Consider the following 56,458-nt stretch of genomic DNA (forward strand, 5'->3'; position numbering starts at 1 on the left):
CGCGCCGGCCGCGGCACGCCGCCTCACCCGGATACCCCCGCCGCGGAGGAGCCCCTTCCCCTTGCGGCGCCCCGCGTCCGCGGCCGCGCGCGGATCCACCGGGGATGACGGGGCGGCCCTTACGGTGGACAGTGGCGAAGGGACGGCCGACTCCGCCGGAGGCGCGATGAGCGACAGGGCGACGGGCGACAGCCCCGAGGGCCTCGGCCCGTTGTCGAGACTGCGGCTGGACGAGCTGCTGGAGGAGGTGCAGGTCCGCATCGAGGCGGTCCGCGGCACCCGGGACCGCGTGCACGGCCTGCTGGAGGCCGTGCTGTCGGTGGGACGCGGGCTGGAACTCCCCCAGGTGCTGCGCGGCATCGTCGAGGCGGCCACGGTGCTGGTGGACGCCGAGTACGGTGCGCTGGGGGTGATCGGCGAGGACCGCATGCTCGCCGAGTTCGTCCCCGTCGGCGTCAGCGAGGAGCAGTGGGCCGCCATCGGCGCCCTCCCCAGCGGTCACGGGCTGCTCGGGGAGCTCATCCGCCACCCCTCGCCCCTGCGGCTGGAGGACCTGTCCCGGCATCCCGCCTCGCGCGGCTTCCCCGACCACCATCCGCCCATGCGCTCCTTCCTGGGGGTGCCGATCCGGGTGCGGGACACGGTGTTCGGCAACCTGTACCTGACCGAGAAGCGCGGAGCCCCCGCCTTCGACGCCGACGACGAGGCCGTGGTGTCGACCCTCGCGGTCGCCGCGGGCATCGCCATCGACAACGCCCGCCTGTACGAGGAGGCGCGGCGCCGGGAGCGCTGGTCGGCGGCGGGCTCGGAGGTCACCGGCGCACTGCTGTCCGGGCGGCCCCGGGCCCAGGTCCTGGAGATGATCCTGGAGCACGCCCGGCTGACGGCCGGCGCGGACCTGGGGGTGGTCGCGGTGCCCGCGGAGGGGACCGACCGGCTGCGCACCGCCCTCGCGGCGGGCCGGGACGCCGAACGGCACCGGGGTGTGCTGGTCCCGAAGGGCGAGGGCTTCCTGACGGCCGCCTTCGAGGGGCGCGGACCGGTGCGCACCGCGGAGCTGGGCCGGGAGGCCCGCACCGGCCCGGACGCGGAGCGGTGGCGGGGCACCGGTCCGGCGGTGGCCGTGCCGCTCGGCACCGACAAGGCGGTCCGCGGGGTGCTGCTGCTCGCCCGCGCGGAGGGCGCGGCGCCCTTCTCGGACGCGGAGGCCGTGCCGCTGGCGGCCTTCGCCGGGCAGGCCGCCCTGGCCATGGAACTCGCCGAGCGGCGCAGCGACGCCGCGGAGATGGCGGTCCTCGCGGACCGGGACCGCATCGCGCGCGACCTGCACGACCTGGCCATCCAGCGGCTGTTCGCGACCGGGATGACGCTGCAGAGCGCGGAGCGCTTCATCGACCACCCGCAGGCCGCGGAGCGGATCGACCGGGCGGTGGACGACCTCGACGCGACGATCAGGATCATCCGGTCGACGATCTTCGGGCTGCGCAGCCACGAGGCCGGGGCGGAGGCCCAGTCGCTGCGGGCCGCCGTCGTCGGGGCGGTGCAGGACTCGGCGGCCTCCCTGGGGTTCTCCCCCGCTCTGCGCGTCGAGGGCCTGCTGGACACCCGGACCGGCGGGGAGGTGGGCGAGCACCTGGTCGCCGTGCTCGTCGAGGCCCTCAGCAACACGGCACGCCATGCCGGTGCCCGCGCCGTCGACGTGCACGTGCAGGTGTCGGACCGCCTGCTCACCCTCACCGTCACCGACGACGGCCGGGGCATCGCGCCGGGGGCCGCCCGCAGCGGGCTGCGGAACCTCGCCGAGCGGGCGGCCGCCCTGGGCGGGAGCCTCGTCGTGGGCCCCGGGCGCGAGGGCGGCACCCGGCTGGTGTGGCGCGTCCCGCTGCCGGAGGCCGAAGGGCCCGGCGAGGGCGGCTGAGCGGAGCGTGCCGAGGCCCGGCCGCCGGGCCCGGGAACGGTCCCGGCAGCGGCCGGGAATGGCCCGACCGGCCCTATCCGCCCGCCCGGGCCGGTGCGACGGTGGCACCACGGCGCGGCCCGCTCCGCGGGGCCGCGGCCTCCGGCCGCTGCGCAGGGGGCCCGCGGTCCGGACCGGGGGCGCGCCCCGGAGTGGAAGGACACCCCGATGACCACGCGCTCACCCCACACCGTGAACGACGTCATGACCACCACCGTCGTCGCCGTCGGTCCCGACGCGCGGTTCCGGGAGGTCGTCAGCGCGATGAGGCAGTGGCAGGCCAGCGCCGTCCCCGTCCTCGACGGCGACGGCCGGGTCACCGGCGTGGTGTCGGAGGCCGACCTGCTGGCCAAGGAGGAGCTGCGGGCCCGCGGGGCCGCGCTCGCCGCTCCGGCGGAGCTGCGGGGCGAGGGCGCCAGGGCCGGGGGGCTGACCGCGCGGGACGTGATGACCTCCCCCGCCGTCACGGTGACCGCGAGTGCCACCCTGCCCCAGGCGGCGCGGCTGATGGCGCGCCACCGCGTCAAGCGGCTTCCCGTGGTCGACGGCTCCGGGATGCTGAAGGGGATCGTGAGCCGGGGTGACCTGCTGAAGGTCTTCCTGCGCGCGGACGACGAACTGTCGGACGAGATCCGCGAGGAGGTCGTCGACCGGCTCTTCCCGGTGACGCGCCGCAGCGTCACCGTCGAGGTCGACCAGGGGACGGTGACGCTCTCCGGGGCCGTTGCGGACCCCGCGCTCGTCCCCGTCGCGGAGCGGCTGGCGCGGTCCGTGGAAGGCGTGGTCGACGTGCGCTGCCTGCTGACGGCCCCGGTGACGGCCCCCGCGGGAGCGAGCGGCCGGGAAGCGGGACGGCCGGGCTGAGCGGCAGGGGGCGGGAGGGGCGGACGGACCGGCCCCGAGGGACCTCGCGCGGAGCACGCGGGTCCCGGAACACGCGCACGCGATACAGAGGAACGGGCGGGCGCGCGCCCCTCACACGCGCCGACTCACGCGCGCCCGCCCGTTCCGCGGGCGGCGGGACTCACACGATCTCCAGGACCTCCGACAGGGGCCTGCGCGGCGTGCCCGGGGGCGTCGGTCCGTAGCCCAGCCGGATGATCATCTGCGGGCTGCCGATCGCCATGAACGGGCCCCGCACCACCCAGCGCAGCTCCGGCCATTCGAGCATCTGCGAGCTGAGCGCCGTCGACAGCCCGTCCAGCGTGGCCTGGAGCAGCACCCGTTCCATGGCCTGCCCGGCCTCCAGCCAGGCCGCCGGCCGGTCGTGCCGGGTGCCGAGCAGCCCCAGGCAGGGGCGGTGCTCGAAGACGGCCACCGACTGCCCGGGCGGGCGCCGGTCGGGTGTGAAGTCGCGGACGGGGGCCCGGCCGTCGTAGGAGCGGGGCCCCAGCGCGGCCGCCGGGATGCCCTCGGCAGCCGGGGCGGTGCCTCCGGGCGCGAGCGGGGCGATCCAGCGCGCCACCTCCCTGCGGACCTCCTCGTCGACCGACTCCCGGTAGGCGGCCTCCTCGGCCAGCTCCAGGACGGAGCCGACCTGGTCGTCGTCCAGGAAGAGCAGCCGGGCGCCCTCGGCGATCGCGGCACCGCTGAGCCCGTCCTTCAGCTCCCCGGGCACCGGCTCCTCGCTGAACGGCTCCCGGCTGGTGCGGCGGCGCCGCAGCGCCGGGTGGAGTTCCGCCAGCTCCTCGTCCGGGCCGGCGCCGGGGAGGAAGCCGATCCGCGCGAGCAGCCCGGGCCGCGCGGGCTCCGGCAGGATGCGCACGCGCGGCTCCCAGCCCGCCCGGGCCGCGGCGACCCGGAGGTTGAACAGGGCCGCACCGCAGCCCAGGTGCTGGGAGCGGTTGCCGGGGTCGGTGACCGGCAGGGAGCGAGCGGGATCGCCGCACAGTTCCAGCAGCGCCCGGCCTCGGTCGTAGCGGAACAGCCAGGGCTGTGCGTTGTGCATGGACGGAGCGGTCGCGGCCTCGGCGACCAGCCGCTCCACCGTCGTCGTGTCGATGTCTGCGCGCACGGCGGTCTCCCTTCCACCGCTCCAGGATGCGGCCGGGCACGGGCCGGGCGGAAGGGACGCCGGGCCCGCCGGGGGGTCCGAACGGCCCTGCCCCGTTGGCCCGTCGCCCGGGAGCCGGGCAGGGTGGGGCGGACGGCGCTGCCGAGGAGGAGAGATGGGCGAGGACGGCTCGCAGGCGGGCGGCGGCCCGGGCGGACGGCGGTCGACGGCCTCGGGCCGGATCGTCGCGGGGGTCGACGGTTCGGATCCGGCGCACATCGCCGCACAGTGGGCGGCCGCGCAGGCGCACCGGCGGAACGTGCCGCTGCACCTGGTCCACGCGGTCGGCACCACGCGGGAGACGCTGTTCACCTCCGACGAGACGATCCGGCTGGTGCGCGGGGCGGGAGAGCGGCTGCTGTCCGTGACCCGGGACAGGCTGACCGCCCGCTTCCCGGATCTCGAGGTGACCTGCGAGCTGCTGTCCTCGGGCCCGCAGGAGGCGCTGCGGGAACTCGCCTCCCCGGGCGAGACGCTGGTCGTCGGCAACCGGGGTCAGGGCGGCTTCGGCTCGCTGATGCTGGGCTCCGTCGGCCTGGGGCTCGTCTCGGACAGCCCCGTGCCGGTCGTGGTGGTGCGCGGTGAGCCGGCGGACGGAGCGGGGCGGCCGGTCGTCGCCGCGGTACGCGACGAGGACGACCGCCCGTGGGCGGTGCTCGCCGCCCAGGAGGCGTCGTTGCGGGGGGTGGGGCTGCGCCTGCTGAGCGTCTGGGGCCTCGTGCCCCAGGTGGGCGGGGTGGTGTCGCTGCTGGACGGGTCGGGCGCCGCCGGGCGGCACCGGGAGCGCATCGAGTCCCTGGCCGAGACCGTGCGCGCGGAGCTGCCCGGACCGGCCGTCGAGGTCGCGGTGGAGACCTCGGCGTCGGCCGGGGGCGCGCTCGTCGAAGCGAGCCGGGAGGCCGTCCTGCTGGTGATGGGCAACCGGCGCTCGGGCCGGACGCTCGGGCCCTCGGTGGGGCGCACCGCACACGCCGTGATCCACCACGCGCACTGCCCGGTGCTCGTCGCCCCGGCGCCCGGCTGAGGAGACCCGGCCCGGGACCACTCAGGCAGGGGCGTGCTCGCGCAGGTCCAGGCGTACGTCCACCACTCCCTCGACTGCCTGCACGGCCCGCGCGACCAGCGGCACCAGCATCCGGTCGTGGAGGTCGCCGCCCACCGTGACGACGCCCTCCTCGACCTCGGCCGTCAGCCGGGCCCCGGCGGGCAGGGAGGGCAGCACCTCCTCGCGGATCTCCCGGGCCATCTCCTCGTCGGGCCGCAGGAAGACCTTGAGCAGGTCGCCCCGGCTGACCACGCCCTCCAGGAGCCCGGTGGCGTTCACCACCGGCAGCCGCTTCACCCTGCGGGTGGCCATGATGCGCGCCGCCTCGGCGATCGTCGCCTGGGGGTGCACGGTGACGGCGGGGCTGGACATCAGCTCCTCCGCGTAGAGGGCGTCGGCCTTGGGCACCGGGTCGGGCTCCCGCTCGCCCGGCCACGCCCTGGTGCGGCTCTCCTCCTTGGCCAGCAGGTCGGCCTCCGAGACGACGCCGATCACCCGGCCCTCGCCTTCCAGCACGGGCAGCGCACTGACCTTCCACTCCCCCATCAGCCGGACGATGTCCCGGTAGGGGGCCTGGCGTCCGACGGCGACGGCCGTGTGGGTCATCACGTCGCTGACGGTATGCGGTGACCTGGGCATTCGAGCCGCCTCCTCGTTTCGGGCCGACGGGGCGGGCGCCCCGGCACGCGGCCTGCGCGGCAGTTCCCAGTGTCGGTGGGCCGTCCGGGGAGGGGGAGGGTCCGTTGCGGCCCGGGACGGGGCCGACCGGCCCTGCCGTGTGATCGGCCGGGCCCGGCGGGTCAGGAGCGGCGCCGGGGCCGGCCGCCGCCCCTGGCCCCTCGCCTGCCGCCGCCCCCGGATCCGCCGCGTCCGCCCGATCCGCCGCGCGCGCCGGCCCGGGAGCCGCGCCCTCCGGCGGCCCTGCCGGTGCGGGCGGTGCCGGACCCGCCGCCGGCGTCCCGCCCGGCGTCCGCCTCCGGGCGGGGTCGGCCGCGGGTGCTGTTGACGGTGCGGCCCCGGACGATGCCGATGAACTCCTCCACCAGGTCGGTGGTCGCCTCCTGCGGCCAGGACAGGGCCACGCCCGACTGCGGCACACCGCTCACGGGCCGGTAGGTCAGGTCCCTGCGGTGGTGGAGGCGGGCGAGCGACTGCGGGGCGACCAGCACGCCCACCCCGGCGGCGACGAGCTCGACTGCGTCGCCGGTGGTGGCGGGGCGTTCGATCGCGGGGCGGCCGGGCGGCTGCTCCCAGCCGAGGGTGTCGTCCAGCGGGTGCAGCACGAGTTCGTCGGCCAGGTCCTCCGCGTCGAGTTCCTCGACGGCCGTGGCCACGTGGTCCCTGGGCACGATCACCACGGTGGTCTCGGTGTAGAGCGGGATGGCGCTGAGCACGTCCCGGTCCACCGGCAGGCGGAGCAGGCCCGCGTCGGCCCCGCCCTCGCGCAGCAGCCCCTCGGCGTCCGCGGCGGTCGTCGGGACGAGGACGAGGGGGACGCCGGGGCGCCGCTCGTTCCAGATGCGCACCCACTTGGCCGGGACCACTCCGGGAACGTAGGCGAGCCGGAAGGGCGAGGGGGAGGGGGAGGACGCGTCCGAGCCAGTCACCTCATCAGGCTACCGGGCCGCTCACGGGCCGGTGGACGGCCGGGGGGCCGCGGCGGGGGCCTTAGGCTGTCCGTATGACTGCGCGACCGAGCACCCAGACCATGAAGCCCGCCACCGCGGCGAAGAAGCTGGGGGTGTACCTGGAGGCGACCCCCGCCCCGTTCCGGGAGGGCTCCGTCTCGCGTGCCGAGTTGAACGCGCTCCAGTCCGATCCGCCCGCCTGGCTCGCGGAGCTGCGCCGCAACGGGCCCCACCCGCGCCAGGTGGTCGCCGCACGGCTCGGGGTCTCCATCGCCGGGCTGGCCCGCGGCGGGATCACCGAGCCGCTCACCACGGAGCAGATCGACGCACTGAGGCAGGAGTTCCCCGAGTGGCTGCGCCGGGAGCGGGCCACCCACGCGGAGGTCCGCAAGGAGGCCGCCCGCCTCCGGGCCCGCGACGCGGAGCGCGCCGCCTCCGGCTCCTGAACCGCGCCCGGGCGGGAGGGCCTCAGGGGTTGAGGCCCGCGACGACCTGGGCGGTCGCCGTCAGGCCGTCCTGGATCGTCGGCGCCATGCCGGTGCCCGCGACCAGGAACCCGAACAGGGCGCAGACCAGGGCGTGGGAGAACTTGAGCCCGTTGCGCAGGAAGATCGCCGCGAGGACCGCCAGCAGCAGCACCAGCGAGATCGAGACCACCATCGCCAACCTCCTTCGCCCCGCACGCCGAGGCACGGCGTGCGGCGGCAAGTCTGGCGCAGTCGCCGTGCCGCGCCCGCACTCCGGCTGTCCGCTGTCCGGGTGACGGGGGCTTCGCCGGCCGGACTGGGCCGGCCGGCGGGCGAGAGAGGCCAGGTCATCGGCGGTGCCGCGGTCGGAGTCCGCCGTGCGGGGTGTCTTCGGCACGGCCGTGTGCCCGCGTCCGGGCGTGTCGGGAACCGCCCGGCGGGGGCCGCCGGGCGCGCCCGCCCGTCCCCCGCCACCGGGTGACGTTTCCGGGGGAGGACGCCGGGCCCGGGCGGAGAGCGGGGTACGGCGCTGCCACCGGTCACCCGGGGCGGTGGCGCTCGGGTGCCGCCCGTCTCGGCGCCGGCGGCTTCGCCTCCGTCGGCGTACGGAGCCCGCGGATCCGCCCCCGGGGCCGCCCGGTGCGGTGCGGCGGGGCCGGCCCCCGGTGGCCCGTCAGCCGCCGCTGCGGTCGGCCAGCAGCTCCTCGATCCGGTCGAAGCGCTGGTGCAGCGCCCTGATCTGCTCGTGCACGGCGGCCTCGCCCTCCTCGGCGCGACGGCGGACCGCGGCGCCCACCGTCCGGGCCTCCCGCTGCGCCCTGCCCACGAACCAGGTCGCGAGCGTGGCGGTGATCACGCCGAAGGCCGTGATCCCCGCCAGCATCACGGCCGCCGCGATGACCCGGCCCCACGGGGTGACCGGGTACATGTCGCCGTACCCGACGGTCGTGGCCGTCTCCACCGACCACCACACGGCCCTCGGGAACGAGGTGATGGTGGCGCCCGGGGCGCCCTGTTCGGCGGCCACCATGAGCACCGAGCCGATCAGCAGGACGGCCGTCGCCGCGAGGGTGGCGAGCAGGGCGGCCCGCACGTGGAAGGCGCGCCACCACCGGCCGCGGAACAGGCGGCCGAGGAGGAGTACGAGGAAAGGCTGCGGCACGAGTGCGCCCTCCGGGAGCACGGACAGGGACACCGCGGGGAGCGTACCGCCGGCACGGCCGCACCGGCCGGGGACACGCCCCGCACCGATCGGGCCCGAGCCGGTCACGCAGGCCGGTCCCGCGCCGGGGCGGCGTCGCCGACGGCACGGTGGACGGCCCTGGCGAGGCGGGCGCCCCACAGGGAGCGGGGGCCCGCGAAGGGGTGCAGTTCCGCGCCCGGGCGGGGCGTGCGCGCCGCGATGCACACCGCGTCGGTGGGGGTGCCGGAGCAGTCGTGGCCCGCCTCCAGCAGCGCCTGCACCTTGGCCTCGGTGGCGGTGGCGACCGCGTTGACGAGCGCGGCGTCGCTCAGTGCCACGGGGAGCGCCGCGACCACGTTGATCGTGCCGGGCGCGGCCGGGGCGGACGATCCCGGACGGGGTGAGGCGGCCCATCCCCGGACGCTGATGCCCGCGGTGGCGACGGCCTCGGCACCCTCGTCGCGGGCGTGGCCGTGCCGGGTGACGTCGGCGGCCGTCATCAGGGCGACGCCCTGCCCGTGCAGGCCGGCGGCGAGGGCCAGCTCCGCCAGATGGCGATCGGGGTCGGTGCGGCGGTAGCCGTGGGAGACCTGGGCGTTGAGGACCCATGCCCGTTCGCCGACGCCTCCGCCGAGAACGGCGCTGCTGATCATCCGCCAGCCGGGACCCGCCCGCCACAGCAGGGCGTGCAGCCGCTCGCCGCCCTCGACGCGGGTCAGGCTCCGCACCGGCAGGAGGCCGGCGGCGGAGCGGGGTAGCGGTGCGGCGGCGGTGGTCACCGTCGGGTCTCCTTGCTGCGGGGCTGCGGGGCCGGCTGATCCTACGGGGGCGTCACGCGGTGCGGGGCCTCCGGTCCGGAGCCCCTGGCGGCGGCGCAGGGGGCCCCGCGGCGTGCCGGCGGGGGCGGCCCACAGGGCGGGGCGCGGCGGTGCGGCGGGGACGACGGCGCGGGCGGTGCGCTGCCCGCCGGCCGTGGAGCCGGCGGTGTCGTCGGCGGTCTCCGGGGCCCGCCCCTGCGTGGCGGAGGCCCCGGACGGCCGGCCGTCGAGCGGGGGCGACGGGACGCACCCGGGCGGCCGGGTTCCGCGGGCGCGGCCTTCGAGGCGCCGGCTCCCCGCGCGCCGCTCCCGTGCATCGGCGGCGGGCGGCGACGGCGGCGGGCCGCCGCCCGGCCGCGCGGGTGCGCGCGGCCGGGGGCCGGGTTCCGCGGCGGGGGCGCCGGTGCGGTCAGCGGCCGTCGGAGAAGTTGTGCACACCCCACCAGCCCGAGTCGTCGCGGTAGATGCCCACGCCGACCTCGGTGAACGAGGTGCTGGTCTGGCCCTTGTAGTGGCCGGGGCTGTGGCGCCACATGGACTGGAACTTCTCGGCCGCCTCCTGGGCGGTCATCGATTCGTCGCTCCACCAGACGATGTTCTCGCCTATCCAGGTGCGGCCGCCGGTGAGCAGGTGGTCGGTGTCCGAGGAGTCGGAGTGGCCGAAGCCCGAGGTGCTCATGTGCCGGGCCCATCCGCGGGCGAACTCGCTCAGGTCCGTGCGCAGTTTGAGGGGCGGCAGGCCGACCGTGGCGCGCTCGGCGTTGAGCAGCCTGAACGACATCGCCTCCGCCTCGCTGGTGCTCTGCGTCGTCGTCCGGGGGCCGGGGAGCGTGGGGTCGGGGCCGACCGGGCCGTCCTTCGGGGAGGCGGTCCGTGCCGGGGAGGGGCTCTGGGGACGCGTGGTCGTGGTGCGGGTGCGGGTGGGCGTGGGGGCGGGGGCCGCGGCGGCGGTCCGGGAGGCGGACGCGGACGGGGAGGCCGACGGCGACGCGGACGCGGACGGGGACGGGGACGGGGACGGGCTGGCGGACGGGGAGACGGACGGGGAGGCGGTCCGGGACAGCGGCATCCGGTCCCCGGGCCCGGCGGCGGCCGCGGTCGCGGAGGCCGCGGCGGCCGCTTCCCCCGTGGCGTCGTCCCCGTCGGTGAGCACGACGGCTCCGGCCGCCAGGGCCGCCACCGCCGCGGCGGCGAGGACCGCCGCGGTCCTCGCTCCCGCCGCCGCCGGGCGGCGGCGCCTGCCCCGGCGGTGGCGGCGGGGCTCCTCGCGCCCGGACTCGCCGCTGGTGGTGGGTCGTTCGTCGTGCATCTGCATGCCTTGCTCCGTGGTGGTGCGAACCCGCCGGGCACGGTGCCCGGCCGTTCCGGAGACCCCACGGCCGCGGCCGGACAACGGTTTTTCGGTCGAAGGCGGCGGTGTGCGGGCCCGGGCAGGCGCACACGGGCGCGGCGGCCGGTGCGCCGCGGCGCGGCCCGCCGGGCTCCGCGAGGGACGGCCGGACGGGGCGGGAGTTCCGTTTTCGGTGCGGTGTTGCGTAGGGTCCGGCTGCGATTCATCGTCGGCGCCGGCTCCTTTTCTGTTGTCGGCGGCGCGCCGCCGGGTCTCCCGACGACAGGACGTACCGAACGACGGGCAGGACGGCTATGCACACGGACAGCGAGCACACCCGGGAGCTGGTGGGCGCGGCACGCGCAGGTGACGGCCGGGCACGCGAGCTGCTCGCCGCCGACTACCTGCCGCTCGTCTACAACATCGTGGGGCGTGCCCTGGACGGCCACGCCGACGTGGACGACGTGGTGCAGGACACCATGTTCCGGGCACTCGACGGGCTGGGCGGGCTGCGGGACCCGTCGCGGTTCCGGTCGTGGCTGGTCGCGATAGCGATGAACCAGATACGGCGGCGCTGGACGGACCGGCGGCAGACCGCCCCCGCCTCGCTGGAGCGGCTGGCGGAGCACCCGGACCCCGCGGGCGACTTCGTCGACCTGACCATCCTGCGGCTGGGGCTGTCCGGCCAGCGCCGTGAGGTCGCCGAGGCCACCCGGTGGCTCGACGAGGACGACCGGGAGCTGCTGTCCCTGTGGTGGCAGGAGGCCTCGGGGCGGCTGACCCGCGCGGAGCTCGCGGAGGCGCTGGGGGTCTCCGACCGCCATGCGGCGGTGCGGGTGCAGCGGATGAAGGCCCAGCTGGAGACGGGCCGCCTGGTGGTCCGCGCGCTGGCGGCGCGGCCGGCGTGCGGTGAGCTGGCCGCGCTCATGGCGGAGTGGGACGGCCGTCCGTCCTCGGTCTGGCGCAAGCGCGTCGCCCGCCACGCCCGGGGGTGCGGCGTGTGTGAGGACCACCGCCGCGGGCTGGTCCCGGCGGAGGGTCTGCTGGCCGGCCTGGCCCTGGTCGTGCCCCTGGCCGGGTTCGCGTCGCTCCCCGGGGCGGCGGACACCGCGGTCGCCGGTGCCGTCGCGTCGTCCGTCCGGGGCCCCGCGGGCGCGGACCCCGTCGCCGGGCACGGTGCACCGGGTGCCGCCATGGCGGGCGAACCCCCGGTCGGCGTCGGCGCGGTGCGGGAGGGGGCGCGGTGGAAGGTGCCCGCGGCCTCGGCCGCGGGCGGGGCGGTGGCCGGCGCGCTGGCCCTGGCACTGCTGTGGCCCGGGGCGGCCCCGCCGCCCGCAGCGGCTCCGGAGCAGGCACCGCCCGCGGCCCGGTCCCTCGCGCCCGCCCCTCCGCCTGCGGTGCCGTCCTCGCCGTCCCCGGCGCCGTCCCCGACGCCGTCGCCGTCGGCCGCCGAGGCGGGCCCGGCACGCTCCGCCTCCCCCGGTGCCGCACGGCCGAACCTGGCGCGCCAGGTGGCCGAGCTCGTCAACACCCACCGGGCCGCGGCCGGGTGCGCCCCGGTGCGGCTGGACGAGCGGCTGACGGCCGCGGCCCGCGCGCACGCGCGCGACATGGTGGACCGCGGCTACTTCGAGCACGAGAGCCCGGAGGGCGGGCACGCCGACACCCGGATCGCGGCGGCGGGGTACGACGTGGGGCCGTGGGCGGAGAACCTGCACCGGGGCCCCCGGGACGCGGCCACGGTGGTGGAGGACTGGATGGACGGCTCGATCCACGAGGAGAACATGCTCGGCTGCCGCTACCGGGACATGGGGGTGGCGGCCGTGCCCGGCCCGCAGGGCCTGGTGTGGGTGCAGACCCTGGCCGGACCCGCGTAGCGGTCCCGGCCGGGGGTGCGCCGCCTGCTCCGGCCCCTCGGCGGCGCCCCGCCCGCGCCGCCGAGGGGCCGGTCGGAGGAGAGCCGCCGGCGGACGGGTGTCGAGAACCCGCGGTCGGCTCCGTCCCCGGGGTGAACGCGGCCACAATGGGCCGTACCAGCACCGAGGAGAGGCACCATGGCGAAGTACCTGCTGCTCAAGCACTACCGAGGCGCTCCCCCGGCCGTCAACGACGTGCCGATGGACCGGTGGACGCCGCAGGAGATCACGGCGCACGTGCAGTACATGAACGAGTTCGCGGCCCGGCTGCGCGAGTCCGGCGAGTTCGTCGACGGCCAGGCGCTGGCCCCCGAGGGCACGTTCGTGCGCTACGACGGAGAGGGGCGCCCGCCGGTCACCGACGGTCCGTTCCCGGAGACCAAGGACCTCGTCGCAGGGTGGATGGTGATCGACGTCGACGGCTACGAGCGTGCGCTGGAGCTGGCCGGGGAGCTGTCGGCCGCACCGGGGGCGGGCGGCAGGCCGATCCACGAGTGGCTCGAGGTGCGCCCGTTCCTGACCGCGCCGCCCACCGTCACGGAGTGAGGCACCCCCGTGGACGAGGCGCTGCTGCGCACGCTGATCCCCGAGGTGACCGGCGCCCTCGTCCGCCGCGGGGCGGACTTCGCCGCGGCGGAGGACGCGGTGCAGGAGGCCCTGGCCGAAGCGGTCCGCGTCTGGCCCGCCGATCCCCCGCGGGACCCCAAGGGCTGGCTGCTCACCGTGGCCTGGAGGCGGTTCCTCGACGCCGCACGGGCGGACTCCGCCCGGCGGCGGCGGGAGGACCGCGTCGGGTCCGAGCCGCCGCCGGGGCCCGCGACGGCGGTGGACGACACCCTCCGGCTGTACTTCCTGTGCGCCCACCCCCGGTTGTCGCCCGCGTCCGCCGTCGCGCTGACGCTGCGTGCCGTGGGGGGGCTCACCACCCGGCAGATCGCCCGTGCCTACCTGGTGCCCGAGGCCACGATGGCGCAGCGCATCAGCCGGGCGAAGCGCACGGTGTCCGGGGTGCGCTGGGACCGGCCCGGTGACGTCTCCACGGTGCTGCGGGTGCTCTACCTGGTCTTCAACGAGGGCTACGGCGGAGACGTGGACCTGGCCGCCGAGGCCGTCCGGCTCACCCGCCGGCTCGCCACCGCGGTCGACCACCCCGAGGTGGCGGGGCTGCTCTCCCTCATGCTGCTCCACCACGCCCGGCGCGCCGCGCGGACCGGGGCCGACGGCAGCCTGGTGCCGCTCGCCGAGCAGGACCGCGGGCGGTGGGACACCGGTGCGATCGCCGAGGGCGTGGCCGTCCTCCAGGCGGCCCTGGCCAGGGACCGGCTGGGCGAGTTCCAGGCGCAGGCCGCGATCGCGGCGCTGCACGCCGACGCGCCGTCCGCGCGGGAGACCGACTGGGTGCAGATCGTCGAATGGTACGACGAGCTGGTGCGCCTGACGGACAGTCCGGTGGTGCGGCTGAACCGTGCCGTGGCGGTCGGGGAGGCGGACGGACCCCGGGCCGGGCTCGCGGAACTCGGCGCACTGGACCCGGCACTGCCCCGCCACGCGGCGGCGGCCGCCTACCTGCACGAGCGCGCCGGTGATCCGGCCACGGCGGCGCGCCTGTACGCGGAGGCGGCGCACAGGGCGGGCAGCCTCGCCGAGCGCGACCACCTGATACGCCGGGCCGCCCGGCTCAACGCACGCCGGCGGCGCTGACGCGCCGGGCCGCGCCTCCCCGGTCCCGTCGGCGGGCCCGGTGCGCAGCCGCCGGAAACGCGGTGGAAGCGTGCGGGCGGCACTGGCTAGGGTCGCGCCATGAGTACGCGTACCTTCCGCATCACCGTCCGCGGTGTCTTCGACGGGCTCGGCGCCGACCAGCGGGCCGAACTCCTGGCCCGTGCCGAGGAACACGACGTCCTGCGCGCAGCCTTCACTCCCGAGGGGCACCTGAGCTACGACCTGGCGGCGCGGCCGGCGTTCACCTTCCGCTTCCGTGACTCGGGAGAGGAGGAAGAGGACATCCTGGCGGCCACCGAGCGCGCCGAGGAGGCGGCGAGGGCCTGGCTGACCGGGCGCGGCTACGGTTTCAAGCAGCTCCGGAGCAGCGCGGAGGACCTGTCCCTGGCCCCGCTGGGCAAGCGGCAGCGCCGTGAGGCGGCCCGGAGCACCGTCTGATGCCGCCCCGCACCCGGGTGCCGGGCGGCGCCCGGCACCCGGTGACGGCACGGGACGGGCGGAGGAGACCCGGGGAACTGCCCGTCCGGCGGGTCTGACCGCACCCTTCCCGCCCGCCCGGGGGCGGGGCGCTCGTCCCGCGCCGGACGGCGGCGGCGCTGCACCCGGCGGCTCCTCGCCCCGGGGATGCCGCGGACCGGGCTGCCCGCCCCGCCCGGAGACGGCGCGGCGGCCCGGCGGATCGGGGGTTCAGTCGAGGACGGCGACGGCTTCGACCTCGACCAGGTGCTCGGGGACGTCCAGCGCCGCCGCGCCCAGCAGGGTGGCAGGCGGCACGGGGACCGCTCCCAGCACCGCGGACGCACGGGAGATCCCCTCCATCAGCAGGGGCATCTTGGCGGGTGTCCAGTCGACGACGTGGACGGTCAGCTTCGCCACGTCCTCGAAGGAGCCGCCGACGGAGTCGAGGGCGGCGGCGACGTTCAGGTAGCACTGCTCGACCTGGCGGGCGAGGTCGCCCGCGCCGATCGTGGTGCCCTGCGCGTCCCAGGAAACCTGCCCGGCGACGAAGACCAGCCGGGATCCGGTCGCGACGGACACCTGCCGGTAGGGGTCGACCGCAGGCAGTGCCTCGGGGTTGACCAGGGTGACGGCCATACTGCGCTTCTCCTCGTCCTCATGAGACCTTTGGTCTCTTGTGGTTACTGGGGAACCGTAGGAGAGTGTGCGCTGACGTGGAAGAACGCACTTTCTGGTGACAGGGGAACCTCATGGTGACCAAGCAGCTCAGCGACGGGTCCGGGGGAAAGGGAGATCTGACCCGGGCGGATTCGCTGGCCCGGGAGATCTTCTCGGACATCGCCAACAAGTGGGCGCTGCTGATCATCGAGGCCGCGGGGGAGCGCACCCTGCGCTTCACCGAACTGCGCGGCGAGGTCGAGGGGATCAGCCACAAGATGCTGACCCAGAACCTGCGCATGCTGGAGCGCAACGGCCTCGTCCACCGCCGGGTGCACCCCACCGTGCCGCCGCGCGTGGAGTACACCCTCACCGAGCCTGGGCGGGCGCTGCGGGCGACGGTGGACGGGATGTGCGCCTGGACCCAGCGGCACCTGGACCACATCGAGACCGCCCGCAGCCGCTTCGACGGCTGAGGCCGGGCGCGGCGGGCGGGGGCTCGACGGCACACGGGCGGGAGGCACGGGGGTACGGGGCGGGCGGCGGTTTTCGGCACCGGGCCCCATCGGGACACCCGAGCACGATGGCATATGTTCCGGACATGTTCACGACGTGAAGGAGGGCGCGTCGGACACCTCCTGACTGAAGGATTTCCGGCACAAGATCGATTCGACGGTGGAATATTCGGCTCCACGAGCAGCAGCCCTCCCCCGAAAACAAGATCGACTTTGTTCAACCCCGTACGTTCTGCGCCGAGTTGTCCGTTCAGTGACCCAACCTTTCCCGGCTGTTTCCGATCGGCGGCCTCGCGCCGGTAGACCTGGTGCCGGCGGTGCCGACCACACCGCCGCCGCAATCGCAGCCACTTGGGGGGAATCTCTCGTGTCCCGCATCACCCGCCGCCAGGCACTCGGCGCCGCCGTGGGAGCAGCCGTCGGCACCGCCGGCGTCGCGCTCGTCGGCGCCGCCCCGGCGGCCGACCGCCGCCCCGCAGCCACCGGGCACCAGGCGCAGGACCACCGCGACCCGAAGGCGTTCGACGAGGTCTACCTCGGGCGCCGCATCCAGGGCGCGCCCGCCTCCGGCGGCCACACCGGCCACGGCGGACACCACGGAGCCGGCTGGACGGTCCGCGTCGACGGGGAGGAGCTCCACGTCATGCGCAACGCCGACGGCACCTGGATCAGCGTGATCACCCACTACGAGCCCGTCGCCAGCCCGCACGCCGCGGCCCGCGCCGCGGTGCGGGAGCTCCAGGGCGCCCACCTCGTCCCCTTCGACCACGTCTGATCCGGAAGGCGAACCACACCATGACCGTCCGCAAGAACCAGGCGGAGCTGTCCTCGGCGGAGAAGCGCGCGTTCACCGGCGCGCTCCTGGAGCTGAAGAGCAGCGGCCGCTACGACGCCTTCGTCACCACGCACAACGACTTCATCATGCGGGACACCGACCACGGCGAACGCGTCGGGCACCGCTCGCCGTCGTTCCTGCCGTGGCACCGGCGCTTCCTGCTGGAGTTCGAGCGCGCACTCCAGTCGGTGGACCCCTCCGTCGCCCTGCCCTACTGGGACTGGACCGTGGACCGCACCCCGGCCGCGTCCCTGTGGGCGAGCGACTTCCTCGGGGGCACGGGGCGCAGCCGCGACGGCCGCGTCACCGACGGCCCGTTCGCGGCGGACGGCGGCAACTGGGACATATCCGTCCGTGTGGACGGACGCGGCTTCCTGCGCCGCACCCTGGGCTCCGGCGGCCGCCAGCTGCCCACCCGCGCCGAGGTGGAGTCGGTCCTGGCCATGGAGACCTACGACATGCCGCCGTGGAACAGCGCCTCCGACGGCTTCCGCAACCACCTCGAGGGCTGGCGCGGCGTCAACCTGCACAACCGGGTGCACGTCTGGGTCGGCGGCCACATGGCCACCGGCGCCTCTCCGAACGACCCCGTGTTCTGGCTCCACCACGCCTACGTCGACAAGCTGTGGGCCGACTGGCAGGCACGCCACCCCCGCTCCCGCTACCTGCCCGAGGGCGGCACGCCGAACGTCGTGGACCTGCACGAGACCATGCGGCCCTGGGGAGACGTCACCCCGGCCGACATGCTCGACCACACCCCGCACTACACCTTCGACACCGCCGCCTGAGCCCGGCCCGCGCCCCGGCGGGCCCCAGGGACGCCGTCCGCCGCCCGCACGGCGGGCGGTGCAGGCGGGGCGCACCGTGCGGAGGGGGACGGTGCGCCCCGCGCGGCGGGCGCGGGAACGGGCGGCATGCGGTACCGGGAAGAGGCGGCCCGGCACCGCGCCTTCACGGGTATCAGCCGGCCGCCTCGGCGCGGCCGCACGCGGGGTGGCCCCAGCCGTCGCCGTTCCTGGTGATGGTCTCGCCCTTGGCGTAGGGGCGGCCGCAGCGGCACCGCCCCGGGAACCTGGCCTTCACCGAGGCCCCCGAGGCCCCGCCGGACCGGCGTTCCCCGCCGCGGTCCGGGCGGCGCCCGGATCCCGGGCGGGAGGGCTGCCGGGCGGGGGGCTGCTCGGGCGCCGGAAGGGCGGAGCCCTGCGCGGAGCCTGCCGCCTCCTGGGTCCGCGCCACCTGGCTGGCGGCGGCATCGGCGGCCGCGTTCAGCGGGTCCCCGTCCACCTGGTGGGCCGGTACGTGGACGAACCGCACGTCACGGCCCGTCAGAAGCCCGTCGATCGCCACGACCAGATCGCGGTTGGCGACGGGCGAACCGGAGGCGGTCCGCCACCCCCTGCGCCTCCAGCCGGGGAGCCAGGTCGTGACGGCCTTCATCGCGTACTGGGAGTCCATCCGCACCTCCAGCGGCTGCGCGTCGTCCGTGGCCTCCAGCAGCTCCCGCAGCGCGGTCAGCTCGGCCACGTTGTTCGTGGCCCGGCCCAGGGGCCCCGCCCGCCAGCTCTCGACCCGTCCGTCGTCTCCCGACACCACCCACGCCCATGCTGCGGGCCCCGGGTTCCCCTTCGACGCCCCGTCGCACGCGGCAATCACTCGCTCGACCATGCGGCGATGCTGCCACGGCGACCGCGCGGAGTGGCAATCGGGCCGTACCGCGGGCCGGGTGGAGCCCTCGGGGCGACCGGGCACCGTGCGGGTGCGCCGAGCGGCAGGGGACGGTCACGGAGGACCGACGACGGCGGCGCGCCGGCCCGCCCCCGCCCGGCACGGGCCGGTCCGCGCGGACGAGCCCTCGTCTCACGGGCGGCGGGGGACGGCGGGCGGGGCTCCCGGGCGGCGGCCCCGCGGCGTCCCGCTCGCGGCCGTCCGCGCGGCCCTCTCCCCCGGGCCGCGCGGGCGGCCCGGCCGATCGCCGGGGAGCCGGACGGCGTGTCCGTGCCCGAGGCCGCCGGGGCCACCTGCCCGGCGCCCCGGGCGGCGGGAGCTCCCGGAGCCCTCGGGCTCCGCCCCGGACCGTCCGGCGCCGCTTCCCCGCAGGGACGGGAGAGCCCGGGCGCGGCGTCGTCGGGCGGGGCCCGCGTCGCCCGTCGGGCGGCGTTCTTCGAGGGGACGCGGCCGTCCCGTCGGGCGCGTACAGCGGGGATCGGGGGCCGGGCAGGGTAGAACGATCCGGGGCCCGCCACGCAGGCGCGGCCCGCGACCATCCCGGCCGGGGTCCCCGGCGAGAACGAAGGACGGCAGTATGGCCAGCGGCACCGTGAAGTGGTTCGACGCCGAGAAGGGCTACGGCTTCATCGCCCAGACGGGCGGGCCGGACGTCTTCGCCCACTACAGCAACATCTCCGGCAACGGCTACCGCGAGCTCACCGAGGGCGAGACGGTCAGCTTCGAGGTGGCGCAGGGCCCGAAGGGCCCCCAGGCGGAGAACATCGTCCGCGGCTGACCCCCGGCGGCGGAAGGGGCCGGAGCCGACGCCCCTTCCGCCCGGGTCCGGCCCCCGCAGGCCGGGCCCGGGGCGCCTTCCGGGCCGGGACCTCCGTCCAGCCGCCACGAAGAATCGTTCCTTCAGCAGTGCGGGCGGGGAAGGCGCCGGCACCCCGGACGGGCACCGGGGAGCGGAGGGGCGGGCGGGGACGCGTCCGCGCGGCACGGTGCCACGTCCGGGGCAAGTCGGGGGAACACGCGGACGGTGGACGCCTGTCGGGGCGGCGAGCTGACACAGTGTCGATTGCACGGGCCGCGCAGCAGGCCGGGCCGCGGTGGTCCGCGGCCAGTCGCGGCGGAAAGGTGGTGGCTGTGACGTCCCCTTCCCCCGAGGGGTCCCCGGCAGGCGGCCCGGGGCACGAGGGCGCCGGACCGGCGGCCGACTCCCCACGGCGCTGGGAAGCGCTCGCGGTCTGCCTGCTCGCCGGGTTCATGACCCTCCTGGACGTCTCCATCGTCAACGTGGCGCTCCCGTCGATCCGCGAGGGGCTGGACGCCTCGGAGGCGGCGCTCCAGTGGGTCCTGTCCGGCTACGCCCTGGCCTTCGGACTGATGCTGGTGCCCGCCGGGAGGCTCGGCGACGCCCGCGGCAGGCGGGCGGTGTTCATGGTGGGACTCGCTCTGTTCACGCTTGCCTCGGCCGCCTGCGGGGCCGCCACCTCGGGCACCTGGCTGGTGGTGGCCCGCGCACTCCAGGGGTTCGCGGGCGGGCTGGTGACGCCTCAGATCTCGGCGCTGATCCAGCAGTTGTTCACCGGGCCCGAACGGGGCCGGGCCTTCGGGATGTTCGGCACCGTCGTGGCCGTGTCCACGGCCGTGGGCCCGCTGCTGGGCGGGCTGCTGATCCACCTCGCCGGTGCGGAGCACGGCTGGCGCTGGGTGTTCTACGTGAACCTGCCGATCGGTGCGGTCTGCCTGGTGCTCGCGGCCCGGCTGCTGCCCGACACGCCCACGGCGGGCCGGCTGACGATGCGCCGGCTGGACCCGGTGGGCGTGCTGCTGCTGGGGGCCGGGGTGCTGACGCTGCTGCTGCCCTTCGTGGAGGCGCAGGTGTGGCCGGGGCCCTGGCGCTGGCTGCTGCTCGGTGGCTCGGTGCTGCTCCTCGGCGCCTTCACGGCCTGGGAGCGGTTCTGGGCCGGGCGCGGGGGCGAGCCGGTGGTCGAGCTGTCCCTGTTCCGGGTGCGCAGCTACTGGCTGGGATGCCTGCTGATCCTGTTCTACTTCGCCGGGTTCACGTCGATCTTCTTCGTGTCGACGCTCTACCTCCAGAGCGGCCTGGGGTACACCGCCCTGCTGGCAGGGGTGGCACTGACGCCGTTCGCGCTGGCGTCCGGTGTGTCGGCGACGGTGGGCGGCAGGCTGGTGAGCCGGTTCGGCAGGCCGCTGATCGCCACCGGTCTGGCGCTGGTGGCCGTGGGCCTGGCCGGGACGGCGCTCGCCGTCCACCTGGTGCCGGGGCGCGGGGTGGGCTGGGCCATGGCCGGACCGCTGCTGCTGGCCGGGCTGGGCAGCGGGCTGGTGATCTCGCCGAACCAGGCCCTGACGCTGGCCGAGGTGCCGGTGGCCCGTGCGGGCAGTGCCGGCGGCACGCTCCAGACCGCGCAGCGGGTGGGGTCGGCCATCGGGATCGCGGCGGTGGGCGCGGTGTTCTTCGGGCGGCTCGACGGCGGCGCCTGGGCGGTGGCGTACGACGCGGGCCTGCTGGTGTCGGTGGCGTTCGTCGTCGCGGCGCTGGCGATCGCGCTGGCGGACGTGGTGACGGGGCGGAGCCGGGCCGCCCGCCCGGCGGAGCGGGAGGCCGCCGCTTCCGCGGACGGGCCGTGCGAGCGCAGTACCTGAGGTGCACCGGAACGGGGCCGGGCCCCCCTCGCGGGAACGGCACCCGGTCAGGACGGGATGTCGATCTCGGCCCAGATCGTCTTGCCCTCGGGCGCGTAGCGGGTACCCCAGTGGGCGGCGAGGCGGGAGACGATGAACAGTCCGCGGCCGCCCTCGTCGACGGTGCGCGCGTGGCGCAGGCGGGGGGTGACCTGGCTGCCGTCGTGGACCTCGCAGGTGAGGGAGGAGGTGTGCAGCAGCCGCAGGGTGACCGGTGGCGCCCCGTAGCGGACGGCGTTGGTGACGAGCTCGCTGACGAGCAGTTCGGCGGCGTCGGTGACCTCCGGGGGGAGTTCCCAGGCGGCCGCCTGGCGGCGCAGCAGTCCGCGCGCCGTGGCGGGCGCCCGGTCCCCGTGGTCGAGTTCCCAGGTCCCCTGGTCGCTCGCGGCCACCGCACCGGTGCGTGCGAGGAGCAGCACGGTGCCGTGGGTGGCGGCGACCGTGTTGTAGACGACGGCGTCGCACAGTTCGTGCAGGGGGCGGTCGGTGGGGGTGAGGACCTCGTCGAGGGGGCGGCTCCCGGTGCCGGACAGGAGACCGGGGTCGCCCGTGTACAGCGCGATCAGGGAGCCGGGTTCGAGTTCGACGGTCCGGGTCCCGTAGGGGGTGGCGTCGGATGTCGCGGAGGCCAGGGGCGGGCCCTGGGGGACGTCGAGGACCGCGCCCCGTCCGTCGGGTGCCAGCACCGCCGGGGTGATCCCGCCGCCCCCGGCGAGGGTGCACCGGCGGGTGAGCGGGTCGTAGATGGCGTAGACGCAGGAGGCCGTCAGGGGCTGGGGGCGGGTGTCGCCCGCGGGGTGCGCGGCCCGCTCCCGGGCCAGGGTGGAGGCCGTGTCGTGGAGCCGGGCGAGCAGTTCGTCGGGTTCGAGGTCGAGCGAGGCCAGGGTGCGTGCGGCGGTGCGCAGCTGCCCCATGGCGGCGGCGGTCTGGATGCCGTTGCCGGCGACGCGACCGACGGTGAGGGCGGTGCGGGCCCCGGAGAGGGGGATGACGTCGAACCAGCAGCCGCTGTTGCGTCCGGGGAGGTAGACATGGGCGGTCTCGATGGCGACGAGGGAGCGCAGCTGGCCTTCGGGCGGCAGCATGCGGCGCTGCACGGTGGAGGCGATGGAGTGCTCGCGTTCGTAGCGGCGCGCGTTGTCGACGCTGAGCGCGGTGTGCGCGGCGAGCGCCGTGGCGAAGGACAGGTCGTCGGGCCGGTAGGGCTCGGAGCCCTTGCAGCGGTAGAGGCTGATCAGGCCGAGCGCGGTGCCCCGCAGGGCGAGCGGGACGACGAGGAGGGAGTGCGCCCCGTAGTCGCGGATGGCCCGGGCCCGCTCGGGGTCGGCCGCGAGCCATGCGGTGCCGGGCGGGATGGGCACGAGTCGGGGCCGCAGATCGGCCAGGGCCTGGGTGTAGGGCGTGGGGTGCGGCAGGCTGCGGACGTCGCCGACGGGGTGCGCCGGTCCGCTGCCGCCCTCCGGGCCGAGGAAGGCCGTGCGGCGCAGCGGGGTGCCCTGGCCGAAGGGGCCGAGGGGCAGGTCGGCTCCGCGCAGCATCTCGTCGACGACCTCCACGACGGCGATGTCCGCGAAGGCGGGGACGACGGCCTTGACGAGGTCCTCGCAGGTGGTGGCGAGGTCCAGGGACTGCCCGACGCGCGCGCGGACGGCGTCGAGCGAGGCGGCGCGGGCGGCGGCGCGCTGGCGCTCGGTGACGTCCGCGACCATGGCGAGCACCCCGGCGGGTTCCTGGCCGGGCGGCCCGACGGGGTGGACGGCGAGCTCGTAGACGCGGCGGGAATCGGTCCCGGCCGCATGCCCCGTGACCCTCAGCCGGGCCGGCCTGCGGGTGCTCAGGGTCCGGGAGGCGATCGCGTCCGCGTCGTCCGGCGGATCGAGGCGGTAGACCTCGCCGAGGGCGCGGCCGAGTACGGGCAGGCCGCGGGGCAGGCCGCTGAGGGGGCCCACGCGTTCGATGCGCAGCTCGCGGTCGAGGGCGTAGACGGCCACCGCTGCCTGCGCGAACAGGGCGTCCATGACCGCCTCTCCGAGGGGGTCCTCCCCGTTCCCGTGGAGCGGTAGCGGACGGTCCCGGGCCTGGGGGGCCGGTCCCGGCCGGTGCCTCGCAGCGGGCTCCTCCACCGTCGTACCGCCTTCCCGACGCGGGCCGGGCGCGCTCGGCGGACGCGTCCCGGTGCCTCCAGGTTCGGACGCCGGGGCGGGGGGCGCCACCCGGCCGTGACCGCGCAGGCCCGGGTGCGTCTGGCTATGTTGAGGATGCGGTGTGCCGCGCGCCGGTCCGCGGTCCGCGCCGCCGTCGCCGTCGCCGTCGCGGGAGGTGTCCGCCTCATGACCGAGGGGGCCGAAGCGGCCGCGCTGCTCGCGCGGCTGGTCCGTTGCGAGAGCCCGGAGGCCGTGCTCGAGGCACTGGCCGCCGCGGGGGGCCGGGCCGTGCCACCCGGGCGCAAGACGCTCTACGTGCGGCGCGGGGACGCCTTCGACGCCTACCGGGCCGGGGCCGGCGCGGAGGACGGCACCGAGGTGCCGGAGGCCGAGGTGCGGGCGGTGGTCCGCAGCGGGCGGCGCGCGGTCGCCGGGTACGGGGGCCGCTCGGTGCTGCTGGTCCCGCTGGAGTCGGGAGGCGAGCGGCTCGGCGCGCTCGCCGTCGAGGCCGGTCCGGCCGGGGCCGCCCGCGGGACGGCCGCGCCGCCCACCGGCCGCGGGGGCGGCGGGCTGGACCTGGTGGCGGACTGCTGCGCGCTCGCCCTGCGGGCGCACTCCGTGAGGGGGCCGCTGGCGGACGCGGTGGAGGCGGCGCGGGCGGGTGTCTTCGCCTGGGACCTGACGGCGGACGACGTGTACTGGGACGAGCGGACCTGCACCGTCTTCGGGGTGGACCCCGGCACCTTCGACCGGAGCGGGGAGACCTTCTTCCGGCGTCTGCACCCGGACGACGTGCCCGCGGTCCAGAACGCGATCGCCGAGGTCACCGCCTCCGCGGCGGGTGCGGTGCGCGCGGACGGGGCCGCCGGTGCCTACCGGATCGGCTATCGCGTGGTGCACGGGGACGGCAGTGTGCACCGCCTGACGGAACTCGGGCGGGTGGTCCCGGACGAGCGCGGGCGCCCGGTGCGGGCCCTGGGGCTGGTGTACGAGTCCGGGGACGGCGCACCGGAGGCGGCGCCGCGCGCGGGCGGGACGCGGGACGCGTTCCTCCACACGCTGACCCGGGCCCTGTCGCGGGCGGTGACGGTAGCGGACGTCACGCGGGTGCTGACGGACCTGGCGCGCCCGGCCCTGGGGGCGGAGAACCTGGTCCTGGGCGTGGTGGAGGGCGGTCGGCTCCAGATCGTCGGAGAGAGCCGGGTCGCGCCCGGGCTGCCGCGGCTGGGCGCCGCGGCGCACGAGGTGATGGCCGAGGCGGCCGTCCGGGAGCGGCCGCTGTTCATCGAGGACCTGTCGGGCTCCTGGGGCGCGGCCGCCGCGGGGGCGCTGCCGCCGCGGGCGTGGGCGGTGCTCTCCCTCGGTCCGGTGGACCGGGCCCCGGGGGCGTGTCTGATCTCCTTCGCCAGGCCACGCCGCTTCAGCGCGGAGGAGCGCACCTTCTACACGGCCGTGGCGGTCATCCTCGCGCAGAGCCTGGAGCGGGCACGGCTGTTCGACACGCAACTCCAGCGGGCGACCGACCTCCAGCAGGCGATGCTGCCGGCCTGCCTCCCGGCCCTGGACGCGCTCAGCGCGCGGGCCCGCTACCTGCCGGGGACGCAGGGGATGCAGATCGGCGGCGACTGGTACGACGCGCTGGCTCTCGGGGACGGGACCGCGGCCCTGGTGATCGGGGACGTCCAGGGGCACGACGCCCACGCCTCGGCGGTGATGGGCCAGCTGCGGGTGGCGCTGCGCGCCTGCGCGGAGCCGGGCCTCGCTCCGGGCAGGGTGCTGGGACAGGTCAACCGGGTGCTCTGCGACCTGGACACGGACCGCTTCGCCACCTGCGCCTACCTGGTGCTCTCCCCCGCCGACGGAGTGCTGCGCGGGGCGCGCGCCGGGCACCCGCACCCGGTGCGGGTGGGGTCCGGGGCGGTGGAGGAGCTGCGGCTCGACGGGGGCCCGCCGCTCGGTGTGGACCCGCGGGCGGTGTATCCGACGACCGCCGACGTACTGGGCGGGGAGGACGTCCTGCTGCTGTTCACCGACGGCCTGGTCGAGCGGCGCGACGCCGACATCGACACCTGCGTGCGCGGCATGGCGGAGGACGTGCGCCGGTGGCGGGCCGCGGCCCGGGGTCGCGCCGAGGACCTGGACGCCCTGGTGGACTTCCTGGCGGGGCGCGAGGCCCCGGACCGGATCGACGACGTGGCCCTGCTGGCGGTGCGCCGCGACGGCTCCGCGACGGGGCGCGGGGTGGAGCGCCCGGCCGGGCCAACCGCTGCGGGCGCATGATCCGACGAGTCACCGCCGCGGGTGACCGCGCGCGTAGCCGGGCGCGGGCGGGGGGAGGGTGGCGGTGCCCGACCTTCCCTGCGACCCCGACGGGGGCACGCCGCCGATGCACCTGAACTCCGCCCGGCGCAGCGGGCGCCACCGCCCCGGTCCCGGTCCCGGTCCCGGTCCCGCCGTGCCTCCCCCGGGGCCGGGGCACACGGCCCGGACGGCCGCTTCCCGGGTGGCTCCGTGAACGGCACCGGGCGCCTCCCGCGTCCGGCGGGTGACGGCGGCGCTCCTCGGCCGCCGGGGGCCGAGGAGCGCCGCCGGGCGGTCCTGGCCGCGGCGCGGCGGGAGGGGGTGGTACGGGTCGACGTGCTGGCCGGGCGCTTCGGCGTGTCCCGCGAGACGGTGCGGCGCGACCTGAGGGTCCTGGAGGACGACGGCCTGGTGCGGCGCACCCACGGGGGCGCCGTGGCGCGGGCGGGCCCCGCCGCGGGGCCTCCCCCGTGGCAGGGCCCGCCCGCGCCGCCGCAGGCGCCGCGGATCGCCCTGGCCGCCGCGCGGCTGCTGGGCGCGTCGGAGACCGTGTTCGTGGACGAGGGCCCGGTGGCCTGCCTGGTGGCCGACGCGCTGCCGCGGGACCGGGCGCTGACGGTGGTGACCGCCTCGCCTGCGGTGGCGGCGCTGCTGGCCTGGTCCGCGCACACCACCGTGCTGCTGCTCGGGGGCCGGATCCGGGCGCTCGGCACGGCGGCGGCGGACGCGTGGACGGTGCGGATGCTGGCAGGCGTCGCCGTGGACCTGGCCTACGTCGGGGCCGACGGCGTGTCCTGCGGCTTCGGGCTGACCGCGGACGACCACGCGGTGGGCGAGGTGCGGGCGCAGGCGCTGCGCAGCGCCGGGCGGCGGATCCTCGTCGGGGCGCACGCCGTGTTCGGCGTGGTGCGCCTGTGCCGCTTCGGCGAGGTGGGCGACCTGGAGGCGGTGGTCACGGACACCGGCCTGCCCGTGTCCGAGGCCCGGAGGTACGCGGCTCTCGGGCCGCGGGTGGTGCGGGCCTGACCGGGCCGGCGGACGCGGGGGGCGGGCGCGCCCGTCACGCGCTCCCCGGCGGGCGCCCGCGGCCCGACGCCTCTCCCGCCGCCGGACCACCGCCGTGCACCGGGTGCGGGAACCGCCCTCCGCCCGGCGGCACCGCGTTTCGCCGCCGCGCGCTGGTCCACCGGCTACGGCGGCACAGCCCCTAGTCTGATCCGGCGTCCGACGACGGGCCGGGCCCGCCCCGCGCCGGGTCCCCTCGCGCTGCGCGCTTCGCCGATCCCCCGACGGGAGTTGCCTCCACCATGACCTCACGCGTGGCCGTCCTCGGAACCGGCATGATGGGCAGCGGCATGGCCCGCAGCCTGCTGCGGGCCGGACTCGACGTCGCGGTGTGGAACCGCACCGCCGACAGGGCCCGTCCGCTGGCCGGGGAGGGCGCCCTCGTCGCAGCGACGCCCGAGCAGGCCGTGGCGGGCGCCGGGACCGTGGTCACGACGCTCTTCGACGCGGATTCCGTGGCGGCCGTGATGTCGGCCTGCGCGGAGGCCGTCGCCGGGGACGCGGTGTGGCTCCAGTGCACGACGGTGGGCGTGGACGGCTCCCGGAGGCTCGCCGCACTCGCCTCGCGGCACGGGCTGCGGACCCTGGACGCTCCGGTGCTGGGCACCCGCGGCCCGGCCGAGAAGGGCGAGCTGACGGTTCTCGTGTCGGGCCCCTCGGAGCTGCGCGAGGCCGTGGCGCCGGTGCTCGCCGCCATCGGGACCCGCACCCGGTGGACGGGCGAGGCCTACGGCGCCGCCAGCCGCCTGAAGCTCGCGGCCAACGCCTGGGTCGCGACCCTGGTGAGCGGGGTCGCGCAGTCACTGGCCCTGGCCCGGCGGCTCGGGCTTCCGCCGGAGGACTTCCTCGACGCGGTCGCGGGGTCCGCGGTCGACGCCCCCTATGTGCGGATCAAGGGGGAGGCGATGGTCAACGAGGACTGGACGCCGTCCTTCGGGATCGGCAACCTGCTCAAGGACCTCGACCTGATCAAGGAGGCCATGGAGGGTTCGCACACCGACAGCACCCTCCTCGACGCGGTGCGCGCGCGCTTCGCCGCGGCGTCGGAGCAGGGCTACGCCTCGGCCGACATGGCGGCCGTGTCCACCGTGTACTGACGCGGGCCCGGGCCGGGTCCCTGCCGCCGGGAGGCCCCGGCAGGACCGCCCGCGCGCCCGCCGCCCGATCGGATGCGCCGGGGCGGCCCGGCGCATCCGATCGGGCGGCGGGCGCCGAACCCGCCGTGTACCGCCCCCACTCCGCTTGCCGAGGAGCCGCGCCATGAGCGTCGCGATCGTCCTGTTCACCTCCGATCTGAGGGTGCGGGACAACCCCGTGCTGAGGGCCGCGCTGGACGCCGCCGACGACGTCGTCCCGCTGTTCGTCCGGGACCGGGGCATCGAGGCCGCGGGCTTCGGTGCACCGAACCGTGCGGCGTTCCTCGCCGACTGCCTCACCGACCTGGACGCGGGCCTGCGGGAGCGCGGCGGCCGCCTGGTCGTCCGTTCGGGTGATACGCCGCGGGAGGTGGCGCGGGTCGTGTCGGAGACCGGCGCGCGCGAGGTGCACGTGGCCGCCGGGGTCAGCGCGTACGCGGTGCACCGCGAGGAGCGGCTGCGGGCGGCGACGGCGGGGGCGGGCGCGGAACTGCGGGTGCACGACGGCTCGGTGACGGCCGTGCCGCCGGGGGCCGTGCTGCCCGCGGGGTCCGACCACTTCGCCGTCTTCACCCCGTACTTCCGGCGCTGGTCGCGCGAGAGGCTGCGCGCACCGCTGGGGGCCCCTCGCAGCGTGCGGGTTCCCACGTCCACCGGCTCCGAGGAGGTGCCCGCCCGGAAGGCGGTGGAGGGGGTCGCGCCGGGGGTGCCGGCGGGCGGGGAGAGCGAGGGCCGGGAGCGCTTCCTCACCTGGAAGCGGCGGGATCTCGACGCCTACGAGGACCGCCACGACGACCTGCCCGGGGACGCGACGTCGCGGCTGTCGCCCTTCCTCCACTTCGGCGCCGTCTCCGTCGGCGAGCTGGTGCACCGGGCCCGGGAGCACGGGGGCGCGGGGGCGGACGCCTTCGTGCGGCAGCTGTGCTGGCGCGACTTCCACCACCAGGTGCTCGCCGCCCGCCCGGCGGCGTCGTCCGCGGACTACCGGGACCGGCGGGACCGATGGCGCGGCGAGCGGGAGGCGGGCGAAGAGATCGGCGCCTGGAAGGAGGGCCGCACCGGCTACCCGGTGGTCGACGCGGCGATGCGGCAGCTGCTGCACGAGGGGTGGATGCACAACCGGGGAAGGCTGCTCGCCGCGTCCTTCCTCACCAAGACCCTGTACGTGGACTGGCGCATCGGGGCGCGCCACTTCCTCGACCACCTGGTGGACGGGGACGTGGCGAACAACCAGCTGAACTGGCAGTGGGTGGCCGGGACCGGGACGGACACCCGCCCCAACCGGGTGCTGAACCCGCTGGCGCAGGCCCGCCGGTACGACCCGCAGGGGGAGTACGTCCGCCGCTGGGTGCCGGAGCTCGCCGAGGTCGCGGGGAGTGCGGTGCACACGCCGTGGCGCCTGCCCCGGGACGTACGGGAGAGGCTGGACTACCCCGCTCCCGTGGTGGCGCTGGAGGACGGCCTGGCCCGCTTCCGGCAGGCCCGCGGCACCGGCTGATCCGCCCGGCCGGCCCGGCGGGGTGCCGCGGTGCGGGGCACCGCCTCCCGCGCCGCGTGCCGGCACCGGCCGGCCCCGGAGCACTCCGCACAGGCGCCTACAGCGCGCGCGTCTGCGGACAGTGCGGGCACGATGGGAGTCCGGGCCCGCTGCGCGGGCATCCGCACCCTTCCCGGTCGGCAGCCCCGGCCCGGGTGCGGCAGCGAGGGCAAGGAGAGACACCGTGGTCCGAAGCGCTGACATCCGCGAGTGGCGCAACCAGGAAGTCGTGGACGAGGAGGGCAAGAAGATCGGCACCTTGGAGGCCGTCTACGTCGACACCAGGAGCGACGAACCGACCGTGATCACGGTGGCCATGGGGCTGCCCACCCGGCGCCGTCTGACCTTCGTGCCGCTGCTCGACGCGGTCGCCGGCCCGGGATACATCCGGGTCTCCTACTCCAAGAACCAGGTCAAGGACGCCCCGAGCATGGGCACCGACGACGTCCTGCCCGCCGAGGACGAGGAGGCGGTCTTCACCCACTACGGGCTGCCGTACGAGCCGGGCCCGAGCGGGGAGCGCCAGCTGGCCCGCCGCTGACGGGCGGCGCGGCCCGTCAGCGGCGGGCCGACGCGATGCCGCCCGCGGCCCTCCGGCCGCGGGCGGCATCGCCCGTGCGGGCGCCGGCCGCCGCGGTGGTGACGGACGGCCACCCGCCCTGGACGGACGCCTGAGCCCGCCTCACCCCTCAGGGTCGCGGGAACGCGCTGCCGTGCGCGGCGCGCACGCGGGCGGCCGTGGCGGACGCACCTCCTGCGGGTCGCACCGGCGGTTCCGAAGCGGCGCGCCGGGCACCCGGTCCGGGCGGGGGCAGGGGGAGCGGCAGCCCGCCCGGCAGCACCGCGAAGGGCCGGGTCCCCTCTCCCGGGACGGCTCTTCGGCGCGCCCGCCAGGACCGCACCACGGCGTCGTAGACCGGGGAGTTCCCGGGATCGGGACCGCCACGGAGCGACGGGCCTGCGGTCGCTCCGGGCCGTCCGCTCCGCGGCGGTGTGAAGGACTCCATACCCCTGTCAACGAACAGCGGGTGCGCCGGGCGTACGCCGGACCCAAAGTATCCATCGGATAACGAATGGCGCCTTCCCGGGGCATAGGCCAAGAGATTCAGACAATTTGGTCCGCAGTCAGGCACGGGCGGCACACGGCCGGGGCCGCTGAGGGCCCGGCCCCCGGCGGACAGCGGATCGGACGCCGGCCGGCCCCTGCCGACACCCCGCCGGTCGGGTTCCCCGGAGACCCGGGCACCCAAGGGGGGCCGCCGGATGCGACCCGGCGGCCCCTTCTCGACCACCCCGCAACCAGAATTGGGGAAGGCCTTGAATCGACAGGTTATCCGAAGAACGCCCCGGTCAGCGCCCTCGTCGGCCGTCCAGCACGCGCGGGAGGGCGACGAGGAGGCGTTCGCCGCGCTGTACGGTGCCTACCGCCAGGAGGTCCTGGGCTTCGTGCGCTCCCGGGTGCACGACACCCATCTCGCCGAGGACCTCACCAGCGACACCTTCGTGCGGGCGCTCGGCGCGATCGGGCGCTACTCCCCCGGCGGAGCCGACATCGGGGCCTGGTTCTGCGCCATCGCCCGCAACCTCGTCATCGACCACTACCGCTCGTCGCGGGTGCGCCGGGAGGTGCTCGTCGCGGACAGCAGGGCGTTCTCCTCGGCCACCGCCGCCTCGGCGGAGGAGAGCGCCCTCGGCGGCCTCGGCCGCGAGCCGGTGCGGATCGCGGTGGCCTCGCTGCCGCAGCGTCACCGCACGGTGCTGCTCCTGCAGTACTGGGGCGGATGGCCCAACGACCGGATCGGGCAGGCGCTGGGCGGGCGGAGTCCGGGTGCGGTCAAGGCCCTCCGGCGCAGGGCGCTGCAGCGGCTGAACGAGGTCCTCGGCCCGGACGGGCCGGCATGAGGTGGCGTCAGCCGCCGGGCGGGCGACGGCGCCCGGGCGGCGGGGACGAGGACGGTGTGCGGGAGGCGGGAGGCGGGACACCGCCGCTGCCCCTCGTGGTGCCCGGGCCGGCCCCGGGTCCGGGCCGGACGCTGGCACCGGCCGAGGTGCACCGGGTCCTGCTCCACTGCGCCCTGGACGCGGCGGGGGTGCGGCTGACCCCGGCCGACCACGCGGCGGTGGCGGACATCGCGCGGCTCGACTTCGGCGCGGTGGACCGTGTGATCGGCTGGCTGGCGGCGGCCCGGTCCTAGGTCCCGTCCGGCACATCCCGCCCCGGCGCGCGACGGGCGGACGGCGCCGTGTGCCGGACACGGCCCGGGACCCGGCGGGGCGGGCCGCCGCCCCTTGCGCCGCCCCGGCTCGCCGGCGGTCAGGGCAGCGGCCCGCCCCGGGCGCTCAGCCAGATCGCGTACCACTCCTCGTGGTCGAGGTCCGGCGCGCGCCCGAGGGCGTCGGCGCAGGCCCTGATGCGCTCCGGGCGGGCGCTGCCCACCACCGGGGCGATACCCGCCGGGTGCCGCTGCAGCCACCACAGCAGCACCGTCTCGGGAGTCGTGCCCTTGGCCCGGGCGAGTTCGGCGACGAGCCGTGCCGTCGCCGCCTCCTCGGGCGTCGACTCCCCTCCCGTGTAGCGGCCCTGGGCGAGGGCGCCCCAGGCCTGCAGCCGCACACCGCTGTCCCGGCAGTACTCCAGCGTCCCCGGCGGGAAGCCGAGCGCCGTGGCGGCGGGCGTGTTCACCAGCACCCCGGCCTCCAGCCAGTCCCGCCGGTGCAGGCTCAGCTCCAGCTGGTTGACCGTGAGCGGGAGGTCCAGACGTGAGCGCAGCGACTCGATCTGGGCGGCGGACATGTTGGAGACGCCGAACCGCCGGACCAGCCCCTGACGGTGCAGTCCCGCGAGGGCCCCGGCGACGTCGTCCGGGTCGGCGAGAGGGTCGGGCCGGTGCAGCAGCAGGACGTCGACGTGATCGGTGCGCAGCCGCGCCAGGCTCTCCTCGACACGCCGGACGATGGTCCGCCCGCGCAGGTCGTAGACGCCGGGACGCCCCCCTTCGGCGAGGCGGATGCCGCACTTGGTCTGGAGCGTGAGCCGGTCCCGCAGCCCCGGGGCGCGGGCCAGCACCTCCCCGAACACGGCCTCGGACTTGCCGTGCCGGTAGATGTCCGCGTGGTCGAAGGTGGTGACGCCGATCTCCAGGGCGGCCTCGACGGCCGCCTCCGCCGCGGCGACGTCGTCCGCGCCGTAGGGCTCCGGCCCCCAGCTGCCGCCCAGCCCCATGCACCCGTATACCAGGCGCTCCCCGTCGCCGTCCGCTCTCCGCGGTGCCCCGCCGTCCGTCACGTCCGCCCTCCCGACCGTCCTGTCCGCCGCGTCCCGGTCACCCTACGGGGGCACGGGCGGGTCCCGTGCGCGGCGGAGGCGGTCCGTGGTGGGGCGGGGACGGTGCGTGGCCCCTGTTGGGGGCCGGGCGCACGGCTCCTACCCTGGTGGGGAGGGGCGGGACGGACCATCCGCAAGAACCCCGCCCCGCGGCGGCCGGGGTGTCCCGAAGGAGTCCCGATGACCGAGGCGATCGGCGCGGCCGAGGCCGACCGTGCCCTGAAGAGCAGGCACCGCGCGATGTGGGCGCTCGGGGACTACCCCGCGCTGGCCTCCGAGCTGATCCCCGCGCTGGGCCGCAGGCTGGTCGACGCCTGCGGGATCGGCGCGGGGCAGCGGGTGCTGGACGTGGCGGCCGGCGCGGGGAACGCCGCGATCCCGGCTGCCCTGGCCGGGGCCGAGGTCGTGGCCACCGACCTCACCCCCGAACTGCTGGAGAGGGGGCGGCTGGCAGCCGAGGAGAGCGGGGTGCGGCTGGAGTGGCGGGAGGCCGACGCCGAGGCCCTCCCGTTTCCCGACGCGGCCTTCGACACGGTGATGTCGTGCGTCGGGGTCATGTTCGCGCCGCACCACCAGGCGACCGCCGCGGAGCTGCTGAGGGTCTGCCGCCCCGGCGGGACCATCGGCCTGATCAACTGGACCCCGCAGGGGTTCGTCGGACGGATGTTCGCCGTGATGAAGCCCTACGCGCCCACGCCCCCGCCGGGCGCGCAGCCCCCTCCGCTGTGGGGCGACGAGGCGCATGTGCGGGAGCTGCTCGGCGACGGGGTCTCCGAGCTGGGAATACGCAGGGAGATGCTGCGGGTGGAGAGTTTCGCCACCCCCGAGGCGTTCCGGGACTACTTCGCCACCCGCTACGGCCCGGCGATCGCGGTCTACCGGGGTGTCGCCGACGACCCCGGCCGGACGGCCGCCCTCGACCGCGAACTGGCGGACCTGGCACGCCACCACGCGGACCCCTCGGGGTCCGGGGTGATGGACTGGGAGTACCTGCTGGCCGTGGGGCGCCGCACGGGGTGAGCCCGGGCCCGCGCCGTACCGGCTCCCGGCCCGGGGGCGGAGCGCCCGCGTGCGGCAGGCGTGCTCAGGCGAGGCGGTCGGTGGCGGCGTGCACGGCCGTGTGCACGGTCTCCTCGATGTCACCCGTGGCGTCGTCCACACGGCTGAGGGTGTCCCCCGTGTGACGGGCCTCGTCCAGGGAGCCGGACTGGGCGGCGGGCGGCGGGCTGACTGCGGCGATCACCGCACCGGTGGCGAGGGACATGACGGCGAGGAGGCTGCGCTTCTTCATGCCCCGCTCAACTGGCGAGAGGTGCGGGGGGACACGGGTGGAAACGGGGAAGTTCACCCGGGCCGCGGGCCCGGGAGCCGGCCGGCCGTGCCGGGTCCGGCGCGGGACCGCGGGCCGCGCCCCCGGGGTTCCGGACGGGGAGGCGGGGGCCCCGGCGGCCGGGCGGCGTGCGCGGGGGGCGCTTCCCGGCCGCCCCGTGCCGCTCCTCCGCACCGGGCGGCACCGGCCGCCGCGCCGAGGCACCCCGCAGGCCCGCCGGGGCCCGGCCCCGCCCCGGCGGGGCGCGACCGGGGCCGGGTCATCCGGTGGGCGGTCCGTCGAGACCGGCCCTCAGCGAGGCGGTGTGCTCGCGGACCTGCTCCGGCGTCAGATAGGCGTCGACGAACTCGGCGTCCCGCAGCGTGGACGGTTTCCGGGCCAGGAAGCCCGTGCGCACGAAGTCGTCCCCCGCGACCGCGTTGAGGAGCCAGTTGGTCATCACACGGATCTTGGCGACGTTGGTCCGCAGCGCGCTCCAGTGGTAGCCGCGGGCGACCGCCTGGGCCGGCAGCCCCCGCAGTTCGATGCCGAGGGGCTTGGAGACCGCGTCCTTGCCCCCGAGGTCGACCACGAGCCCGAGGTCCTTGTGGGTGTAGGGGCGCAGCGGGGTCCCGCGCAGGGCGGCGACGACATTGGCCGCGGCCCTGCGGCCCTGGCGGCTCGCGTGCTGGGCCGTGGGCGGGCAGATGGCGTCCCCGCCCTTGACGAGGTCCGGCACGGCGGCCGCGTCGCCCATCGCGAACACGCCGCCCACCCCGGGGACGGTGAGGTCGGGCCGCACCACCAGGCGCCCCCTGGCGGTCTCGGTCCCCAGGGTGGCGACGAGCGGGCTGGCGGCCACGCCCGCGGTCCAGATGAGCGTGCGGCACGGCAGCACCCGGCCGTCGGTGAGTGTGACCTTCTCCGGCCCGGCCTCGGCCACGGAGACGCCGAGGGACACCTGGATCCCGCGGCGGCGCAGGATGCCGAGCGCCGCGTCCCCGAGCCGCTCACCCAGTTCGGGCATGAGGCGCGGTGCGATGTCCACCAGGTGCCAGGTGATCTCCCTGGGGTCGAGCCGCGGGTAGCGGGTGACGGCACCGGCCGTCAGGCGCTGGAGGCAGGCGGCCGTCTCGGTGCCCGCGTAGCCGCCGCCGACGACGACGAACTGGAGGCGGGAGGCGCGCTCGGCCTCGTCGTGGCTGGCATCGGCCAGATCCAGCTGGGCGATGACGTGGTCGCGGATGTACACCGCCTCGGCCAGGGTCTTCATCCCCCGCCCCTGCTCCACGAGCCCGGGGATGTCGAAGGTGCGGGTGACGCTGCCGGGCGCCAGCACCAGGAAGTCGTAGCGCTGGGCGACGGTGTCGCCGGTGATGTCGCGGATCACGCACACCTTCGCACCGGTGTCCACGCCGATCGCGCCGCCGGGGATGATGCGGGTGCGGTGGCGCCGGCTGCGGCGCAGCGAGAGCGCCACCGACTGGGGGGTGAGGACCCCTGCCGCGACCTGGGGCAGCAGCGGCAGGTACAGCTGGTACGAGAACGGCGTGACCAGCACGATCTCCGCCTCGGATGCCGAGAGCTCGCGTTCCAGTCGGCGTACGCACTCGACCCCGGCGAAGCCGGCGCCCACCACAAGGATCTTCGGTCGTGCCACGGTCTTTCCGTCCCTTCTGCGACGGTCGGTTCTCCGCGCCGGCCGCGGTGTCCTCCCCGGCTCCGGCGGGTGGTCCCGTCGCCGGACGGGCCCCGGGGACGGGCCGCGCCACGACGATTCTCCGCCAGCCGGCCGATCCCTGCCTGCGCAGACGCGGAGGTGCGCCGCAGCGCTCGGTGTGCGGCGCTTCATGTCCGTGGCCTGCGGGTGCCCGCGACGGGGCGGTGTCATGCCCCGGTCCGGGACCTCACGTGCGGTCGGGTCCCTCGCCCTCTGTGATCGCCCGTGTGGCCGGATTAGGCTGCCCGGGACCGACCGTCTCTCACCTGTGGAGTGTTTGTGGAACTGAAGCAGCGCACCCTCTTCGTGCTGGATCCCGAAGCCGATCCGGTGGCCCAGGCAAGGGAGTTGCGCCGGCTGGGCCCGTTGGTGCCGGTGGAGCTGCCGGGCGGGGTGGCGGCGTGGACAGCGACCGACCTGGGCACCGCGCAGCGGGTGATGGGCCACGAGGACCTGACCAAGGACGCCGCGCACTGGCCCGATCTGGCCGAGGGCCGGATACCGGACGACTGGGAGCTGATCGCGCTGGTCCGCGGGGCGGCGATGCTCCATCAGGGGGGTGCGGAGCACCGGCGGCTGCGGGGCCTGGCGAGCGCGGCGTTCACCCGGGCGCCGATCGAGGCGCTGCGTCCGCGTATCGCGGAGATCGCGGAGGAGCTGCTGGACGCCGCGGAGGCCTCCGGTGCGGGGACGCTGGACCTGCGGGAGCACTTCGCCTATCCGCTGCCCGTACGGGTGATCTGCGAGGTGCTCGGGGTCCCGGACTCCGCCGTGGCGGAGCTGCGGGACCGCTTCGAGCGGCTGGTGACGCCGGGGGCCGCGGGCGACATCCGCGAGGCGGTGGCGGACATCCACGCCTCGCTGGGCGCCCTGGTGGCCGCGAAGCGGGCGGTTCCGGGCGAGGATCTGACCACGGCGCTGATCCAGGCGCGCGACGACGAGGACCGGCTCACGGAGCAGGAGCTCGTCGAGACGCTGTTCCTGGTCCTGATCGCGGGGCACGAGACGACGATCAACGGCATCACCAACACCGTCCACGCGCTGCTGGAGGACCGGCAGGCGCTCGCCCGGCTGCTGGAGTCCGGCGATCCGGGCAGGTGGGCCGCGGCGGCGGACGAGGGACTGCGCTTCTCCTCGCCCGTCCCCCACGCGCTGATGCGCTACGCCGTGCGGGACACGGAGATCGCCGGGGTGCGGGTGGCGCGGGGCGAGCCGGTGATCGCCAGCCTTTTCGCCGCCGGCCGGGACCCGGGCCGCCACGAGGACCCGGAGCGGTTCGACCACACGCGGTCCACGGTCCGCGACCACGCCGCGTTCGGCTTCGGTGCGCACTACTGCCTGGGGGCCCGACTGGCGCGGCTGGAGACGGAGGTGGCCCTGCGGACCCTGTTCGGCCGCTTCCCGGGGCTTGCGGCCGCTCCCGGCGCGCAGCGGCTGTCGTCCATCGCGCTGCAGGGCTTCCGGACGCTGCCGGTGCACCTGGCCGGGCAGGACGCGGACGCGGCCGTCCCGGCGGGCTGAGCCGCGCCGCGGCGGCGGGGCGCCCCGCCGCCGCGTCCGGCGGTCAGCGGCGCACGAGCCGCTCCCACCAGGAGGCCCGTTCGGAGCCGGCCGCCGCGGACGCGGGCACGGGGGCCGGGGCGGGCGCGGCCGCGGGCAGCGGGCGCCCGGCGGAGGCGACGGGGACCTGGGCGACGGGGACCGCCCCGGTGTCGGTGTCGCGCGCGGGGCGGCGGGGGGTGAAGGCGGCCGGCAGGTTGTTCAGCCGGCTGGAGACGAGCGACGCGGTCACGTGCAGGTCGGTCTCGGGGGCCGCGAGGCGCAGGTCGGGGAGCCGGGCGAGCAGCGTGTCGATGCCGGTGTCGGCGATGGCGCGGCCGATGTCCTGGCCGGGGCACTCGTGCGGCCCGCTGCTGAAGGCCAGGTGGGAGCGGTTGCCGTGCACGGGTGCGGCGAGGTTCGGCCGGATCTCCGGGTCGACGTTGCCCGCGGCCAGGCCCAGCAGCACCAGGTCCCCGGGCTTGATCTGCTGGTCGCCGAGGCGGGTGGCGCCGGTGGCCCAGCGGCAGGCGCCGACGGCCAGCGGCGGGGCGTCCCACATGACCTGATCGAGGGCGTCGGGCAGGGTCATCGAGCCACCGGACAGGCTCGCCCTGAAACGGCGGTCGGTGAGGATCATCCGCAGGGTGTTGGCGATCAGGTTGGTGGTGTTCTCGTTGGCCGCCACCATCGCGTGGCGCAGGTGCTCCATGACCTCGTCGTCCGTGAGGCCGGACTCGTGGGCGATGAGCCAGCTGGTGAAGTCGTCGCCCGGCTCCTCCTTCTTGCGCCGTACCAGGTCGGCCATGACGGAGACCACGAACTGGTTGCTCTGCACGGCCGTCTCGGTGCCCTTGACCATGTCGCGGACGGCGGCCCCGAGGGGAAGTGCGTCCTGCTCCGGCACACCGAACTGCCGGGCCAGGACCAGCACGGGAAGCCGTTCGGCGAACTCGGCCACGAGGTCGGCGCGGCCGTTGCCGGCGAAGGCGTCGATCAGCTGGTGGGTGTAGCGCACCACGTAGCGGCGGATGCCGTGCCGGTTGAAGCGGGCGAGGCTGTCGCGGACGGCGGCCCGCAGGCGCGCGTGCTCCTCGCCGTCGGCGAAGACGAGCAGCGGCTGCCACGCGGTGATGGGCAGCAGCGGGGAGTCCGCCTGGAGTTGCACGTTCCATATCCGCGAGTCGCAGGAGAACTGCGAGGGCGAGCGCATCACTTCGAGGTTCTCGCGGTGGCCGAGCACGAACCAGGCGGGTACGTCGCCGGGCAGCAGGACGGGTGCGACCGGGCCGTGCTCGCGGCGCAGCACCTCGTACAGGGCGTAGGGGGAGTCCGCCTCCGGGCCGAACAGGCGGCGGGTGCCCGTGCCCGCGGGGCCGCGGGCGTGGGCGGGGCAGCCCGGCGGGGGGACGGAGCCCGGCGTACCCGTTGCGTCGGGGAATGAAGTGGACACCACAGCCTCCAGTGAATCGGCGGGGAAGGAAGCGAAGGGACCCGCGACCCGCCCTCCGGGACCCGCTCACCGCGCCCGCAGCATACCCACGCCCGGCGTCGCCGGTTGCACACGCCCCGCGTTCAACCGCGTTCGCCGGGCGCCGACTTGGACCGGCCGGCCGGCCGCCGGGCCGGGGGCGGGCGGGGCGGGACCCGGCGCCCCGTCACGGTGGCGGGTCCCGGCGGCGCGGCCCGCGGGCTCAGCCGCCCGCGGGCGCCCTGTCCCCGCCGGCCGGACGGTCCCGGACCCGGGCGGCGAGCACGGCGACGTCGTCCTCCGCCCGGGTGGCGCCGCAGCGGTCGACCACGGCGTCCAGTAGCGCCTCCGCCCCGGTGCCCGGTGGCAGCCAGCGGCCGGAGAGCCGTTCGAGCGAGGCGTCGATGTCCACGCCGCGCCGCTCCACCAGCCCGTCGGTGAACAGCAGCAGGGTCTCGGCCCCGGCCACGGCGCGGGTGAGCACCTCGTACCCGCCGATGCCGGTGCCCAGGGGAGGGCCGACGGGCACCGCGACGAGCTCGGCCCGGCCGTCGGCGGCGAACAGCACCGGCGGCAGGTGCCCCGCGCTGGCGAAGGCCGCGGTCCCCCGGGCCGGGTCGACGCGCACCAGCAGGCAGGTGGCCGGGCGCCGCTCGGGGGAGCGGGCGGCCATGGCGTCGAGTTGGCGCAGCACGCGGTGCGGCGGGAGGTCGGCCGCCGCGACATGGCGCAGCGCGGAGCGGTAGGCGTTCATGTCCACGGCGGCGTCCAGCCCGTGCCCCATGACGTCCCCGACGACCAGCAGGGTGCGTCCGTAGTGCAGGCGCACCGTCTCGAACCAGTCGCCGCCCACCAGCGCCCCGCCGCCGGCGGGCAGGTAGCGGGTGGCGATGTCCAGGTTGGGGTGCGGGCGCCCCGGTTCGGCCAGCAGCGCCCGCTGCAGGTCCAGGGCGGTGTCGCGGGTCGAGGCGTGGGCCCGGGCGTGGCCGAGGAGGAGGGCCGCGAGCCGGGCCGCGTGGTGCAGTGCGGCGGACTGCTCCCGGGTGAAGGAGCGCCCGTTGCGGACGGCCGTGAGGACGCCGCGGACCTGGCCGCGGGCCGTCAGGGGCTCGGCCAGGCAGGTGAGCGGGGCGCCGCCGGATCGCAGGGTGGCGGACCTCGCGCGGTGCGGCCCGCCGGGGGCGGCCAGGAAGCGCGCGGCGGCCTCGGCGTGGAGGGCCAGATGGGCTGCCGGTCCCCGCCCTGCGACGCGTCGCAGCGGCCCGGCCGGCCGGTCGGCGCGGCCGCCGCCGAGGAGGTGGACGGCGGCCGAGTCGCAGTGCTCGGGGCAGGCGAAGGCGGCGAGTTCCTCGGCGACGGTCTGCTCGTCGAGGGCGGAGCCGAAGGCGTCGACGGCCCGGTCGGCGGGCCCCGGGCGGCGGAGCGCACGCCGGGCGGCGCCGCCCCGGCGCAACCGGGTCGTGCGGGCGCCGACGCCGGTGCGCAGCCGGGCCACCCGGCCGCCGGCGTCCTTGCGGAACAGGGCCACCCGGCCACCTCCGTCCACCGCCCGCGCCGCCCCCACGCCATCACATCACGGCCCGTTCCGCACGGCGGGACGGCCCCGCCGGCGGTGCGGGAACCGCCTGCGCGGGCGGCGGCCCGCGTCACCGGGGAGCGAGCAGGATCCACACCTGGCCGCGCGCGAAGTCGGCCGGCTCGCCGGAGGGGGTCGTGAAGCGCGTACCGGCCTCGGCGGTGGGACGCTCCCACCGCGCGTCGAAGGCCCGTCCGTCGCGCAGCACCAGGGCCCGGCCCGATCCGACCGTCTCGGTGTACGGGGTGGTGCTGCCGGAGCGGTCGGCGAAGTTCGAGGGCCGGATCTCGGTGTACTGGACCACGACCGTGGCAGGGGCGAGGACCGTGCCGTCCGCGGTGGCCGCCGCGGTGCCGTCCATGGCGATCCGCCAGCCGCCGCGGTCGGGCGACCAGGTGAAGGTGTAGCGGGCGGCCGGGTAGCGCACCGTGTGCTCGGGCGAGGTCCGGCCGGTGCCCGTCGGCGGGCCGAAGCGCAGACCGATGTCGCGGGCGTCGTCGACCCGCTCCGCGGCGTCGAGGGCCGGGCGCGGGCGGAGGTAGAGGTTGTGCGGGGCGGGGCGGTCGTCCGAGCGGACGTAGGCCCCCGGGGCGGTGGCGGGGGTCACGGCGGCGACGGGGGCGGCCTCGATCACGGGCAGGAGCGCGGAGCGGGCACCCGAGTAGGCCAGGGCGGGGCGGCCGAACTGCCGCAGGAGTTCGAGGTCGGACTCGCGGGCACTGCGGACCGGGCCGATGCTCGGCGGGAGCCGTGAGGAGTAGACGGCCAGGAGGCGCGTCAGCCCCGCCTCCACCTGCTCGACGTAGACGAGGTCCGCGGCGTCCAGACCGGTGTGGGGGCGGGCGGGACGCACATTGTCGATCTTCACGGCGAGGACGGGGCCGTTGGGCCCGGCCAGGCCGGTGAAGTGGGAGGTGCCCTGCGAGGCCGAGGGCGCGCCGGGGTCGGGCACCGTGCCGGTGCACCCGGTGAGGCCGACGAGGAGGAGCCCGGCCGCGCAGGCGGCCGCCGCCCTGGCGCCGCGGCGCGGTCGTGTCCTGCTCCGTGCTTCCATGGGCGCTCCCGTCGGTCGGAGGTGCGGGGTGTCGGTCGCGGACGGCCCCGGCGGGCCGGGCCGCTCAGCCGCCGGGCCGCGCGGGGCGCCGGGCGGGCCCCCGGGTGCCGTGCAGGGCGAAGGCCGCGTTCACGAGCGCGACGTGGCTGAACGCCTGCGGGGTGTTGCCGAGTTGGCGGTGCTCCGCCGGATCCCACTCCTCGGAGAGCAGGCCCACGTCGTTGCGGACGTCCAGCACCCGCTCGAACACCTCGCGTGCCTCGTGATGGCGGCCGGTGAGGGCCAGGGCGTCGGCGAACCACAGCGAGCAGGCCAGGAAGGTGCCCTCGTCGCCCGGCAGGCCGTCCACCCCCCGGACGCCGTCGGCCCCCGGTGCGTAGCGGCGGAGGAACCCGTCCCGCTCCAGCCGGCGGACCGCCTCGACCGTGCCGAGCAGCCGGGGGTCGTCGGGGCGCAGGAAGCCCAGGCGGGGCAGCAGCAGGGCCGACGCGTCGACGGCGCGGGAGCCGTAGGCCTGGACGAAGGTGGAGCGCTCGTCGTCCCAGCCCAGGCGGCACACCTCGGCCCGGATCTCCCGGCGCATGGTCCGCCACCGGTCGGTGTGGCCGCGCAGCCCCGCGACGCGCGCCATGCGCAGCGCCCGGTCGGCGGCCACCCAGGACATCACCTTGGAGTGGACGAAGTGGCGGCGCGGGCCCCGGACCTCCCAGAACCCGGCGTCGGGCTCGGTCCAGTGCTTCTCCAGGTACTCCATGAAGGAGGCGAGCAGCGACCAGACGGGGCGGCCGATGGGCACCTCGGCGCGCATCGCCGAGTAGACCGTGTTGACGACCTCGCCGTAGACGTCCAGCTGGAGCTGGCCGACTGCCGCGTTGCCGAAGCGCACCGGCACCGAGCCCTCGTAGCCGGAGAGCCAGTCGGCCGTGCTCTCGGGGAGGCGGCGCTGGCCTCCGACCCCGTAGACCGGCTGGAGGTCGGCGGGTTCGCCGGCGATCGCGCGCAGCAGCCAGTCCTTCCAGGCCACCGCCTCCTCGCGGTAGCCGCTGCGCAGCAGGCAGGAGAGGGTGAGGGCGGAGTCACGCAGCCAGCAGTACCGGTAGTCCCAGTTGCGGCCCTCCCCCACGGCCTCGGGCAGGGAGCTGGTGACGGCGGCCACGATGCCGCCGGTCGGGGCGTAGGTCAGGGCCTTGAGGGTGATCAGGGAGCGCATCACGGCCTCCCGGAACGGGCCCTGGTAGCGGCAGTTGGCGGCGAAGGCCCGCCAGTGCTCCAGGGTGCGGGCGAGCGAGGCCTCGGGGTCGGCGTCCAGGTCGGGGCCGAGGTGGGAGGGGCTCCAGCCGAGGACGAAGGCGAGGCGCTCCCCCGCGGGCAGCGTGAAGCGGGAGGAGACGCACCGCTTGGCGGCCCGCACGCTCAGGCCGGGGGGATGGCGCAGATAGGCCGAGTCGGGGCCCGCGACGGCGGCGACGGTGCGGGCGTCGGCCGTCCAGGTCCACGGGACCACCCGGCCGCTGTCGAAGCGCAGGCGCAGATCCGTGCCCATCTCGACGCGGCCGGACAGGCCCTCGGCGATCCGCACCACGAGGGGGCCGGAGCCCCGGGAGGGCATGAAGTCGGTGAGCCTGACCGCGCCCTCCGCCGTCTCCCAGACGGTGTCGAGGACGAGGGAGTCGCCTCGGTAGGCGCGGCGGTTGGCGGGGCGGTGGTCGGCCGGCCCGATCCACCAGCTGCCGTTGTCGGCGTCGCCGAGGAGCGCGGCGAAGCAGGCGGGTGAGTCGAAGCGAGGGGCGCACATCCAGTCGACGGCGCCGTCCCTGCCGACGAGGGCGGCCGTCTCCCGGTCACCGATCAGGGCGTAGTCCTCGATTCGCCCGGCCATAGCGAGAGTCTAGTCCGCACCGGTGCGGCAGGCCCCTCGCGGACACCCGGACCGCGCGGCACGCGCCGGGGATCCGGGCGGGCCTCCCGTCCGGATCCCCGGCGCCGGACGGGAGGCTCCGCGTCCCGCGGGCGGACGGCCGTCCGCCGCCCGCGGGGAGGACATTTCATTGACTGAGTGGCTATCCTGTGCTAAGGCCGTCCTTTCGGACGAGGCGGCCTCCGGGTCGTGCGCCCGGTCGCCGGACCGACCGGCCACCGTGGCGGCGCGCCGCGACGGGAGTGGTGCCCGTGAGACGTCAGCAGGCCGGCCGTCGTGCGCTGTCCCCCGCACCGCACCCGCTCCGCCGGGTGACGGACTGGCCTGCCTCCCCGGCTCCGTCCGCCCCTGCTCCGGGCGGGGCCCCCGGACGCCCGGCGCGCGCGGCGCACCCCGCGCGCCGGGCGTCCGACCGCGTCGCGCGCGCGGTCGCCGCTCCCCTGCCCCGGGTCCGCCGCCGGTGTGCGGCTCCCCGGCGGCGGCGCACCCGCTCCCCGGCGGCCCGCTCCCCCGGTTCCCGCGGCCGGGAGGACTCCGACGGCGGTGGAGGCCCGGGCGGCGGTCGGGCCCGCGGACGTGTTCCCCTCCCGGGCGCACGGCCCCCGGGGCCCTGGCGGCACGGCGCGGGCGCGGCCCGCCGACCGGCTCCCCCGTGCTCCGGCCCCCGGAGCCGCCCCCGCCCGGCACGGCGGGACGACGGAGCGGGCCATGGCCGCTGATCCGCGCGTGCCGCGTGTCCTGATCCTGACGGGCGAGCCCCTGGACGGGCCCGAGGGCCCCGCCTCGGACCTGGCCCGGGGCCTGGTGCGCGCCATGCCGTACGCGGAGTACCTGTGGCTGCGGCGCTGGTGGGGCACGAGCGGGACGTCCGCGCCCGGGCGGGCCGCCGGGGGGCGGGCCCTGCCGGTCGTGACCCGCGGACGGCCCCTGTCGCGTCCCCTGTGGGCGCAGGTCGCGGCCGTGGGGGCCGCCGCCTCGCACCGCGTGGACCTGGTGCACGCGGTGATCCCGGTGGGCAGCGGCTTCGCCACCTTCTCGCGGCTGTGGCCCCGCCTCGCCGCCCGGCGCCCCGTGCTGCACACCGTGCCGTCGGTGGTCGACCCCGCGCACCTGTGGGGAACACGCCCGCTCGGGCGGACGGTGGCCATGTCCGGGGCGACGGCCCAGATGCTGGCCTCGGCCGGTTTCGGGCCGGTGGACGTGGTCGGCCCGGTCCTCCGGCTCGGCCCCTGGCCGCCGAGACCGCGGGCGCGGCGCACCCCTCCGATGGTGCTGGCCCTGGGCGACGGAGGCGCGGAGGAGGCCCTGCTGGCGGCCGGGGTGGCGGCCCGGGCGGGGGCGCGTTTCCAGCTGGTGCTGGTGGCGAACGGCCAGGGGGGCGGCGGGAGGGCCGGACGCCCGGACGAGGACGCCCTGCGTGCGATCGCGGCGCGCGAGGGGCTGCTCGACATGGAGGTGCTGCACCGCATCAGCGACATGCCGGGGCTGCTGGCCGCCGCCGATGTCCTGCTCTACGTGCCGCGGGCCCTGGTGGGCCGGGCGGACGTACCGGCGCCGGTGCTCCAGGCGCTGGCCACCGGGCGGCCCGTGATCCTCAGCGACCTGCCGCAGTTCGCCGCGCTGCGCGACACCGTGCTGCGCGGCCCCGTCGCGGACCCCCACCGCACGGGGCACCTGCTGCGCGAGCTGCTGGACCGCCCCTGGTGGTGGGAGCACCTCGCGGAGCGGGGGCGGGCGGTGGTCGAGGAGCGCTTCGCGCCCGAGCGGGCGGCCGAGGCGTACGCGGACCTCTACCGCGACCTGCTGGTCGGCGGGGGTCAGGGGGCCTGACGGGCCGGTGCGGTGCCTCCCGAGCCGCACCTGCCGGGGACCGTGCACCGCCAGGCGGTGGCGCCGCCCGCCGCCTTCGGGCACGGCCGGTGGCCGGGCCGCGGCTGCCCGCCGAGTGCGGGAACCACCGGCTCACGCGCAACCGGCGGTGGCGGCACGGCCCGGCGCAAACCCGGCCTCTCCTGCTGATCAGTGGCCTCGGCGACGCCGACGGCACCGTCCTCGTCGTCCAGCCCGACCAGAACGGCGCCGTCCGCTTCGCCTCGGCCGCCGCTCCGGACGAAGGCGGCCACGGGACCCTCCACCCGGTGCGCCGCCGCAGACGAGTACGGGCGGCGCACCGTCAGAGCGGCGTCGCCCCAACGGGGTTCGGGGGCGGCGGTCGACGGCCGGGAGGAGGGCGGCACGGCGGGAGTCACGCCGGGGGCGGTCTCCCGCCGGGAGGAGCGGACCCGGCCTGCCCCGGAGCCTCAGGCCCCCGGGCCGGGGCGGGTGGCACTGAGCAGCAGCATCCCGGTGTCGCCGTACTCCGGCAGGGTGGGGTCCTTGGCCACCCTGGTGATGCGCAGTGAGGCGGTGAGCGGGGCGAACACGGCGCGCAGCGTGTCCTCGCCGACGGGGAGGGCGGGCCACAGGGGCCCGTCGGCGATGCGGTAGCTGGGCATCCCGGCCATGAAGGCGGCCAGGAGCCGTCCGCCCGGGCGGACGGCCCGGGCGAAGGCGCGGCACAGGTCGGCGAACTCCGCCGCGCTGGTGGTGACGCTCTCGGCGACGAAGGTCATGGAGGCGAGGCCGTAGCGGTGCCCGGGAAGGCCGCCGAGGGCCCCGGGGACCACACGGACCCGGGACAGCGCCGTGGCGAGGGCGGGGGGCAGGGCCGGGTCGAGGCTGCGGCACAGGTCGTAGAACGGCTGCCAGGCGGGGTCGGGCCCGTGCGCCAGCTGGCGGCGCAGGTAGGCGCGGTTGCCCGCGCCCGGCTCCAGGGCGTCGATCCTGCGGCAGGCCGCCGCGGCGGCCATCAGGGGGTAGAGGTTGGGCCCGGTCCCGCACTCCACGGCGGAGGCGACCGATCCGGGGGCGATCCCGCGGTAGACGGCCGCGTGGTGGCGGATGACGGCCGCGTCGCAGGGGTGCAGCTCCCGGTAGTTCTCGCGGAGGTAGGCGTCGACCGGCCAGGCGTCCCAGTCGGCGTCCGCGTTGAACCGGGGCGCGCGCTCCCGGGGCGCCGGCGCACGGCGGACCGGGGGCTCACCGGGTGCGGGCGGGGCCGTCACGGGGTGCGCCCCTCGGCCGCCGGCACCGGGCCGGGCGGGGCCGGAGGGCCTCGGCGCTCGGCGGCGGGCGCTCCGGGGGGCTCGGCGGCGGCCTCCACCAGGGGGAAGCGCTCGGCGAGGGCGGTGAGCACGTCGTTGAGCTCGTCGATCTCCTCGTCGGTGTTGAGTGCCGTCATCTGGATCCGGAAGCCGACCTGCCCGTGCGGGACGAGCGGGTAGGCGGCCAGGGTCACGTAGATGCCCCGGTGCCACAGGAAGTCGCCGACGGCGTCCAGGTCCTCCCCGTCGGCGAGCGGGATCTCGATGATGGGCAGCCCGTCGGTGTTGGGGGTGGCGAGACCGAGGCCGCGGACGTGGTCCAGGACCCGCCGGGTCTTGCGGTAGAGGTCGGCCCTGATGTCGTCGCCGCGCCGGTCGTTGACCTCCAGCCCGGCCAGGACGGTGGCGAGCGAGGCGGTGGGCGAGGGGCCCGAGTACAGGTAGGGCGCGGCGGCGACCTTGAGGTGGGCCTTGAGGGAGGGCGGGGCGGTGAGGAAGGCGAGCAGCGAGGAGTACGCCTTGGAGAAGCCCGCCACCAGCACGATGCCCTCGTAGCTCTCCCCGAGGTGGCGCACGATGCCGTTGCCGCGCAGGCCGTAGGGGGAGCTCTCGGCCGCCCCGCGCTCCCCGATGACGCCGAAGCCGTGGGCGTCGTCGACGTACAGCAGGGCGTCGCGCTCGCGGCAGACCGCCGCGAGGGCGGGCACGTCGGTGAGGTTCCCGGTCATGCTGTTGACACCGTCCACGCAGACCAGGAGGGGGACGCCGGTGGGCGCCTCGGAGAGCAGCTGGCGCAGCTCCTCGGGCTGCTCGGCGTGGAAGCGGAGCACGGAGGCGCCCTGCCCGCGGGCCACCAGGCAGCCGTCGTACATCGTGCGGTGGGCGCGGGCGTCGACGAAGACCTGGCCGCGGCCCGCGAGCACCGGGATGACGGAGGCGTGGATGAGGGTGATGGTCGGCAGCAGCAGGGTGTCGGGCGCGCCGAGCAGGCCGGAGAGCCTCTCCTCGATCTCGGGGTAGAGGCGCGGGTTGCCGATCAGCCGGGACCAGCTGGGGTGGGTCCCCCAGCGGCGGATCTGCGGCTCCACGGCGTCCATGACCTCCGGGTCCAGGTCGAGCCCCAGGTAGTTGCAGGAGGCGAAGTCCACCAGCCACTGCCCCTCGCTGCGGATCCGGCGCCCCTGCACCTCGTCGATCACGGCGTCGCACATGCGGCTGGTCTTCTGGAGGCGGGCGAGGTCGCGCCAGCGCTGCTCGCTGCGGCCGCTCCCCCGTTCGGCCGGGCGGCGGACCCGCTGGCGGTCCGCCACGCGCGGGGACTGCCAGGTGTGCCCGGCGTCCACGAAGCGCTGGGCCTCGGGGGCGGCCATGGGGTGGGCGAACAGGAAGCCCTGGCCGAAGCGGCAGCCCATGGCCGAGAGCAGGTCGCGCTGGCCGCCGTTCTCGATGCCCTCGGCGATGACCTGGAGGCCGAGGACGTCGGCGATGCGGACGATGCCCTCCACGAGGGCCACCTGCTGCCCGTCGGTGACGATGTCGTCGATGAACGACTTGTCGACCTTGAGCACGTCGATGGGGAACTCGCGCAGGTAGCTGAGGGAGGAGAAGCCGGTGCCGAAGTCGTCGATGGCGATGGAGACCCCGAGGCTCTTCAGCAGGCGCATGGCGGCGCGGATCTGCTCGTTGCGCACCAGCACCGACTCGGTGAGTTCGAGGACGAGGGAGCCCGGCGCCAGTCCCGAGGTGTCGAGCACCCGCCGGACCACGTCGACGAAGCCCGGGTCGACGAACTGCCGGGGCGAGACGTTGACGTTGAGGTTGAGCGGGGCGCTGCCGGGGCGGGCCCGCTGCCAGCGGCCGACCTCGGTCGCGGCGCGCTCCAGCACCCAGGCGCCGAGCGGGGTGATGTGCCCGGTCTCCTCGGCGAGCGAGATGAACTGGGCGGGGGGCACGAGGCCGCGCCGGCGGTGCGGCCAGCGCACGAGGGCCTCGAATCCGGCGACGCTGCCTCCGGCGAGCTCGACGATGGGCTGGTAGCGCAGCGCGAAGGACTCCTCGCTGAGGGCGGTGTCCAGTCCGGCCTGGAGTTCGTGGCGCTCGACCATGCCGCTGTGCAGGTCGGGGCGGTAGCGGCGCCACTGCCGCTTGCCCGCGGTCTTGGCCGAGTACAGCGCCAGGTCGGCATGGCGCAGCAGCTCGTCGGCCTGGGTGCCGTCGCGGGCCGTGGCGACGCCCACGCAGGCGGAGATGCTGTGCGACCCGCTGCCGAGCCGGAAGGGCACGCCGAGGGCCTGGACCACCTGGGCGGCGAGGACCTCGGCGTCGTGGGGCTCCCTGGCCCCCTCCATCAGGACGGCGAACTCGTCGCCGCCGAGGCGGGCCGCGGTGTCGCTGACCCGCAGCGCGCCGGTGAGGCGCTGGGCGACGGCCGTGAGGAGCTCGTCGCCCACGGAGTGGCCCATCATGTCGTTGACGACCTTGAAGTCGTCGAGGTCGACGAAGAGGACGCAGGTCAGCGTGGAGTCCCGGCGGCCGCGCAGCAGGGCCCGCTCGATGCGTTCGACCAGCAGGAGCCGGTTGGGCAGGCCGGTGAGCGCGTCGTGGAAGGCGCGGTGGGTCAGCTCCCTCTCCAGCTGCCGCTGCTCGGTCACGTCGCGGAGGGTGACCACGATGCCGTGGACGGTCTGCTCGTGGACGAGGTTGCTGCACCGGACCTCGACGTCCACGGCGGCCCGGCCGGAGCGCAGGACCCGCCAGTCGTCGTGGACGTCGGGGGCCTCGGACTGCCGCACGCGCGCGAGGGTGCGCAGGGCGCGGGGGCCGTCGCGGGCGTCGACGAGCAGCGCGATCGGGGTTCCGGTGAGGTCGCTCCGGCCGAACATGTCGTCGGCGGAGGGGCTGGCGTAGCGGACGGTGTCGTCGCCGTCGAGGATCAGGATCACGTCGGAGGTGTTGTGCACCAGGGTGCGGAAGTACGCCTCGCTGTTGCGCCGGTTGATCTCCTCGCTCAGGCCGACGCGCTCCAGCGCGAGGGCGGCCTGCGAGGCGAGGGTGGCCACCGCCTCGGACAGCTCGGCGACCGTGTCGGCCGGTCCGGCGAGGAGGACGGCACCCCGGGGGCTGCTCTCGCCCTGGGGTGCGGTGACGACCAGGGGGGACAGCAGCCCGGTGGTGGCGGGGGCGACGGCCGCGGCGATATCGGCGCCCAGGTCGGCGGTGGCGACCAGGCGCGTCCCGGCGTCCAGGAGCCCGGCGCCGCCCGCGGGGGCGGTGTCGTCGCCGGCGGACTCTTCGGCGGCCCGGGGGCTGCGCCAGGCCCAGTCGTCGCCGGCGGCGGGGACGGGCCGCAGCCGCCCGCCGACGTCCACGAGCAGGAGGACCGCGTGGGGCACGGGCGCGGTGAACAGGGCGGTGACCGCCGTCCGCACCGCCCGCGCGACGTCCTCCGGGGTCACCGCGCCGACGAGTTCGGCGGCGGCCAGGCGGAGGCTCCGCTCCCGGGTGACGGCCTTGCGGTGCTCGACGACCAGGCCCCACAGCCGTGCGAGGACGAGCAGGAACATGGCGGCGGAGAAGACGGCGGTGACCGCCGTGTCACGGCCGTTGCCGCGCAGCGACTGGAAGAGCAGCATCGCCGGGGCCACGAGTGCGGCGCCCGCGAGCACGGCCAGCCGCCGGCGGGCGATGCCCGGTGCCCGCTGGGGCACCGGCTCGGTGAGGCGGACCATGGACGGGTGGAGGGCGGCGAGCCCCCAGGCGGTGAAGAACACCACCCAGCCGAGGTCCAGGTAGGTGCCCACCTGCCAGGTGCCCGCGAGCTGGCCGAGCCCGTACAGCACGTCGGAGGTCAGGATCCCCACCGTGCCGAGGGTGAGCAGCTGCACGGAGCGGTCGCGCATCCCGCCGAGGGTGAGCAGGCGCACCAGCATGGCGAGGATCAGCACGTCGCCGAGCGGGTAGGCGATGGAGATCGCCTGCTCCTCCCAGCCGACCAGGGATTCGTCCGCGACCAGGGGGTGGATCAGGTGCACCCAGGACAGCAGTGCCAGGCCGCTGGTGAGCAGCAGGGCGTCGAGGAGGCTGTCGAGGTCCCTGGAGACGCACCGGCAGCGGATGAACCCGAAGATGCCCGCGGCGAAGAGCGGGTACGTGGCGAGGTAGAAGACGTCCGCGACCGAGGGGAAGGGGTTGACCTGGCCGAAGAAGCCTTCCAGCAGGTTGTAGGCCGTGTCGCCCGCGGTGAAGGTGAGGTTCGCGGCGGCGAGGAGCAGCCAGGGCCAGCGGCGGGCGGGCCGGTGGACGTGGACGCCGAGGAGGATCGCGGCGACGCCCGCGAGGCCGATCACGGCCCAGGAGGAGGTGTGGCGCGCCGGTACGGTCAGGTAGACCACGGTCGGCGGGACGAGGCACAGGACGTAGACGAGCATGATCCGGCGGCTCAGCGCGGCCTGCGCGCGTGCGGCCGGGCTTCCGGGACGGCCCGGGGGGCCGGGTCCGGACAACTTGGCGCCAGATGGGGTGCGTTGCACAGTGCCCTGCCGATACGTCCCGAGAGGCCCGGGTTCGTCGCGTTGGGGGACCTTTGTCTACACACTCTGCGCCGCCTGGTCGAGGCGGTCAAGGCGAGGCGCCCGGCGCCCGTACCGGCGGGGGCGCATCCGCCGGGCCCGGCGGGGTGCGGCCGGGCCGGGGCGGGTGGGGGTGCTACCGCAGCGCGCCGGCGCCCTGGAGGTCGAAGTCCAGCGTGCGGCCCACCTCGCGCAGGGTCTCCTCCGCGGTGCGGCGGACGTCGGCGGGGACGTCGCCCCGCTCCTCGACGAGGCCGTGGTAGATCGGTGCGTCAGCCCTGTCTGCGGAGCTCACGATTAGTCCCTTCGTTCGATTGCGCGGTCCGTCCGGGGTCCGGGAACGGCACTCCGGTGCCGGAGGCAGGGGCGAGTGTACGGGGTCGGCGATGGCCGGATGCCCGGCGGCCCACTTTCCGGTACGCACACCGTCCACGTCCGGTCATGCTCCGGGCGGGTGGCGAAATAGGGCCGGACGGGTACACAAGGGGTCCGTTCCCGGCCGATCGGGGTGACCGGGCACCGGGCACGTCGTTGGGGCGGGCGTGAAAAGGATCACCCGCTCCCTCGCCGCCTGCGCCGTCGCCCTCGGGGCCCTGACCGGCGCCCTTCCCGCCCACGCGGCCCCCTCCGCCGACCCCGTCCGGTGCGGGGGGCTCGGCGAGACCGCCGCCCTGCGCCTCGACGGGCGGACGGCCGGCAGGGCCGTCACCCTGGCCGCGGGACGCCCGTCGGAGTTCGCCCTCGACTTCCGCCCGGCGCGCTCCCACGGGGCGACGCAGCTGCACGTCCGGGCGCGGGGAGCCTTCGGGGAGGCGGCACTGACCCGGGAGGCGGCCGGGGCGGTGGAGGCGGGCCGCACCTACACCGTGCGCCAGCGGGTGACACCCCGGGCGGAGCTGGCGGGGTCGGGCTTCGCACTGCGCCTCCACGTGACCGGCGACGAGAACACCGTGGAGGCCTGCGTGGAGGTCGACGTCCGTGTGGCCGGCTGACCCCGGGGCCGGGCCCGGGGACGGCCCGACCGGATCGGGCGGCGCGGCAGGGGGAACCACGAGTCCACGGCGAACCGGACAGATGGTGGCCGAAACGTGCGGGTCGGCCCGGGGCGTTCAGCAGATCATCTGTTTCCCCCGACCCCGCGTCCCTAGCATGTGGCTCCCACTGCCTGATCTCCACGGACGCGGGTGAGAACCGATGGGACGCGAGTCGTGGCGCCCGGACGCCATCGACACCAAGGTGCCGAGCGTGGCACGCATGTACGACTACTTCCTGGGGGGCGACGACAACTACCAGTCGGACCGCGAGGCCTGCGCGGAACTGCTGAAGCAGGTGCCCAGCACCAAGGTGCTGGCCCTGAACAACCGCAGCTTCCTGCGCCGGGTGGTGCGGCTGCTCGCCAGCGAGTACGGCATCCGCCAGTTCGTCGACCACGGCTCCGGCCTGCCGACCCAGGACAACGTGCACCAGGTGGCGCAGGCCGTGGACCCGTCCTCGCGGGTGGTCTACGTCGACAACGACCCCATCGTCCTGGCGCACGGCCGGGCGCTGCTCGACGAGAACGACCGCACGACCGTGATCCAGGCGGACATGCGGGACACGGACGGCATCTTCGGCCACGAGGAGACGCGCCGCCTGATCGACTTCGAGCAGCCGGTGGCCGCCCTGTTCGTGTCGGTGCTGCACTGCATCCCCGACGAGGACGACCCCGCAGCGCTGGTGCGCCGGGTGGCGGAGCGCCTCGCCCCGGGCAGCTTCCTGGTCGTGTGCCAGCTGGTCAGCGACCGGGCGGAGATCCGGACCTTCGTCACGGACTTCATGGCGCAGGCGACCGGGGGGAACTGGGGCCGGGTCCGCGAGGAGCACGAGGTCACGCGCTTCTTCGACGGCCTGCAGATCCTGGAGCCGGGACTGGTGGAGGTCTCCACCTGGCGGCCGGACACCGAACTCGCACCCGTGCAGCAGACGGACGAGTGGATCGAGTGGGGCGGGGTCGCCCGGCTGCCCTGAACCCGCGGTCCGGTGCGGTCCGGCCCGGTGGGCACCCTGCCGGGTGCGCGCCGGGCCGCGCCGCCCCGGGCACCGGCGCCCGGCCGGGTCCGGCCCCGGACTCAGCCGAGGGCCTCCAGGCTCGCCCGCAGCCGGGCCTCGGTCTCCTTCGGCGTGAGCGCGCAGGCCCCGAGGCGGTCGAGCATGTCGCGGTACTGCTCGACGGTGGCGGGCTTCTGCGTGAAGGTGCTGTCCGTGAGGTGCTCGATGTAGACGGCGTCCCTGAGGTCGCCCAGGGCGAAGCGCAGGTAGCTGACGCCGGTACCCACCCCCACGGAGGCGGTGACGTCCAGCGGGGCGATCTGGAGGGTCACCCGCGGGCGCTTCATCAGGGCGATCAGGTGGTGGAGCTGATCGCGCATCACCCGCTCCCCGCCGACCGACCGCATCAGCACGGACTCGTCGACCACCGCCCACAGGCGCGGGGCGTCCGGCAGGTCCAGCTGGCGCTGACGCTGCTGCCGCAGCTCGACACGGCGCCGGATCTCGTGGTCCAGCAGCCGACCCGGGCCCGAGCGGATGACGGCCTGGGTGTACTCGGGTGTCTGGAGCAGTCCGGGGATGTAGAAGGGCTCGTAGGTGCGGATGGTGGCGGCGGCACCCTCCAGCGCGACCAGCGGCGTGAAGAAGTCGGAGAGCACGTCGTTGAAGGACCGCCACCAGTCCGGTCGGCGGGAGGCGGCGACCAGCCGCATGAACTCGGAGACCCGCTCCTCCTCCTCGACGCCGTACAGTTCGAGCAGGGCGAGCGCGTCGGAGGGCTTGCAGCCGTGACGGCCGAGTTCGATGCGGCTGGTCTTGGACCGCGAGAAGCCGAGCTTGACGTCGACGTCGGCCGGGTCCGGCCCTGCCGCCGAGCGCAGTTCGCGCAGCTTGCCGCCCAGGATGAGCTTCAGGGCGGTCGGGTTGCCCTCGACCGCCCCCAGCGGCCGGACGAACAACGACGGGCTCGGGTCGGCGGCTGCCATCGCACGCTCCTGCGGAGACTACGGGAAGCAGTCAGTATCCCAGCCCGTCGCGCCGGACACCAAGGGCCGTTGGGCCCCGGGTCGGGCTACTTTCAGCCGACGACGGAGTCGAACTCGCCGTCTCTCGCGCCGGCCACGAACGCGGCGACCTCCTCGCGCGTATAGACCAGGGCCGGCCCCTCGGGGTCGCGGGAGTTGCGCACCGCGATCCGGCCGCCGGGGAGCGTCGCCAGTTCCACGCAGTTGCCGGTGGCGTTGCTGTGACTGCTCTTGATCCATGCCGCACCGGCCAGGTCCCCGGCCGGCATCCCGTTGGTGAACTCCACTCGCGCCATCCCCTCGCTCGCTCGTACTCCGGTTACGCGAATCCGCCACTGCAATCCCAGCTGCAATTGCATCGCGGAACACGCCTCGACAATACTCGTCCCGCGCCGACTGTCGAATAGCGAATCATGCAGGGAGACATGACCCGTGACGATCCATCGGCAGAACCGCCGCCCCTGCGGCACCCCCGCCACCGAGGCACCTGCGCACCCCCCGGCGCCCGCACCACCGCCGCAGCGGCCGTCCTCGCTCTGCTCCCACCGGCCCGGATGCGGCCCGGGCGGCCGGGAGCTGCCGGGAGGCTTCGCCGCCTGCGGCCTGTCCGGCCACCCGCGCAACGCGGGGCAGGCCCGGCGGTTCGTCACCGACACCCTCGACGCCTGGTCCCTGGCGGCGCTCGGCCCGGACACGGAGCTGGTCGTGACCGAACTCGTCTCGAACGCCGTCCGCCACGGACTGGGCACGGAGGCGGCCGCGACCGCATTCCCCGTGTGGCTGGGCCTGTTCCGGCACCCGGGGCACCTGGTCTGCGCCGTGGCGGACCCCAGCCCCGCACCACCCCGCCCGCGCGAGGCGGGCGACTGCGCGACGGGCGGCCGCGGGCTCGCCCTGATCGGGGCGCTCAGCGACGCCTGGTCCTGGTGCCCGACCGCCCCCCACGGCAAGACGGTCTGGGCGTCACTGCCGCTCCCCCGGACGGGGGCGTGAGCCGCCCCGGGACGGCGGGAACGCGCACGGACGGCAGCGGAACCGGCACCGACCGCCTCGGGGCCTCCCTCTGGAAAAGTCCGTGATGTCCGATACGATGGAACACCTGATCGATCTCCGGCCCGATGCCGGGGACCGCTCCCGGCGCCCGCCGCGAGGGCGCCCTCCCCCGTCCCCGGCCCGGATCCGGATTCCCATGAGACCGCTGCGCCCCGTCACCGCCGTGCTGGCCGGAGTCTGCGCGTCCGCCGCGCTCGCCGCGGGCTGCGCCGCGCCCTCCGCTCCCCCCTCGGGGTCCGACCGCCCCGCGGCCGCCGCGGGGGCCCCGGACACCGGGGCCGCTCGCGCCGCCGCACGCGAAGCGCCCTCGGAGCCGTCGCCCGCCCCCGAGGACGCCCGCACCCGCACGGCGCTGCTGTCCGTGCCCGCGATCGGCCTGGAGGACCTCCGGGTCGTGCCGTACGAGGGGACCACCGACGACTGGCCCGGCACCCGGATACAGGACCGCGGGGTCGCGGCCAGCCCCTACGGGCCGGACGGCGGTGTGGGCCCCGGGCAGGTCGGCAACTACCTGGTGACCGCGCACCGCCTCTCGGCGGGCGGTCCGCTGCGCGACCTGCCCTCGCTGGAGGCGGGCGACGTGGTGCGGGTGTCCGACGGGAAGCGCGTGTACGAGTACGAGATCACCGAGACCCGGTGGACCTCGTTCCGGTCCGAGCGCTCGCTCGCCGAGCAGCGGGCCGCGGTTCCCGGCCATCCCGGTGAGCGCCCCACCCGGGCGATGATCACCCTGTCGACCTGCGCGACGCCGGAGGACGACGCCGCGGGCAACTACTGGCGCGACGACCGGGGCAACCCCGAGCACCGCATCGACAAGGTGGGCGTGCTGCGCGCCACCCGCTGAGCCGGCCGACCGGCCCGCGGCACCGCCCGGCGGGCCGCCCTCACATGCCCCCGGCGACCCGGAGCACCGCGCCCGTCGTGAAGGACGCGTCCTCGGACAGCAGCCAGGCCACGGCCACCGAGATCTCGTCCGGGCGGCCGGCGCGGCCGAGGGGGATCGCCCGCGCCACCCTCTCGGGCCGGTCCGGGTCCTCGTGGAAGCCGGTCCGGACGGTGCCGGGCGCCACGCAGTTGACCCTGATCCCGGCGGCGGCGACCTCCTTGGCGAGGCCGACGGTCAGGGTGTCGACCGCCGCCTTGGCCGCCGCGTAGTGGACGTACTCTCCCGGGCTGCCCAGGGTGGCGGCCGCGGAGGAGACGTTCACGATGGCGCCGCCGCCCGCGGCGGTCATGTCCCGTACGGCGCGGCGGGCGCACAGCAGGTACCCGAGGACGTTGACCTCCAGCGCCCGGCGCATGCCCTCGGCGTCCGCGTCGGCGAGCGGCCCGTAGGGGCCCGGCACCCCGGCGTTGTTCACCAGGCCGGTCACGGTGCCCAGCCCGGCGGCCCGGTCGAACAGGGCGTCCACCGCCCGCTCGTCGGCGGTGTCGACGGCCACGGCCACCGCGCGGCCGCCCGCGGCGGCGACGGCCGCCTCGACCCGCCGGGCCGCCTCGCGGTCGCTGCGGTAGCCGACGACCAGGTCGTGCCCTCCG

At 76.5% G+C, this 56,458-nt stretch carries 50 protein-coding genes (1 of these 50 running past the window's edge); 27 read left to right on the forward strand and 23 right to left on the reverse strand.

All coding sequences use genetic code 11. The features are described from left to right. The first annotated feature begins 166 nt into the window (after positions 1–166). Complete coding sequence (locus NPS70_RS08885) at positions 167–1,918, forward strand: GAF domain-containing protein (protein WP_256523533.1); 1,752 nt, start codon at positions 167–169, stop codon at positions 1,916–1,918. Positions 1,919–2,125: 207 nt separating this feature from the next. Further along, positions 2,126–2,821 (forward strand): CBS domain-containing protein, encoded by a 696-nt coding sequence (locus NPS70_RS08890; RefSeq protein ID WP_256523534.1) that lies wholly within the window; start codon positions 2,126–2,128, stop codon positions 2,819–2,821. A gap of 160 nt (positions 2,822–2,981) precedes the next feature. Here the strand turns inward: NPS70_RS08890 and NPS70_RS08895 are convergent, their stop codons facing one another. Next, positions 2,982–3,971, reverse strand: coding sequence for a nitroreductase (locus NPS70_RS08895; protein WP_256523535.1), 990 nt, complete (start codon positions 3,969–3,971; stop codon positions 2,982–2,984). A 154-nt stretch (positions 3,972–4,125) separates the two neighbouring features. Here NPS70_RS08895 and NPS70_RS08900 point away from each other — a divergent pair, with 154 nt between their 5' ends. Beyond that, a complete protein-coding gene (locus NPS70_RS08900; RefSeq protein ID WP_256523536.1) occupies positions 4,126–5,034 on the forward strand; it encodes a universal stress protein in 909 nt (302 codons plus the stop codon). A 21-nt stretch (positions 5,035–5,055) separates the two neighbouring features. Here NPS70_RS08900 and NPS70_RS08905 read toward each other — a convergent pair whose 3' ends face one another. Beyond that, positions 5,056–5,694, reverse strand: coding sequence for a CBS domain-containing protein (locus NPS70_RS08905; protein ID WP_256523537.1), 639 nt, complete (start codon positions 5,692–5,694; stop codon positions 5,056–5,058). 161 nt (positions 5,695–5,855) lie between these two features. Then, the gene (locus NPS70_RS08910; RefSeq protein ID WP_256523538.1) at positions 5,856–6,662 is read right to left on the reverse strand and encodes a LysR family substrate-binding domain-containing protein; all 807 of its coding nucleotides are present in this window, start codon (positions 6,660–6,662) and stop codon (positions 5,856–5,858) included. A gap of 74 nt (positions 6,663–6,736) precedes the next feature. Here NPS70_RS08910 and NPS70_RS08915 point away from each other — a divergent pair, with 74 nt between their 5' ends. Then, positions 6,737–7,129, forward strand: a complete 393-nt coding sequence (locus NPS70_RS08915; protein WP_256523539.1) for a DUF5997 family protein — start codon at positions 6,737–6,739, stop codon at positions 7,127–7,129. A gap of 22 nt (positions 7,130–7,151) precedes the next feature. Here the strand turns inward: NPS70_RS08915 and NPS70_RS08920 are convergent, their stop codons facing one another. From NPS70_RS08920 to NPS70_RS28500, 4 genes are all read right to left on the reverse strand, one after another. Then, positions 7,152–7,343 (reverse strand): hypothetical protein, encoded by a 192-nt coding sequence (locus NPS70_RS08920; protein WP_256523540.1) that lies wholly within the window; start codon positions 7,341–7,343, stop codon positions 7,152–7,154. Between the two features lie 480 nt (positions 7,344–7,823). Beyond that, entirely contained in the window at positions 7,824–8,312 is a 489-nt protein-coding gene (locus tag NPS70_RS08925) for a potassium channel family protein (RefSeq protein ID WP_256523712.1), read from the reverse strand. Positions 8,313–8,416: 104 nt separating this feature from the next. Then, complete coding sequence (locus NPS70_RS08930) at positions 8,417–9,112, reverse strand: adenosylcobinamide amidohydrolase (protein WP_256523541.1); 696 nt, start codon at positions 9,110–9,112, stop codon at positions 8,417–8,419. Between the two features lie 448 nt (positions 9,113–9,560). After that, complete coding sequence (locus NPS70_RS28500; RefSeq protein WP_305885630.1) at positions 9,561–10,466, reverse strand: CAP domain-containing protein; 906 nt, start codon at positions 10,464–10,466, stop codon at positions 9,561–9,563. 329 nt (positions 10,467–10,795) lie between these two features. Here NPS70_RS28500 and NPS70_RS08940 point away from each other — a divergent pair, with 329 nt between their 5' ends. The 4 genes from NPS70_RS08940 (at position 10,796) to NPS70_RS08955 (ending at position 14,557) form a co-directional block, all read left to right on the forward strand. Then, complete coding sequence (locus tag NPS70_RS08940) at positions 10,796–12,358, forward strand: sigma-70 family RNA polymerase sigma factor (RefSeq protein ID WP_256523542.1); 1,563 nt, start codon at positions 10,796–10,798, stop codon at positions 12,356–12,358. 177 nt (positions 12,359–12,535) lie between these two features. Next, positions 12,536–12,943, forward strand: a complete 408-nt coding sequence (locus tag NPS70_RS08945) for a YciI family protein (protein WP_256523543.1) — start codon at positions 12,536–12,538, stop codon at positions 12,941–12,943. 9 nt (positions 12,944–12,952) lie between these two features. Further along, complete coding sequence (locus NPS70_RS08950; RefSeq protein ID WP_256523544.1) at positions 12,953–14,098, forward strand: RNA polymerase sigma factor; 1,146 nt, start codon at positions 12,953–12,955, stop codon at positions 14,096–14,098. Positions 14,099–14,197: 99 nt separating this feature from the next. Continuing rightward, positions 14,198–14,557, forward strand: coding sequence for a DUF6204 family protein (locus NPS70_RS08955; protein WP_256523545.1), 360 nt, complete (start codon positions 14,198–14,200; stop codon positions 14,555–14,557). 249 nt (positions 14,558–14,806) lie between these two features. Here the strand turns inward: NPS70_RS08955 and NPS70_RS08960 are convergent, their stop codons facing one another. Next, positions 14,807–15,214, reverse strand: coding sequence for a RidA family protein (locus NPS70_RS08960; protein WP_256523546.1), 408 nt, complete (start codon positions 15,212–15,214; stop codon positions 14,807–14,809). A 113-nt stretch (positions 15,215–15,327) separates the two neighbouring features. Between NPS70_RS08960 and NPS70_RS08965 the strand changes: the two genes are divergently transcribed. From NPS70_RS08965 to NPS70_RS08975, 3 genes are all read left to right on the forward strand, one after another. Further along, a complete protein-coding gene (locus tag NPS70_RS08965) occupies positions 15,328–15,711 on the forward strand; it encodes a helix-turn-helix domain-containing protein (RefSeq protein ID WP_256523547.1) in 384 nt (127 codons plus the stop codon). Positions 15,712–16,117: 406 nt separating this feature from the next. After that, entirely contained in the window at positions 16,118–16,525 is a 408-nt protein-coding gene (locus NPS70_RS08970; RefSeq protein WP_256523548.1) for a tyrosinase cofactor, read from the forward strand. A 20-nt stretch (positions 16,526–16,545) separates the two neighbouring features. After that, a complete protein-coding gene (locus NPS70_RS08975; RefSeq protein ID WP_256523549.1) occupies positions 16,546–17,373 on the forward strand; it encodes a tyrosinase family protein in 828 nt (275 codons plus the stop codon). Between the two features lie 172 nt (positions 17,374–17,545). Here NPS70_RS08975 and NPS70_RS08980 read toward each other — a convergent pair whose 3' ends face one another. Further along, positions 17,546–18,250, reverse strand: a complete 705-nt coding sequence (locus NPS70_RS08980) for a ribonuclease H (RefSeq protein ID WP_256523550.1) — start codon at positions 18,248–18,250, stop codon at positions 17,546–17,548. A 637-nt stretch (positions 18,251–18,887) separates the two neighbouring features. Here NPS70_RS08980 and NPS70_RS08985 point away from each other — a divergent pair. Next, positions 18,888–19,088, forward strand: a complete 201-nt coding sequence (locus tag NPS70_RS08985; RefSeq protein ID WP_256523551.1) for a cold-shock protein — start codon at positions 18,888–18,890, stop codon at positions 19,086–19,088. Positions 19,089–19,441: 353 nt separating this feature from the next. Next, positions 19,442–20,968, forward strand: a complete 1,527-nt coding sequence (locus NPS70_RS08990; RefSeq protein ID WP_374211968.1) for an MFS transporter — start codon at positions 19,442–19,444, stop codon at positions 20,966–20,968. 47 nt (positions 20,969–21,015) lie between these two features. Here the strand turns inward: NPS70_RS08990 and NPS70_RS08995 are convergent, their stop codons facing one another. After that, positions 21,016–23,025, reverse strand: coding sequence for a SpoIIE family protein phosphatase (locus NPS70_RS08995; RefSeq protein WP_256523553.1), 2,010 nt, complete (start codon positions 23,023–23,025; stop codon positions 21,016–21,018). Between the two features lie 312 nt (positions 23,026–23,337). On the opposite strand from NPS70_RS08995, the gene NPS70_RS09000 reads away from it, so the two are divergent. The 7 genes from NPS70_RS09000 (at position 23,338) to NPS70_RS09030 (ending at position 31,385) form a co-directional block, all read left to right on the forward strand. Beyond that, a complete protein-coding gene (locus tag NPS70_RS09000) occupies positions 23,338–25,431 on the forward strand; it encodes a SpoIIE family protein phosphatase (RefSeq protein WP_256523554.1) in 2,094 nt (697 codons plus the stop codon). Positions 25,432–25,662: 231 nt separating this feature from the next. Then, positions 25,663–26,478, forward strand: a complete 816-nt coding sequence (locus NPS70_RS09005; protein ID WP_256523555.1) for a DeoR/GlpR family DNA-binding transcription regulator — start codon at positions 25,663–25,665, stop codon at positions 26,476–26,478. A 281-nt stretch (positions 26,479–26,759) separates the two neighbouring features. Next, entirely contained in the window at positions 26,760–27,614 is an 855-nt protein-coding gene (locus NPS70_RS09010; protein ID WP_256523556.1) for an NAD(P)-dependent oxidoreductase, read from the forward strand. Positions 27,615–27,777: 163 nt separating this feature from the next. Beyond that, complete coding sequence (locus NPS70_RS09015; RefSeq protein ID WP_256523557.1) at positions 27,778–29,151, forward strand: deoxyribodipyrimidine photo-lyase; 1,374 nt, start codon at positions 27,778–27,780, stop codon at positions 29,149–29,151. Between the two features lie 223 nt (positions 29,152–29,374). Next, on the forward strand, positions 29,375–29,731 hold the full coding sequence (locus tag NPS70_RS09020; RefSeq protein WP_256523558.1) for a PRC-barrel domain-containing protein: 357 nt from the start codon (positions 29,375–29,377) through the stop codon (positions 29,729–29,731). 776 nt (positions 29,732–30,507) lie between these two features. Further along, positions 30,508–31,092, forward strand: a complete 585-nt coding sequence (locus tag NPS70_RS09025) for an RNA polymerase sigma factor (RefSeq protein WP_256523559.1) — start codon at positions 30,508–30,510, stop codon at positions 31,090–31,092. Beyond that, positions 31,089–31,385, forward strand: coding sequence for a hypothetical protein (locus NPS70_RS09030; RefSeq protein ID WP_256523560.1), 297 nt, complete (start codon positions 31,089–31,091; stop codon positions 31,383–31,385). Before NPS70_RS09025 ends, NPS70_RS09030 begins: the two co-directional genes overlap by 4 nt. Positions 31,386–31,504: 119 nt before the next feature. On the opposite strand, the gene NPS70_RS09035 is transcribed toward NPS70_RS09030, so the two are convergent. Further along, a complete protein-coding gene (locus tag NPS70_RS09035; RefSeq protein WP_256523561.1) occupies positions 31,505–32,476 on the reverse strand; it encodes an aldo/keto reductase family oxidoreductase in 972 nt (323 codons plus the stop codon). A 219-nt stretch (positions 32,477–32,695) separates the two neighbouring features. On the opposite strand from NPS70_RS09035, the gene NPS70_RS09040 reads away from it, so the two are divergent. Continuing rightward, a complete protein-coding gene (locus NPS70_RS09040) occupies positions 32,696–33,535 on the forward strand; it encodes a class I SAM-dependent methyltransferase (RefSeq protein ID WP_256523562.1) in 840 nt (279 codons plus the stop codon). A gap of 64 nt (positions 33,536–33,599) precedes the next feature. Here the strand turns inward: NPS70_RS09040 and NPS70_RS09045 are convergent, their stop codons facing one another. Both NPS70_RS09045 and NPS70_RS09050 read right to left on the reverse strand, forming a co-directional pair. After that, on the reverse strand, positions 33,600–33,806 hold the full coding sequence (locus NPS70_RS09045) for a hypothetical protein (protein WP_256523563.1): 207 nt from the start codon (positions 33,804–33,806) through the stop codon (positions 33,600–33,602). Positions 33,807–34,104: 298 nt separating this feature from the next. After that, complete coding sequence (locus NPS70_RS09050) at positions 34,105–35,484, reverse strand: FAD-dependent oxidoreductase (RefSeq protein WP_256523564.1); 1,380 nt, start codon at positions 35,482–35,484, stop codon at positions 34,105–34,107. 339 nt (positions 35,485–35,823) lie between these two features. Here NPS70_RS09050 and NPS70_RS09055 point away from each other — a divergent pair, with 339 nt between their 5' ends. Further along, complete coding sequence (locus tag NPS70_RS09055) at positions 35,824–37,065, forward strand: cytochrome P450 (RefSeq protein ID WP_256523565.1); 1,242 nt, start codon at positions 35,824–35,826, stop codon at positions 37,063–37,065. 43 nt (positions 37,066–37,108) lie between these two features. On the opposite strand, the gene NPS70_RS09060 is transcribed toward NPS70_RS09055, so the two are convergent. The 4 genes from NPS70_RS09060 to NPS70_RS09075 form a co-directional block, all read right to left on the reverse strand. Continuing rightward, positions 37,109–38,536, reverse strand: coding sequence for a cytochrome P450 (locus NPS70_RS09060; RefSeq protein WP_374211972.1), 1,428 nt, complete (start codon positions 38,534–38,536; stop codon positions 37,109–37,111). A gap of 241 nt (positions 38,537–38,777) precedes the next feature. Beyond that, positions 38,778–40,082: a PP2C family protein-serine/threonine phosphatase gene (locus tag NPS70_RS09065; protein ID WP_256523567.1), complete on the reverse strand. Its 1,305-nt coding sequence runs from the start codon at positions 40,080–40,082 to the stop codon at positions 38,778–38,780. Positions 40,083–40,200: 118 nt separating this feature from the next. Beyond that, positions 40,201–41,184, reverse strand: coding sequence for a DUF3048 domain-containing protein (locus NPS70_RS09070; protein WP_256523568.1), 984 nt, complete (start codon positions 41,182–41,184; stop codon positions 40,201–40,203). Between the two features lie 64 nt (positions 41,185–41,248). Next, positions 41,249–43,063: a glycoside hydrolase family 15 protein gene (locus NPS70_RS09075; protein WP_256523569.1), complete on the reverse strand. Its 1,815-nt coding sequence runs from the start codon at positions 43,061–43,063 to the stop codon at positions 41,249–41,251. A gap of 747 nt (positions 43,064–43,810) precedes the next feature. Between NPS70_RS09075 and NPS70_RS28505 the strand changes: the two genes are divergently transcribed. Then, complete coding sequence (locus NPS70_RS28505) at positions 43,811–44,932, forward strand: glycosyltransferase (protein ID WP_305885631.1); 1,122 nt, start codon at positions 43,811–43,813, stop codon at positions 44,930–44,932. Between the two features lie 470 nt (positions 44,933–45,402). Here NPS70_RS28505 and NPS70_RS09085 read toward each other — a convergent pair whose 3' ends face one another. The 3 genes from NPS70_RS09085 to NPS70_RS09095 form a co-directional block, all read right to left on the reverse strand. Then, positions 45,403–46,206, reverse strand: a complete 804-nt coding sequence (locus tag NPS70_RS09085) for a class I SAM-dependent methyltransferase (RefSeq protein WP_256523570.1) — start codon at positions 46,204–46,206, stop codon at positions 45,403–45,405. Further along, on the reverse strand, positions 46,203–50,672 hold the full coding sequence (locus NPS70_RS09090; RefSeq protein WP_256523571.1) for an aminotransferase class I/II-fold pyridoxal phosphate-dependent enzyme: 4,470 nt from the start codon (positions 50,670–50,672) through the stop codon (positions 46,203–46,205). Before NPS70_RS09090 ends, NPS70_RS09085 begins: the two co-directional genes overlap by 4 nt. A 277-nt stretch (positions 50,673–50,949) precedes the next feature. Next, positions 50,950–51,108, reverse strand: a complete 159-nt coding sequence (locus NPS70_RS09095; RefSeq protein ID WP_256523572.1) for a hypothetical protein — start codon at positions 51,106–51,108, stop codon at positions 50,950–50,952. A 247-nt stretch (positions 51,109–51,355) separates the two neighbouring features. Between NPS70_RS09095 and NPS70_RS28510 the strand changes: the two genes are divergently transcribed. Both NPS70_RS28510 and NPS70_RS09105 read left to right on the forward strand, forming a co-directional pair. Continuing rightward, the gene (locus NPS70_RS28510; RefSeq protein WP_305885632.1) at positions 51,356–51,805 is read left to right on the forward strand and encodes a hypothetical protein; all 450 of its coding nucleotides are present in this window, start codon (positions 51,356–51,358) and stop codon (positions 51,803–51,805) included. A 202-nt stretch (positions 51,806–52,007) separates the two neighbouring features. Further along, positions 52,008–52,820 (forward strand): SAM-dependent methyltransferase, encoded by an 813-nt coding sequence (locus NPS70_RS09105; RefSeq protein WP_256523573.1) that lies wholly within the window; start codon positions 52,008–52,010, stop codon positions 52,818–52,820. 101 nt (positions 52,821–52,921) lie between these two features. Here the strand turns inward: NPS70_RS09105 and NPS70_RS09110 are convergent, their stop codons facing one another. Then, positions 52,922–53,827 carry a helix-turn-helix transcriptional regulator gene (locus NPS70_RS09110; RefSeq protein WP_256523574.1) on the reverse strand — a complete coding sequence of 302 codons (906 nt, stop codon included), beginning with the start codon at positions 53,825–53,827 and terminating at the stop codon, positions 52,922–52,924. A 92-nt stretch (positions 53,828–53,919) separates the two neighbouring features. Further along, complete coding sequence (locus NPS70_RS09115; protein WP_256523575.1) at positions 53,920–54,162, reverse strand: DUF397 domain-containing protein; 243 nt, start codon at positions 54,160–54,162, stop codon at positions 53,920–53,922. 136 nt (positions 54,163–54,298) lie between these two features. On the opposite strand from NPS70_RS09115, the gene NPS70_RS09120 reads away from it, so the two are divergent. Together NPS70_RS09120 and NPS70_RS09125 are read left to right on the forward strand one after the other, a co-directional pair. Continuing rightward, positions 54,299–54,859, forward strand: a complete 561-nt coding sequence (locus NPS70_RS09120) for an ATP-binding protein (protein ID WP_256523576.1) — start codon at positions 54,299–54,301, stop codon at positions 54,857–54,859. A 196-nt stretch (positions 54,860–55,055) separates the two neighbouring features. Further along, positions 55,056–55,763 (forward strand): class E sortase, encoded by a 708-nt coding sequence (locus NPS70_RS09125; RefSeq protein ID WP_256523578.1) that lies wholly within the window; start codon positions 55,056–55,058, stop codon positions 55,761–55,763. 40 nt (positions 55,764–55,803) lie between these two features. Here the strand turns inward: NPS70_RS09125 and NPS70_RS09130 are convergent, their stop codons facing one another. Continuing rightward, on the reverse strand, positions 55,804–56,458 hold the 3' portion of the coding sequence (locus NPS70_RS09130) for an SDR family NAD(P)-dependent oxidoreductase (protein ID WP_256523579.1). The gene runs 83 nt beyond the window's last position; 655 of the gene's 738 nt are visible here — the last part of the coding sequence; its start codon lies beyond the right edge, outside the window — the gene reads right to left on this strand; the stop codon is at positions 55,804–55,806.

Source organism: Streptomyces sp. C10-9-1, assembly GCF_024497955.1.
Lineage (GTDB): Bacteria > Actinomycetota > Actinomycetes > Streptomycetales > Streptomycetaceae > Streptomyces > Streptomyces sanyensis.

Bases quoted from the DNA above. Each gene is read 5' to 3' on its own strand.
- NPS70_RS08885 (WP_256523533.1), top strand. From the start codon at position 167: ATGAGCGACAGGGCGACGGGCGACAGCCCCGAGGGCCTCGGCCCGTTG.
- NPS70_RS08890 (WP_256523534.1), top strand. From the start codon at position 2,126: ATGACCACGCGCTCACCCCACACCGTGAACGACGTCATGACCACCACC.
- NPS70_RS08900 (WP_256523536.1), top strand. From the start codon at position 4,126: ATGGGCGAGGACGGCTCGCAGGCGGGCGGCGGCCCGGGCGGACGGCGG.
- NPS70_RS08905 (WP_256523537.1), bottom strand. From the start codon at position 5,694: ATGCCCAGGTCACCGCATACCGTCAGCGACGTGATGACCCACACGGCC.
- NPS70_RS08915 (WP_256523539.1), top strand. From the start codon at position 6,737: ATGACTGCGCGACCGAGCACCCAGACCATGAAGCCCGCCACCGCGGCG.
- NPS70_RS08920 (WP_256523540.1), bottom strand. From the start codon at position 7,343: ATGGTGGTCTCGATCTCGCTGGTGCTGCTGCTGGCGGTCCTCGCGGCG.
- NPS70_RS28500 (WP_305885630.1), bottom strand. From the start codon at position 10,466: ATGCAGATGCACGACGAACGACCCACCACCAGCGGCGAGTCCGGGCGC.
- NPS70_RS08940 (WP_256523542.1), top strand. From the start codon at position 10,796: ATGCACACGGACAGCGAGCACACCCGGGAGCTGGTGGGCGCGGCACGC.
- NPS70_RS08945 (WP_256523543.1), top strand. From the start codon at position 12,536: ATGGCGAAGTACCTGCTGCTCAAGCACTACCGAGGCGCTCCCCCGGCC.
- NPS70_RS08955 (WP_256523545.1), top strand. From the start codon at position 14,198: ATGAGTACGCGTACCTTCCGCATCACCGTCCGCGGTGTCTTCGACGGG.
- NPS70_RS08960 (WP_256523546.1), bottom strand. From the start codon at position 15,214: ATGGCCGTCACCCTGGTCAACCCCGAGGCACTGCCTGCGGTCGACCCC.
- NPS70_RS08965 (WP_256523547.1), top strand. From the start codon at position 15,328: ATGGTGACCAAGCAGCTCAGCGACGGGTCCGGGGGAAAGGGAGATCTG.
- NPS70_RS08975 (WP_256523549.1), top strand. From the start codon at position 16,546: ATGACCGTCCGCAAGAACCAGGCGGAGCTGTCCTCGGCGGAGAAGCGC.
- NPS70_RS08980 (WP_256523550.1), bottom strand. From the start codon at position 18,250: ATGGTCGAGCGAGTGATTGCCGCGTGCGACGGGGCGTCGAAGGGGAAC.
- NPS70_RS08985 (WP_256523551.1), top strand. From the start codon at position 18,888: ATGGCCAGCGGCACCGTGAAGTGGTTCGACGCCGAGAAGGGCTACGGC.
- NPS70_RS08995 (WP_256523553.1), bottom strand. From the start codon at position 23,025: ATGGACGCCCTGTTCGCGCAGGCAGCGGTGGCCGTCTACGCCCTCGAC.
- NPS70_RS09000 (WP_256523554.1), top strand. From the start codon at position 23,338: ATGACCGAGGGGGCCGAAGCGGCCGCGCTGCTCGCGCGGCTGGTCCGT.
- NPS70_RS09010 (WP_256523556.1), top strand. From the start codon at position 26,760: ATGACCTCACGCGTGGCCGTCCTCGGAACCGGCATGATGGGCAGCGGC.
- NPS70_RS09015 (WP_256523557.1), top strand. From the start codon at position 27,778: ATGAGCGTCGCGATCGTCCTGTTCACCTCCGATCTGAGGGTGCGGGAC.
- NPS70_RS09030 (WP_256523560.1), top strand. From the start codon at position 31,089: ATGAGGTGGCGTCAGCCGCCGGGCGGGCGACGGCGCCCGGGCGGCGGG.
- NPS70_RS09040 (WP_256523562.1), top strand. From the start codon at position 32,696: ATGACCGAGGCGATCGGCGCGGCCGAGGCCGACCGTGCCCTGAAGAGC.
- NPS70_RS09045 (WP_256523563.1), bottom strand. From the start codon at position 33,806: ATGAAGAAGCGCAGCCTCCTCGCCGTCATGTCCCTCGCCACCGGTGCG.
- NPS70_RS09070 (WP_256523568.1), bottom strand. From the start codon at position 41,184: ATGGAAGCACGGAGCAGGACACGACCGCGCCGCGGCGCCAGGGCGGCG.
- NPS70_RS09075 (WP_256523569.1), bottom strand. From the start codon at position 43,063: ATGGCCGGGCGAATCGAGGACTACGCCCTGATCGGTGACCGGGAGACG.
- NPS70_RS28505 (WP_305885631.1), top strand. From the start codon at position 43,811: ATGGCCGCTGATCCGCGCGTGCCGCGTGTCCTGATCCTGACGGGCGAG.
- NPS70_RS09090 (WP_256523571.1), bottom strand. From the start codon at position 50,672: ATGCTCGTCTACGTCCTGTGCCTCGTCCCGCCGACCGTGGTCTACCTG.
- NPS70_RS09105 (WP_256523573.1), top strand. From the start codon at position 52,008: ATGGGACGCGAGTCGTGGCGCCCGGACGCCATCGACACCAAGGTGCCG.
- NPS70_RS09110 (WP_256523574.1), bottom strand. From the start codon at position 53,827: ATGGCAGCCGCCGACCCGAGCCCGTCGTTGTTCGTCCGGCCGCTGGGG.
- NPS70_RS09115 (WP_256523575.1), bottom strand. From the start codon at position 54,162: ATGGCGCGAGTGGAGTTCACCAACGGGATGCCGGCCGGGGACCTGGCC.
- NPS70_RS09125 (WP_256523578.1), top strand. From the start codon at position 55,056: ATGAGACCGCTGCGCCCCGTCACCGCCGTGCTGGCCGGAGTCTGCGCG.